This is a genomic window from Gammaproteobacteria bacterium, assembly GCA_029880545.1.
Classification (GTDB): Bacteria; Pseudomonadota; Gammaproteobacteria; order Acidiferrobacterales; family SZUA-150; genus JAOUOD01.
The window spans coordinates 172,684-230,354 of the sequence record JAOUOD010000002.1 but is presented as its reverse complement, the minus strand read 5'-3'; the positions used below and the strand labels follow the sequence as shown (position 1 = coordinate 230,354).

50 protein-coding genes (1 of these 50 running past the window's edge) are annotated in these 57,671 nt (G+C 54.1%); 40 read left to right on the top strand and 10 right to left on the bottom strand.

From position 1 onward, the window contains the following. From OEZ10_03120 to OEZ10_03035, 18 genes are all read left to right on the top strand, one after another. Window positions 1-29 carry the end of a penicillin-binding transpeptidase domain-containing protein gene (locus OEZ10_03120; protein ID MDH5631964.1) on the top strand. 1,699 nt of this gene lie to the left of the window's left edge, so only the last 29 of its 1,728 coding nucleotides appear in the window; the start codon falls outside the window, past its left edge; it ends in the stop codon at window positions 27-29. Continuing rightward, on the top strand, window positions 26-1,513 hold the full coding sequence (locus OEZ10_03115) for a UDP-N-acetylmuramoyl-L-alanyl-D-glutamate--2,6-diaminopimelate ligase (protein ID MDH5631963.1): 1,488 nt from the start codon (window positions 26-28) through the stop codon (window positions 1,511-1,513). Before OEZ10_03120 ends, OEZ10_03115 begins: the two co-directional genes overlap by 4 nt. Continuing rightward, the gene (locus OEZ10_03110; protein MDH5631962.1) at window positions 1,510-2,853 is read left to right on the top strand and encodes a UDP-N-acetylmuramoyl-tripeptide--D-alanyl-D-alanine ligase; all 1,344 of its coding nucleotides are present in this window, start codon (window positions 1,510-1,512) and stop codon (window positions 2,851-2,853) included. Before OEZ10_03115 ends, OEZ10_03110 begins: the two co-directional genes overlap by 4 nt. 79 nt (window positions 2,854-2,932) lie before the next feature. Next, a complete protein-coding gene (mraY, locus tag OEZ10_03105; GenBank protein ID MDH5631961.1) occupies window positions 2,933-3,946 on the top strand; it encodes a phospho-N-acetylmuramoyl-pentapeptide-transferase in 1,014 nt (337 codons plus the stop codon). A gap of 30 nt (window positions 3,947-3,976) precedes the next feature. Beyond that, on the top strand, window positions 3,977-5,323 hold the full coding sequence (murD, locus tag OEZ10_03100) for a UDP-N-acetylmuramoyl-L-alanine--D-glutamate ligase (protein ID MDH5631960.1): 1,347 nt from the start codon (window positions 3,977-3,979) through the stop codon (window positions 5,321-5,323). Next, on the top strand, window positions 5,320-6,483 hold the full coding sequence (gene ftsW / locus OEZ10_03095) for a putative lipid II flippase FtsW (protein MDH5631959.1): 1,164 nt from the start codon (window positions 5,320-5,322) through the stop codon (window positions 6,481-6,483). Before murD ends, ftsW begins: the two co-directional genes overlap by 4 nt. Then, window positions 6,480-7,571, top strand: coding sequence for an undecaprenyldiphospho-muramoylpentapeptide beta-N-acetylglucosaminyltransferase (gene murG / locus OEZ10_03090; GenBank protein MDH5631958.1), 1,092 nt, complete (start codon window positions 6,480-6,482; stop codon window positions 7,569-7,571). The genes ftsW and murG overlap by 4 nt, the downstream gene beginning before the upstream one ends. Further along, complete coding sequence (gene murC / locus OEZ10_03085; protein ID MDH5631957.1) at window positions 7,564-8,967, top strand: UDP-N-acetylmuramate--L-alanine ligase; 1,404 nt, start codon at window positions 7,564-7,566, stop codon at window positions 8,965-8,967. The genes murG and murC overlap by 8 nt, the downstream gene beginning before the upstream one ends. Continuing rightward, window positions 8,964-9,869: a UDP-N-acetylmuramate dehydrogenase gene (gene murB, locus OEZ10_03080; protein MDH5631956.1), complete on the top strand. Its 906-nt coding sequence runs from the start codon at window positions 8,964-8,966 to the stop codon at window positions 9,867-9,869. The genes murC and murB overlap by 4 nt, the downstream gene beginning before the upstream one ends. Next, window positions 9,862-10,782, top strand: coding sequence for a D-alanine--D-alanine ligase (locus OEZ10_03075; protein ID MDH5631955.1), 921 nt, complete (start codon window positions 9,862-9,864; stop codon window positions 10,780-10,782). Before murB ends, OEZ10_03075 begins: the two co-directional genes overlap by 8 nt. 1 nt (window position 10,783) lies before the next feature. Next, window positions 10,784-11,551 (top strand): cell division protein FtsQ/DivIB, encoded by a 768-nt coding sequence (locus OEZ10_03070; protein ID MDH5631954.1) that lies wholly within the window; start codon window positions 10,784-10,786, stop codon window positions 11,549-11,551. Window positions 11,552-11,554: 3 nt separating this feature from the next. Next, entirely contained in the window at window positions 11,555-12,799 is a 1,245-nt protein-coding gene (ftsA, locus tag OEZ10_03065; protein ID MDH5631953.1) for a cell division protein FtsA, read from the top strand. A 51-nt stretch (window positions 12,800-12,850) separates the two neighbouring features. Then, window positions 12,851-13,981 carry a cell division protein FtsZ gene (gene ftsZ / locus OEZ10_03060; protein MDH5631952.1) on the top strand — a complete coding sequence of 377 codons (1,131 nt, stop codon included), beginning with the start codon at window positions 12,851-12,853 and terminating at the stop codon, window positions 13,979-13,981. A 268-nt stretch (window positions 13,982-14,249) separates the two neighbouring features. After that, the gene (gene lpxC / locus OEZ10_03055; protein ID MDH5631951.1) at window positions 14,250-15,158 is read left to right on the top strand and encodes a UDP-3-O-acyl-N-acetylglucosamine deacetylase; all 909 of its coding nucleotides are present in this window, start codon (window positions 14,250-14,252) and stop codon (window positions 15,156-15,158) included. Between the two features lie 42 nt (window positions 15,159-15,200). Then, window positions 15,201-16,136 carry a M23 family metallopeptidase gene (locus OEZ10_03050; GenBank protein MDH5631950.1) on the top strand — a complete coding sequence of 312 codons (936 nt, stop codon included), beginning with the start codon at window positions 15,201-15,203 and terminating at the stop codon, window positions 16,134-16,136. A gap of 179 nt (window positions 16,137-16,315) precedes the next feature. Continuing rightward, window positions 16,316-19,018: a preprotein translocase subunit SecA gene (secA, locus tag OEZ10_03045; protein MDH5631949.1), complete on the top strand. Its 2,703-nt coding sequence runs from the start codon at window positions 16,316-16,318 to the stop codon at window positions 19,016-19,018. A gap of 72 nt (window positions 19,019-19,090) precedes the next feature. Further along, entirely contained in the window at window positions 19,091-20,302 is a 1,212-nt protein-coding gene (gene argJ / locus OEZ10_03040) for a bifunctional glutamate N-acetyltransferase/amino-acid acetyltransferase ArgJ (protein MDH5631948.1), read from the top strand. Continuing rightward, a complete protein-coding gene (locus OEZ10_03035) occupies window positions 20,283-21,257 on the top strand; it encodes a Nudix family hydrolase (protein MDH5631947.1) in 975 nt (324 codons plus the stop codon). The genes argJ and OEZ10_03035 overlap by 20 nt, the downstream gene beginning before the upstream one ends. Here OEZ10_03035 and coaE read toward each other — a convergent pair. The 4 genes from coaE to pilB form a co-directional block, all read right to left on the bottom strand. Further along, window positions 21,254-21,862: a dephospho-CoA kinase gene (gene coaE / locus OEZ10_03030; protein MDH5631946.1), complete on the bottom strand. Its 609-nt coding sequence runs from the start codon at window positions 21,860-21,862 to the stop codon at window positions 21,254-21,256. The two genes, OEZ10_03035 and coaE, sit on opposite strands and share 4 nt — an antisense overlap. 9 nt (window positions 21,863-21,871) lie before the next feature. Next, the gene (locus tag OEZ10_03025; protein MDH5631945.1) at window positions 21,872-22,765 is read right to left on the bottom strand and encodes an A24 family peptidase; all 894 of its coding nucleotides are present in this window, start codon (window positions 22,763-22,765) and stop codon (window positions 21,872-21,874) included. 53 nt (window positions 22,766-22,818) lie between these two features. Then, window positions 22,819-24,045, bottom strand: coding sequence for a type II secretion system F family protein (locus tag OEZ10_03020; GenBank protein ID MDH5631944.1), 1,227 nt, complete (start codon window positions 24,043-24,045; stop codon window positions 22,819-22,821). Between the two features lie 75 nt (window positions 24,046-24,120). Beyond that, a complete protein-coding gene (gene pilB / locus OEZ10_03015) occupies window positions 24,121-25,845 on the bottom strand; it encodes a type IV-A pilus assembly ATPase PilB (GenBank protein ID MDH5631943.1) in 1,725 nt (574 codons plus the stop codon). Between the two features lie 418 nt (window positions 25,846-26,263). Between pilB and OEZ10_03010 the strand changes: the two genes are divergently transcribed. The 3 genes from OEZ10_03010 (at window position 26,264) to OEZ10_03000 (ending at window position 28,719) form a co-directional block, all read left to right on the top strand. Further along, window positions 26,264-26,683 (top strand): rubrerythrin family protein, encoded by a 420-nt coding sequence (locus OEZ10_03010; protein ID MDH5631942.1) that lies wholly within the window; start codon window positions 26,264-26,266, stop codon window positions 26,681-26,683. A gap of 96 nt (window positions 26,684-26,779) precedes the next feature. Further along, the gene (locus tag OEZ10_03005; GenBank protein ID MDH5631941.1) at window positions 26,780-28,120 is read left to right on the top strand and encodes a heterodisulfide reductase-related iron-sulfur binding cluster; all 1,341 of its coding nucleotides are present in this window, start codon (window positions 26,780-26,782) and stop codon (window positions 28,118-28,120) included. An 11-nt stretch (window positions 28,121-28,131) separates the two neighbouring features. Further along, on the top strand, window positions 28,132-28,719 hold the full coding sequence (locus OEZ10_03000) for a DUF3501 family protein (protein MDH5631940.1): 588 nt from the start codon (window positions 28,132-28,134) through the stop codon (window positions 28,717-28,719). A gap of 11 nt (window positions 28,720-28,730) precedes the next feature. On the opposite strand, the gene OEZ10_02995 is transcribed toward OEZ10_03000, so the two are convergent. Beyond that, complete coding sequence (locus OEZ10_02995) at window positions 28,731-30,401, bottom strand: winged helix-turn-helix domain-containing protein (protein MDH5631939.1); 1,671 nt, start codon at window positions 30,399-30,401, stop codon at window positions 28,731-28,733. 162 nt (window positions 30,402-30,563) lie between these two features. Here OEZ10_02995 and OEZ10_02990 point away from each other — a divergent pair, with 162 nt between their 5' ends. The 19 genes from OEZ10_02990 to rimI all read left to right on the top strand — a co-directional run bounded on the left by OEZ10_02990 (window position 30,564) and on the right by rimI (window position 51,531). Next, window positions 30,564-31,121, top strand: a complete 558-nt coding sequence (locus OEZ10_02990; GenBank protein MDH5631938.1) for a carboxymuconolactone decarboxylase family protein — start codon at window positions 30,564-30,566, stop codon at window positions 31,119-31,121. Next, window positions 31,114-32,169 (top strand): MBL fold metallo-hydrolase, encoded by a 1,056-nt coding sequence (locus tag OEZ10_02985; GenBank protein MDH5631937.1) that lies wholly within the window; start codon window positions 31,114-31,116, stop codon window positions 32,167-32,169. The genes OEZ10_02990 and OEZ10_02985 overlap by 8 nt, the downstream gene beginning before the upstream one ends. Window positions 32,170-32,314: 145 nt before the next feature. Continuing rightward, the gene (gene parE / locus OEZ10_02980) at window positions 32,315-34,210 is read left to right on the top strand and encodes a DNA topoisomerase IV subunit B (GenBank protein ID MDH5631936.1); all 1,896 of its coding nucleotides are present in this window, start codon (window positions 32,315-32,317) and stop codon (window positions 34,208-34,210) included. Beyond that, a complete protein-coding gene (parC, locus tag OEZ10_02975; protein ID MDH5631935.1) occupies window positions 34,210-36,567 on the top strand; it encodes a DNA topoisomerase IV subunit A in 2,358 nt (785 codons plus the stop codon). The genes parE and parC overlap by 1 nt, the downstream gene beginning before the upstream one ends. 1,281 nt (window positions 36,568-37,848) lie before the next feature. After that, a complete protein-coding gene (locus OEZ10_02970; GenBank protein MDH5631934.1) occupies window positions 37,849-38,382 on the top strand; it encodes a hypothetical protein in 534 nt (177 codons plus the stop codon). Window positions 38,383-38,419: 37 nt separating this feature from the next. Then, window positions 38,420-39,199 carry a tRNA pseudouridine(38-40) synthase TruA gene (gene truA, locus OEZ10_02965; GenBank protein MDH5631933.1) on the top strand — a complete coding sequence of 260 codons (780 nt, stop codon included), beginning with the start codon at window positions 38,420-38,422 and terminating at the stop codon, window positions 39,197-39,199. A gap of 2 nt (window positions 39,200-39,201) precedes the next feature. Next, entirely contained in the window at window positions 39,202-39,852 is a 651-nt protein-coding gene (locus tag OEZ10_02960) for a phosphoribosylanthranilate isomerase (protein ID MDH5631932.1), read from the top strand. After that, window positions 39,845-41,044 (top strand): tryptophan synthase subunit beta, encoded by a 1,200-nt coding sequence (trpB, locus tag OEZ10_02955; GenBank protein ID MDH5631931.1) that lies wholly within the window; start codon window positions 39,845-39,847, stop codon window positions 41,042-41,044. Before OEZ10_02960 ends, trpB begins: the two co-directional genes overlap by 8 nt. After that, on the top strand, window positions 41,044-41,862 hold the full coding sequence (trpA, locus tag OEZ10_02950; GenBank protein ID MDH5631930.1) for a tryptophan synthase subunit alpha: 819 nt from the start codon (window positions 41,044-41,046) through the stop codon (window positions 41,860-41,862). The genes trpB and trpA overlap by 1 nt, the downstream gene beginning before the upstream one ends. Next, window positions 41,859-42,755 carry an acetyl-CoA carboxylase, carboxyltransferase subunit beta gene (accD, locus tag OEZ10_02945; protein ID MDH5631929.1) on the top strand — a complete coding sequence of 299 codons (897 nt, stop codon included), beginning with the start codon at window positions 41,859-41,861 and terminating at the stop codon, window positions 42,753-42,755. The genes trpA and accD overlap by 4 nt, the downstream gene beginning before the upstream one ends. Before the next feature lie 27 nt (window positions 42,756-42,782). Next, window positions 42,783-44,081 carry a bifunctional tetrahydrofolate synthase/dihydrofolate synthase gene (folC, locus tag OEZ10_02940; GenBank protein MDH5631928.1) on the top strand — a complete coding sequence of 433 codons (1,299 nt, stop codon included), beginning with the start codon at window positions 42,783-42,785 and terminating at the stop codon, window positions 44,079-44,081. Then, window positions 44,074-44,727, top strand: coding sequence for an SPOR domain-containing protein (locus OEZ10_02935; GenBank protein MDH5631927.1), 654 nt, complete (start codon window positions 44,074-44,076; stop codon window positions 44,725-44,727). Before folC ends, OEZ10_02935 begins: the two co-directional genes overlap by 8 nt. A 48-nt stretch (window positions 44,728-44,775) precedes the next feature. Continuing rightward, window positions 44,776-45,285, top strand: coding sequence for a CvpA family protein (locus OEZ10_02930; protein MDH5631926.1), 510 nt, complete (start codon window positions 44,776-44,778; stop codon window positions 45,283-45,285). 29 nt (window positions 45,286-45,314) lie between these two features. Then, window positions 45,315-46,835 (top strand): amidophosphoribosyltransferase, encoded by a 1,521-nt coding sequence (gene purF, locus OEZ10_02925; protein MDH5631925.1) that lies wholly within the window; start codon window positions 45,315-45,317, stop codon window positions 46,833-46,835. Window positions 46,836-47,063: 228 nt separating this feature from the next. Then, window positions 47,064-48,257, top strand: coding sequence for an O-succinylhomoserine sulfhydrylase (locus tag OEZ10_02920; GenBank protein MDH5631924.1), 1,194 nt, complete (start codon window positions 47,064-47,066; stop codon window positions 48,255-48,257). Continuing rightward, window positions 48,244-49,470 carry a DUF4147 domain-containing protein gene (locus tag OEZ10_02915; protein MDH5631923.1) on the top strand — a complete coding sequence of 409 codons (1,227 nt, stop codon included), beginning with the start codon at window positions 48,244-48,246 and terminating at the stop codon, window positions 49,468-49,470. The genes OEZ10_02920 and OEZ10_02915 overlap by 14 nt, the downstream gene beginning before the upstream one ends. A gap of 29 nt (window positions 49,471-49,499) precedes the next feature. Then, entirely contained in the window at window positions 49,500-50,207 is a 708-nt protein-coding gene (locus OEZ10_02910; protein ID MDH5631922.1) for a DUF4412 domain-containing protein, read from the top strand. Between the two features lie 119 nt (window positions 50,208-50,326). Further along, window positions 50,327-51,061 carry a uracil-DNA glycosylase gene (locus OEZ10_02905; protein MDH5631921.1) on the top strand — a complete coding sequence of 245 codons (735 nt, stop codon included), beginning with the start codon at window positions 50,327-50,329 and terminating at the stop codon, window positions 51,059-51,061. Then, the gene (rimI, locus tag OEZ10_02900; GenBank protein MDH5631920.1) at window positions 51,058-51,531 is read left to right on the top strand and encodes a ribosomal protein S18-alanine N-acetyltransferase; all 474 of its coding nucleotides are present in this window, start codon (window positions 51,058-51,060) and stop codon (window positions 51,529-51,531) included. The genes OEZ10_02905 and rimI overlap by 4 nt, the downstream gene beginning before the upstream one ends. A 74-nt stretch (window positions 51,532-51,605) precedes the next feature. Here rimI and OEZ10_02895 read toward each other — a convergent pair whose 3' ends face one another. From OEZ10_02895 to OEZ10_02875, 5 genes are all read right to left on the bottom strand, one after another. Then, window positions 51,606-52,628: a GGDEF domain-containing protein gene (locus OEZ10_02895; GenBank protein ID MDH5631919.1), complete on the bottom strand. Its 1,023-nt coding sequence runs from the start codon at window positions 52,626-52,628 to the stop codon at window positions 51,606-51,608. Between the two features lie 135 nt (window positions 52,629-52,763). Continuing rightward, a complete protein-coding gene (locus OEZ10_02890; GenBank protein MDH5631918.1) occupies window positions 52,764-53,504 on the bottom strand; it encodes a DUF4197 domain-containing protein in 741 nt (246 codons plus the stop codon). Between the two features lie 50 nt (window positions 53,505-53,554). Continuing rightward, window positions 53,555-56,323, bottom strand: a complete 2,769-nt coding sequence (locus OEZ10_02885; GenBank protein ID MDH5631917.1) for a valine--tRNA ligase — start codon at window positions 56,321-56,323, stop codon at window positions 53,555-53,557. Window positions 56,324-56,437: 114 nt separating this feature from the next. Beyond that, on the bottom strand, window positions 56,438-57,190 hold the full coding sequence (locus OEZ10_02880) for a hypothetical protein (protein MDH5631916.1): 753 nt from the start codon (window positions 57,188-57,190) through the stop codon (window positions 56,438-56,440). An 8-nt stretch (window positions 57,191-57,198) separates the two neighbouring features. Then, window positions 57,199-57,615, bottom strand: a complete 417-nt coding sequence (locus OEZ10_02875; GenBank protein MDH5631915.1) for a DNA polymerase III subunit chi — start codon at window positions 57,613-57,615, stop codon at window positions 57,199-57,201. Between the last annotated feature and the right edge of the window lie 56 nt (window positions 57,616-57,671).

Here is a 57,671-nt window from a genome sequence, read left to right as displayed (position 1 = left end):
CGCGCGCCGGATCAGGGGGAGCAACATGACGACCCCGAGCCATCAGGTCTATTATTCCAGATTGTCCGAGTTGTTACATGGCGTTGACGTGGTCAGCGCCTTTGTCGATGTAGGGTTCTGCGGGATGACAATGGACAGTCGCCGCGTTGAACCAGGCTATTTATTCGTCGCGATAAAGGGCATGGCGACTGACGGTCACGACTATATCGAAACCGCGCTTGAGCGCGGTGCCGTTGCCGTTCTGACTGAAGAAGAGCGGCCAGAATTGAAAGACATGCCGGTAGTTGTTGTGCGGCAGCTGCGAGACCAGCTGGGTATGCTGGCAGACAGGTTCTATCGCTCACCTTCACGGGACATGAAAATCATTGGTGTTACCGGAACCAATGGCAAAACAACCTGTACCTATTTGACATCCCAGGCGTTGAATAACTGTGGAGAGCGTTGCGGATTGATCGGTACAATGGGAATCGGTTATCCCGGTAATCTTGAAGACAGCGGCCACACCACTCCGGACGTGATCAGTGTTCACAGGGTGCTCGCGAAGTTTCGGGATGATGGCTGCAGTCATGTGTGTATGGAAGTGTCGTCACATGCGCTCGACCAGGGTCGTGTCAGCGCAGTCGATTTTGATATTGCCGTGTTCACCAATCTCAGTAGAGATCATCTCGATTACCACGGCAGCATGGAGCGTTACGGGCGCGCCAAGCAGAGCCTGTTCCACTACCCGGAACTGGATTGTGCCATCGTCAACGAGGAAGACGAATTTAGTGAGCAAATAGCCCAGGCTTTCCTGGCGCGGGATCATAATCATCCGGAACAATTGCTGACCTATGGATTTGATCATGCCCGTGTTTGCGTTCGTCATTACCGTGTCCGCAAAGACGGGTTTGACATGACCATTGGCCATGGCGACGACGAGATCGACGTATCCTGCAATATGCTGGGACGTTTCAATGCGTCGAATGTACTGGCGGTTGTGGCAATTCTTTTGTGTATTGGCAGGCCATTGTCATCCTTGCCCGCGGTATTGTCTGCACTCAAGCCGGCAGCCGGGCGTATGGAAATCTTCCATGGACCGGATTCACCGGTTGTTGTTGTCGATTACGCGCATACGCCGGATGCACTTGAAAAAGCATTGCAGGCACTGCGTGAACATGTCTCTGGAGAGGTGTGGTGTGTTTTCGGTTGTGGCGGTGATCGTGACAAGGGCAAGCGACCCTTGATGGGAGAAATTGCGGGCCGCGTAGCTGACCGGGTTGTGTTGACTGATGACAATCCTCGATTTGAAAACGCCAAGAGTATTATTGAAGACATACTCGCCGGCCTCAGTGGACAAGCCGAAGTGATTCAGCCCCGTGAACAGGCAATCAGTACAGCCATCTCTGCCGCTAACCCTGGCGACATCGTACTGGTTGCAGGCAAGGGGCACGAAACCTACCAGGAAGTAGCTGGCGAACGAAACTTTTACAGTGATCGGGAAACCGTGGAGCGGTTGCTGGAGGTGGCGGTGTGATGACCTTGTCAGCTGCTGCCAAAGCCATGAATGGAACACTGTCCGGAGCGGACGGGGAGTTCACGGGCGTCAGTATTGATACAAGGACATTGTCGCCAGGTGACGTTTATTTTGCCGTGAAGGGGCCTCGATTTGACGGGCACAACTTTGTTACCGGGGCATTGAATGCGGGGGCGACGGCTGCCGTTGTAAGCCGTGCGCTGGAGGTGAATGCGCCACTTATTGAGGTAGAGGATACCCGTATTGCGCTTGGTGATCTTGGCGCGGAGTGGCGTACCCGGTTTGCGTACCCGGTCATAGGTGTTACCGGGAGCAATGGCAAGACCACGGTTAAGGAAATGATCGCGTCCATCATGGGTATTCGTCACACGGGCCTGTCCACCAGGGGAAACCTGAACAATGACCTAGGGGTCCCGTTGACACTGTTAAGAATGCGGGAACATGACCAGTATGCCGTCATCGAAATGGGTATGAACCATACCGGTGAGATCTATTACCTGACGACAATGGCGAAGCCGAATATCGCAGTTATTACAAACGCTGCGGAAGCTCACCTGGAAGGACTGGGTTCGGTTGAGGCCGTGGCTCACGCCAAGGGTGAAATCCTTTCCGGGCTGCCCAGGGATGGAGTGGCAATTATTAATGCAGACGATACCTATGCCGGGTTATGGGTGGAAATGGCAGAAGGGCGTCCAATTGTGAGTTTCGGTCTTGAGTACGAGGCTGATGTTCGTTGTGAGTACAAACTGCATGGTGACTGCAGTGACATTCACTTGATAACCAACCAGGGGAAAATCGATATGCGCTTGTCCATACTGGGTAAACACAATGTATTGAATGCAATGGCAGCCAGTGCTGCATCTATTGCAGCCGGGGCAACACTGGAAGATGTACGGGCCGGTCTCGAGAAACTGCGCGCGGTTTCCGGTCGCCTGGAAACGAAGCAGGGAATCAACGGCGCCAGGGTGATTGATGACACCTATAACGCCAACCCTGCATCAGTATCCGCAGGACTCGAAGTTCTGAAGAATACCGGCGGTGAAACCATTCTTGTTCTGGGCGACATGGGTGAACTGGGTGATGCCGGCCCGATGATACATCGGCGTGTTGGCGAACTGGCAAAGCGTGTAGGTGTTAGCCGCCTGTTTGTTATCGGTAATCTTGCGCAACACGCTGCCGCCGGCTACGGCGCGTCAGCGAGACATTACCAGGATGCAGACAGCCTGGTTGAGGATTTGATTGATTGCCTGCATTCGGATGCAACTGTGCTGGTAAAGGGCTCAAGGTTGATGAAAATGGAAACAGTGGTTTCCGGTATTACAAACGTGAACAAGAGTTAGGAGGAGCGACGTGCTCTACTATCTTTTTGACGTTCTGGCGGAAGACATAAGCTTTTTCAATGTCTTTCGTTACCTGACCATGCGCGGCATTCTTGGTGTTATCACGGCCTTGACAATAACGCTGGTAATTGGCCCGTCAATGATCCGGTGGCTGAGTCATTACCAGATCGGGCAGACAGTCCGTGATGATGGCCCGGAAACGCACCTGAAGAAGGCTGGGACGCCAACCATGGGTGGCGCGTTGATCCTGGTCTCCATCGGTATTTCCACGTTGCTGTGGGCGGACTTGACCAATCGTTTTGTCTGGATCGTGCTGCTGACAACAATGGCATTTGGCGTGATCGGTTGGGTTGATGACTACAAGAAGCTGGTTAACAAGGACCCGCGGGGAATTGGCGCCCGGAACAAGTATTTCTGGCAAACAGTATTTGGTGTCGGTGCAGCACTGGCATTGTATTACATGGCAAAAGTACCGGCGGAAACCCAGCTTATCGTTCCATTTTTCAAGAATATCGCACTGGATCTCGGGCCATTTTTCGTTCTGTTTACCTACCTGGTAATCGTAGGGTCGAGTAATGCCGTGAACCTGACAGATGGCCTGGACGGACTGGCAATACTTCCTACGGTGATGGTTGCGGCAGGCCTCGCAATATTTGCCTACGTAACCGGAAACATCAAATTTGCCGAATACCTTTCCATACCCTATATCGCGGGCTCTGGTGAAGTCCTGGTTTTTTGCGCGGCGATTATCGGTGCCGGGCTTGGGTTTCTCTGGTTCAACACTTACCCGGCGATGGTATTCATGGGCGACATCGGAGCATTGGCTCTTGGCGCAGCCTTGGGTGTTGTAGCGGTAGTCGTGAGGCAGGAGCTGGTCCTGTTCATCATGGGCGGTGTGTTTGTCATGGAGACGATATCGGTAATCATACAGGTGGCGTCGTTCAAGCTTATTGGCAAGCGCGTTTTTCGCATGGCGCCTTTGCATCATCATTTCGAACTAAAGGGCTGGCCGGAGCCGAGGGTAATTGTTCGATTCTGGATCATTACCTTCATGCTTGTGTTGGCCGGGCTGGCAACGCTGAAGATTCGGTAATACGAAAACATGTTATCGCGGGAATATGCAATGACTGACAACAACAGGAATGCGGTGGTAGTAGGGCTGGGTGCAACCGGGTTGTCCTGTGTACGCTACCTGCACGCGCGTGGCTATTCAGTCAGCGTTGTTGACAGTCGCGAGTTGCCACCAGCGCTGGCCAGGTTGAAACAGGAATACGCGGATGTGGAATTCCGCGGCGGTGAATTCAGGACTGAATGGTTTGACGCTGCTGACATGCTCGTGGTCAGTCCCGGTGTAAGCATCAGGCAGCCAGTTATCGAGCAAGCCCGTGCAAGAGGTGCAGATATTGTCGGCGATATCGAACTGTTTGCGCGTGAGGTCAAGGCGCCGGTAATTGCGATAACCGGATCCAACGGCAAGAGCACTGTTACCAGCCTGGTCGGTGAATTATGTCGGGGTGCCGGGATGAATGCGCCGGTTGGTGGAAATATCGGTCGACCGGTGCTGGAAATGCTTGATGAGCCTGAGGCTGATGTCTATGTCCTGGAGCTGTCGAGTTTTCAGCTTGAAACGACAGCCAGCCTGGCAGCTGCCAGTGCCGTAGTGCTGAATATCAGCGAAGACCACATGGATCGTTACAACGATCTTGATGATTATGCCGACAGCAAGGCGATTATATATCGTCAATGCGGTCACGTGGTTTATAACCGCGAAGATTCTGTTGTAGCGGCAATGGCTGTTGGGTATGCCGGTGCGCGGTCGTTCGGGTTTGACCGGCCGCGACGAGCTGAGGATTACGGTATTGACGAATCGTCTGAATGGATCGTCAGGGGTAATGAGCAAGTAGCCAGAATCGCGGATATAGGCCTGGTGGGCAATCACAATATGACCAATGTGATGGCAGCCCTGTCTCTTGTTGAACCATTTGCCATTCCCGTTGACGTGGTTCGGACCGTATTGAAGTCGTTTACCGGCTTGCGTCATCGATCTGAACTGGTGGCCGAATCCGGTGGCGTGAAGTGGATCAATGACTCCAAGGCGACCAATGTTGGTGCTGCAATCGCAGCTTTGCAGGGATTGAGCGGGCCGGTAATTCTGATTGCCGGTGGCGAAGGAAAGGATGCGGACTTCCGGCCGTTTGGTGTTGCCATGCCCGGCCGGGTCAAGCTGCTTGTCTTGATCGGGCGCGATGCGCAAATTATCCGCGATGCCGTACCTGGATCTGTAGCGTCAGTCACAGCCGATTCAATGGAGCAGGCTGTCCAGATCGCAGGTGACAATGCAGAAGCGGGTGATTATGTGTTGTTGTCACCGGCGTGTGCAAGTTTTGACATGTTCAGGAACTTCGAACATCGAGGCGATGTATTTGGTGAGTGTGTCAGGGCCTACCTGGGCCAAGGAGCAGCCGGATGATGATCCATGCCGTGACCAGTGCATTGCCGGGCGCAACAAAGAGTTTGCGAAAGCCCGGTATTGCCGCGGACCCGGCCTTCATTACCTCTGTCATGTCGCTGATCATGCTTGGATGGCTCATGGTGTTTTCTGCTTCCTTGTCGGTAACCGATGCCGCCGCTGGTTCGACATACCAGTTTACGCTGCGCCACAGTATTCACGTACTCATGGGCCTGTCGCTGATGTTTGTAGTGAGTCGTGTCCGGTCAGGGATATTGATGCGCATAAGCCCGGTGTTGCTGGTAACCGGAATCATCTTGCTGATCCTGGTGTTGCTGCCCGGAATAGGGGCCAAGGTAAATGGTTCCGTACGTTGGCTGAATCTTGGATTGATGCGGGTGCAGCCGAGTGAATTCATGAAGCTGTTCATGATTATTTATGTTGCCGGTTATGTCGTTCGCAAGAAGGAAGACCTGGGATTGTTCGTGCCGGGAATTGTCATCATGTCAATGGTGCTTGGTCTAGTTGGTACCTTGCTCCTGCTTGAGCCGGATCTCGGCACCGTGGTTGTGTTGTCGATAACAGTGATGACCATGTTGTACCTGGCCGGCGTGCGTTTTCTGCATTTCATGATCGTTGTGTTGACGGGCGCAGGGTCAATGGCACTTCTTACCTGGTTGTCACCTTACCGCATGGAGCGCGTTACCGGTTTTCTCGATCCCTGGGCAGACCCGTTTGATTCCGGGTTCCAGTTGGTACAGGCGTTGATTGCGTTTGGCCGTGGTGAATGGTTCGGTGTCGGGCTGGGTGCAAGCATCCAGAAGCTTGCATACCTGCCGGCGGCGCATACTGATTTTCTGTTGGCTGTGTTGGCGGAAGAGCTCGGTTTTTCCGGAATCCTTTTTGTAATCGGCCTGTTTGTTGTGCTTGTGTTTCGCGGGTTTCATATAGCCAGGCTGGCCGAACAACGTGGCGATCTGTACTCAACAAGACTAGTCCAGGGTATGTCGTTGTTGCTCGGCTGGCAGGCAGCAATAAACATGGGCGTGAATATGGGGATGCTGCCTACGAAGGGACTGACTTTGCCACTGATGAGTTATGGCGGCAGCAGCATGATTGTGAGTTGTCTTGCCGTCGGTATGATTCTGATGGTTGATCGTGAGAACCGGATAGCATCATGACCCATGAACTGAAACGCATAATGATCCTTGCTGGCGGAACCGGTGGCCACGTGTTCCCGGGCCTTGCGGTGGCTCGTTACCTGCGCGACCGGGGTGTTGTGGTTGAATGGATGGGAACCGAGGCCGGGCTGGAGGCCGCAGTTGTCCCGCGCAACAAGTTTGTTTTGCATGCCATCCGAATCAAATCAGTAAGGGGTGGTGGAGTTGCGCGCTGGGTGTTGTTGCCGTTTCGCCTGGGAAGCGCAGTGATCCAGTCGTTCGTGATTTTGTCGCAACACAGACCACAACTTGTATTGGCAATGGGTGGGTTTGCATCCGGCCCCGGTGCCATAGCAGCCTGGATTATGCGAATACCCGTGCTCGTGCATGAGCAAAATGCCGTGCCAGGCCTGACAAACCGGGTATTGTCCGTTGTCGCCAGAAAAGTAATGACAGGCTTTCCCGGAGTGTTGGCCGAACATCCGGGCACGCGCCATGTAGGTAACCCGGTGCGCAGGGAAATTGCGGCTATGAGTGATCCGGATACGCGTTATGCCCAGCACCAGGGCCGGATGAGGTTGTTGATTATTGGTGGCAGCCAGGGAGCACGGGCGCTGAACCGAATTGTGCCGCAGGCAATTGCTGCAATGGAGCCGGACAAGCGTCCTGAGATCTGGCATCAATGCGGCGCGCGTTGGCTGGATGAGGCGCGCAAGTCCTACCACGACGCCAACATAACCAGTGTTGAGCTGTCCGCATTCATCGAAGACATGGCTGAAGCCTACAGCTGGGCAGACCTGGTGATTTGTCGTGCCGGGGCCATGACGGTTGCCGAACTGGCAGCAGGCGGAGTCGCATCGCTGTTGGTGCCGTACCCTTACGCGGTTGACGATCACCAGACGGCCAACGCCGAGTACCTGGTACGAAATGAGGCGGCAATCCTTGTGCAGGAGAAAGAGCTTACCGTGGAACGGCTGAGCAGAAATCTGGCCGAGCTTGATGCAAATCGTGGCGTCTTGCTGAATATGGCGAAGGCGGCACGAACACAGGCCGTAACCGATGCGGTGGATACGGTAGCCGGAATTTGTGAAGAGGTGGTTCATGCGTAGCTGGGTCAACAAGGTGCATTTTGTCGGTATAGGCGGTGTCGGCATGTGTGGTATCGCTGAGGTGTTATGTAACCTGGGATTCAGCGTCAGCGGATCAGACTTGCGTGCCAGCGCCAATACGAGTCGTCTCTCCGGGTTGGGAGCGGCCATTAACATTGGTCACGATGCGGGCCTTGTGCATGGTGTTGATGTTGTTGTCGTATCGTCGGCGATTGATACAAGTAATCCCGAGGTTGCGGAGGCCATCGCACTCAATATACCGGTGATACCCAGAGCAGAAATGCTGGGTGAACTAATGCAGTTGCAGCGCGGAATTGCCATTGCCGGTACGCATGGCAAAACCAGCACTACAAGTCTTGTGGCAAGCATTCTTGCCGAGGGTGGCCTGGACCCCACGTTTGTGATCGGCGGGCGCCTGAACAGTGCCGGTACCAACGCGCGTCTCGGAAAGGGCGACTACCTCGTGGCCGAGGCCGATGAGAGCGACGCATCTTTTATTCATCTGCACCCGTTAATGGCCGTGGTCACCAATGTTGATGCGGATCACATGAGCACCTACGAGGGTGATTTTGAAAAACTGAAACAAACTTTCGTGGCGTTTCTCCATAACCTGCCTTTTTACGGAATGGCGGTTTTGTGTTACGACGACACCGTTGTCAGGGAGTTGCTGCCCAGGATTCACAAGCCTGTTCTGACTTATGGCGAGACCGAGGGGGCCGACTACCGGATCTCGGATATTCGTAGAGACGGGCGCAGCAGTCATTTTGTGATAAGCAAGCCCGGTAATGATGCTTGGTCGAATTTCACAATCAACCAGCCAGGCACGCATAACATCCTGAATGCAACTGCTGCCATTGCCGTAGCCGATGTCCTGGGTGTTGCACCTGTTGCGATACAGAAGGCTTTACAGGAATTTGCAGGCATCGGAAGACGCCTGCAAATCAATGGTGAGTATGAAATAGACGGAAAGAATGTGCTGTTTATTGATGACTATGCACACCATCCTACTGAAATCCGGGCGACGCTGGAGGCTGTAAGGCAAGGCTGGCAGGAGCGTCGACTTGTAACCGTGTTCCAGCCCCATCGTTACTCAAGAACACACGACCTGATGGACGACTTCAGTGCGGTGCTGGCAGAAGAAACCAGCCTGGTAATCACCGAGGTTTATGCTGCCGGTGAGAAGCCGCAAAGCGGTGCAGACGGACGTGCATTGTGTCGTGCGATCAGGGCTCGCGGCCAGGCAGACCCGGTATTTGTTGACGATGTCGAACAGTTATCTGATGTGCTCGTAAACCTGCTTCAGGATGGGGACCTGGTATTGACCATGGGCGCAGGAAGTATCGGCCAGGTGGCTGCCGAGCTGTCCGGGAAGCTGAACGGAGCAGAGGTCGGATGATTATGGCAAAGCAGGCATCACAGCTGCGAGGTCGCATGAAAATGGCGGAACCCATGACGCGCCACACCAGTTGGCGCATTGGTGGACCGGCTGACAAATACTACCAGCCGGCTGACCTTGATGACCTGGTTACCTTTCTCGCCAGCCTGCCGGAATCGGAGTCGTTGAGCTGGATTGGTTTGGGCAGCAACCTGTTGGTGCGTGATGGTGGAATCAGGGGAACAGTTATCGCCCTGAGTGGAATGCTTAACGAGTTGTCAGTTATAGAGAGCAGTCTCGTGCGTGCCGAATCCGGAGTGGCTGGAGCGAAAGTAGCGCGGTTTTGCGCCAACCACCACCTTGTCGGCGCCGAATTTCTCGCGGGCATTCCGGGTACTGTCGGCGGCGCCTTGGCCATGAATGCTGGAGCATTTGGCGGTGAAACCTGGCGTATTGTTGAAAGTGTAGAAACCATTGACAGGCATGGGCACATACGGACAAGGCCCGCATCAGAATATGAAATCGGCTACCGCAAGGTGCGTGGACACGAAGGTGAGTGGTTTGTAGCCGCCCACCTGAGATTGCAACCGGGTGAGTCGAGTAGTGCCAAAGAGGAGATACGAAACCTGCTTGCCCGTCGAGGAGATACACAGCCCACCCAGTTGCCGAATGCGGGTTCTGTTTTCAAGAACCCGGACGGTGACCATGCGGCGCGCCTGATAGAGGCATGCGGCCTGAAGGGGTTCTGTATCGGCAAGGCCTGTGTATCGGACAAACATGCAAACTTTATTATCAATACCGGTAACGCCCGTGCTGCTGATGTTGAAGCACTTATTGGGCACATAAGAGATACCGTAAAGGCCGAGCAGGATATTGATCTGGAGCCTGAGGTGCGAATCATCGGAGAACCTGCAGATGACTGAGCAATTCGGAAGGGTAGCGGTGTTGATGGGCGGCCTCTCAGCCGAGCGGGATGTATCGCTGAAAAGTGGTGCAGCCGTGTTGCAGGCGCTGAAAGAAGCGGGAGTCGATGCCCACGGCATTGATGCCGGCAGGGATGTGCTGGAAATTCTGAAGCAGCGTGATTTTGATCGTGCATTCATCATATTGCATGGTCGATGGGGCGAGGACGGAGTGATCCAGGGAGCGCTTGAAGTAACCGGTTTGCCTTACACAGGAAGTGGTGTGCTGGCATCAGCGCTGGCAATGGACAAGCTGAGCAGCAAACGGTTGTGGCGAGGGGTAGGGGTCAGTACAGCAGAGTTTGAAGAAATCAGTGATGAGTCTGGCCTGGCTGAAGCAGCCGGAAAACTCGGGTTTCCCATGTTCATCAAGCCGGCACATGAAGGATCCAGTGTAGGCATGGCAAAAGTCACCAATGACACCGAACTGAACCAGGCCTGGGCAGCGGCGCGTGAATTTGATAGCCAGGTCATCGCCGAGCGGTTTATCGACGGGCCTGAATATACGGTCGCAATACTGGGTGACGAAGCATTACCGGTGATCAGGGTGGAGACACCTAACGAGTTTTACGACTACGACGCAAAGTATGTTGCAGATTCGACTCTTTATCACTGCCCCAGCGGTTTGACTGAAGAACAGGAAAGTCAAATGAAAGATCTTGCTTTACAGGCATACAACGCGCTTGGGTGCAAGGGCTGGGGTCGAATTGATGTAATGATGGACAAGAATGAAAAGATGTATGTGCTTGAGGCAAATACCGTTCCGGGCATGACTGATCATAGCCTGGTTCCCATGGCCGCGAGACAGGCCGGAATTGGTTTTAGGGAGCTGGTGTTGAAAATACTGTCGTTGAGTAACGGGAAGGCGTGTTGATATGGAAACTGCCGCGATGAACCAGAATCATCCCGCGTATCGCAAGGTGCTTGTGGTTATTGTGGCAATTGTTGCGCTGGTGATGTTGGTAATAGTTGTTGACTGGATTTTTCGTGCCGCCACTTTTCCAGTCAACGAGATTCAGCTGCAAGGTGAATTCAATCGTGTCAGCAGGGTGGATATCGAAAGAAAATTGTACAACCATGTTTTGGATAATTACCTGATGCTTAATCTGGACGCCATCCGGACGGATATCGAAAGCCTGCCGTGGGTCTTTCGTGCATCAGTAACGCGTCGTTGGCCTTCAGGTCTGCATATTGAATACAGAGAGCAACACCTGATGGCGCACTGGCAAGAGAACAAATGGCTTAACCACCAGGGAGATGTTGTCGCACTGGATCGTGACTACGTGCCTGAGCCAGCTTTCCCGAGACTGGATGGTCCCGCGGGAACCGCGAACCTGGTACATGCCGCCTATACAAGGTTCAGGGACATGCTCGCGGTTGCCGGTCTGCAAATGCAGGCTGTCAGTCTCAGTGACAGACGATCGTGGAGTATACGTTTGCAGGATGGTACCGAACTGCTACTGGGCAGAAACGAGATTGCCGAGCGCTTGCAGCGATTTATCGATGTGTACCCTGATTTGAAACAAGTACATGAAGGCCGTCTGGTGCGTGTCGATCTGCGTTATACAAACGGATTCAGTGTTGCGGGCAGCAAGGATGCGGAAACGGTTACCGGAACCGATGCCGGGAGGATGAAGGGGTAAGTTATGGCAAAACGTGATGATTCGAGACTGATAGTTGGGCTGGATATCGGTACTTCAAAGGTGCTGGTTATTGTCGGAGAAATCTCGGCCACGGGCGATATAGAAATAATCGGTGTCGGGCACCACCCGTCACGAGGTCTCAAAAAAGGCGTGGTGGTAAACATTGAGTCGACCGTTCAATCAATCCAGAGAGCAGTGGAAGAGGCGGAGTTGATGGCGGGCTGTGAAATTCATTCCGTCTACGCCGGTATCGCCGGAAGCCATATAAGCAGCTTCAATTCTCACGGAATTGTCGCGGTCAAGGATAAGGAAGTGGGTGGATCGGATGTAGATCGTGTTATCGAAGCGGCGCGGGCGCTTGCCATTCCGGCTGACCAGAAAATCCTTCATGTTATTCCGCAAGAGTTCATTATTGATCAACAGGAAGGAATTCGTGAGCCAATTGGCATGAGCGGTGTCAGGCTGGAAGCCAAGGTCCACATTGTCACCGGCGCAGTAAGCGCGGCCCAGAATATCATCAAATGCGTACGTCGTTGCGGTCTTGAATCGGATGACATCATTCTGGAACAGCTGGCATCAAGTATCTCGGTGCTCACCGAGGATGAAAAGGAGTTGGGTGTCTGCATAGTTGATATCGGTGGCGGCACAACGGATATCTGTGTCTTTACTGACGGCGCCATTCGACATACAGCAGTTATTCCTATCGCAGGCGACCAGGTAACAAATGATATCGCTGTCGCCTTGAGAACGCCCACGCATCACGCCGAAGAGATCAAGAAAAAATACGGTTGTGCGTTGACACAACTGGCTGCTGCTGACGAAACCATCGAGGTACCGAGTGTCGGTGATCGACCGCCGCGTCAATTGTCGCGTCATACGCTGGCTGAGGTGATTGAGCCTCGTATGGAGGAATTGTTCAGCCTGGTGTTGGCCGAGTTAAGACGTTCCGGGTTTGAGGATGTTATTGGTTCCGGTGTTGTGATTACCGGTGGCAGTTCAAAACTGGAAGGTATGGTGGAACTGGCAGAAGAAGTGTTCCATATGCCGGTGCGCCTCGGCATGCCCCAGTTTGTCGGTGGTCTGGCCAACGTTGTGCAGAACCCGATTTATGCAACTGGTGTCGGGTTGGTGATGTTCGGAGCAAAGCACCAGGGCGGAGAAAAGTATTTTGACCATTCCGGGCAGTCGACACCAGGGACCAAGGCGGTATGGGCAAGAATGAAAAGCTGGTTTCAGGGGAATTTCTGAAGCGGCTTGTGAACTGATTTACCAGGATATTCCACACAGGAGGGCAACAAGATGTTTGAACTAATGGATACATATGATCAGCAGGCTGTGATCAAGGTTGTTGGTGTCGGTGGTGGTGGCGGTAACGCCGTCAACCATATGGTTGGTGCCAATATAGAAGGTGTTGAGTTTATTAATGCCAACACAGATGCCCAGGCGCTGAACAGCTCGCCGGTGGCAACCGTACTGCAGCTCGGTGCCAATCTGACCAAGGGTCTGGGTTGCGGAGCAGACCCGTCCATTGGCCGCCAGGCAGCGGTCGAGGATAGAGAACGAATCGCGGAAGCGCTTGATGGAGCTGACATGGTGTTTATCACCGCCGGAATGGGTGGCGGTACCGGAACCGGTGCCGCGCCGGTTGTCGCGCAGGTGGCACGTGACCTCGGAATTTTGACCGTGGCTGTTGTCACCAAGCCATTTCCTTTCGAAGGCCGCAAGCGCATGGAAGTGGCTGACCAGGGCGTAAAAGCGTTAAGCGAATACGTGGATTCGGTAATCACCATTCCCAACGAAAAGTTGTTGACCATTCTGGGCAAGCAGGCCAGCCTTCTGGACGCATTCAGCAAGGCCAACGAAGTATTGCAGGGCGCAGTACAGGGAATTGCCGAGCTGATTACCCGCCCCGGCCTGATCAATGTGGATTTCGCTGACGTGCGTACCGTGATGTCGGAAATGGGCATGGCAATGATGGGCTCTTCGGTGGCTTCCGGCGAAGATCGCGCCAACATTGCCGTAACTGAGGCTATCTCCAGCCCGTTGCTGGAAAATGTCGATATTCGTGGCGCCCGTGGAATCCTGGTCAACGTCACCGCAGGCCCTGACATGATGATTAGTGAATACGAAGAAGTGGGTAACAAGGTCAAGGAACTGGCTTCGGAAGATGCTACCGTCGTAATTGGAACTGCGATTGACCCGGAAATGGGTGAAAGCCTGCGGGTTACGATTGTTGCGACGGGCCTTGGTTTGCCCGCCAAGAATCAACAGCCGTACAAGGTTGTAAAAACAGGTACCGGTCCTGTGGCATACGAGGAGCTTGATACGCCAACAGTGATTCGCCATCGTCGGACTGGCGCCAATGCCGAAGACACCGGCAGTATGGACTACCTCGATATCCCGGCGTTCTTGCGTAAACAGGCAGATTAAGATGAAGGAGAAATGAATTACCACTGGTCAGCCCGGTGCTCCCGTCCACCAAGCGTCAGCGGGATTCGGCTGGACAGAAGGGGAAAACTGTCTTTAAATACAAGTAGTTTGTTAACAAAGCTCCATCCGTGCTCATGAGTATCCATGTCACATACGGATATGCGGATTGGGCAGAAGGGCGAGGCGATCAAACCTGTGTGGAAGCAAATTCGGTTGCCTCTCCCCGACTACTATTTGTAGTGGTGAATCTTAAGGAAGAATACCAAATATGGTAGTTCAGCATACGCTGGGGAATTCAATTAGTGCCACGGGAATCGGGCTGCACACCGGTCAGCGTGTTGGTATTACGCTGCGACCGGCCCCAGAAGGGTTCGGAATCCAGTTCTCCAGGGTGGATCTGAACCCGGTGGTTCAAATTTCGGCACGCCCTGAAAATGTCGGTGATACCAGGCTGTCTACTGTGCTGGAGAAAGATGGTGTCCAGATATCCACCGTTGAGCACCTGATGGCTGCTTTGGCGGGGTTGGGCATAGATAATGTGCGAGTGGATGTGGATGGCCCCGAAGTACCGATTATGGATGGCAGTGCCAGCCCGTTTGTGTTCCTGATCGAGTCCGCTGGCATAGTTGCCCAGAATTTCCCGAGGGAATTTATCCGGATACTGAAGCCTGTCGAGGTTCGTGACGGTGACAAATGGGCCCGACTTGAGCCTGCAGATACCTTTAATATAGAGTTCTCAATCGATTTTCAGCACCCGGTGCTTCGCCAGTCCGGGCAAACAGTGACATTTAATTTTGGTACAAATTCATTTATTCGCGATGTGAGCCGAGCCCGCACATTCGGTTTTGTGCGTGATGTCGAGGCGCTGCGTGCCCAGGGCCTGATCTTGGGCGGTGGACTGGAAAACGCGATAGTGCTTGACGATAAGGGTATTCTAAACGAAGATAAGCTTCGATATTTCAATGAATTTGTAAAACATAAGGTGCTGGATGCCTTTGGCGACCTGTATTTGCTGGGTCGCCCCATAATCGGGGCATTTCGCGCCCATAAATCCGGGCATTCCCTGAATAACAGGCTGATTCGAACGTTGCTTGAGACAAGCAATTGGGAGCGCATTACTCGAATCGAGAATTCGGTGGAATCAGACCCGATAAGCGCGAGTGCCGGCGCTCTATAAAAATTGAGCCCGGGAGGCGGACGGAGAGAGGTTGAAGTTGTTATGAATATATTATTGGTATCCAGTCGAGCGGGGAAAGCCCGCCATATCACCTTAAATCACCGTCATGTCAGTGTATTGATCCTTGTTGGCATCATCTATTTACCTCTTTTTTTCGGGTTTATTGGTATTGAAATCAACAAGATGGTTCAGCGCCATTATGGTCTCGATGGCGAGGTTCTGGCGGCTCAAAAATATGAGGTTCTCCGGCTTCGTAGCGAGCTACGTAAAACCCGGGTACGCGCCGAAAGTCATTTGAATGCCTTGGCCCAAAGAATGGGACGTATGCAGGCGCGATTGTTGCGCCTGGACGCGTTGGGTGGCCGGCTCACCCGTATGGCCAACCTCGATAGCCGGGAATTCGATTTCGACAGTGATCCGGCTGTGGGTGGCCCCTCCAAGCCAAATGCGGAAGGTGAGCATTTCGACATCATTTCTACATTGGACCAGCTGGCCGAAGCGGTAGAAGCCAAGACTCATCATTTGGCAGCGCTGGAATCATTAATGATGGATCGACAGTTGACTGAGGCGGTAACGCCATCTGGTTGGCCGGTAGGCGGTGGCTGGGTAAGCTCCCGGTTTGGTATGCGCGCCGATCCATTTAGTGGCCGAAGCGCATTTCACAAGGGCGTGGATATCGCCAGCCCAATGGGTTCAAAAATCAAGGCCATGGGCGATGGTGTTGTCAGTCACGCCGGTGAAAAAACAGGTTATGGCCTGATGGTTGAAGTAACCCATGGTAAAGGGTACGTTACACGTTATGCGCATGCATCCGCAGTATTGGTCAAGGTGGGTGACAGGGTGAGCAAGGGCGATCCCGTGGCAGAGGTAGGTACCTCTGGACGTTCAACCGGCCCACATTTGCATTTCGAAGTGGTTCGGAATGGCAAGGCGGCCGACCCACTGCATTACCTGCATAGTCCGCGACGCGGATCCTGATTGAACTGAGAGCAGAAGAATGCGAGGCCACCCATGCAGCTGCAGGGTGGCTTTTTTATTTGCTGAAGGAGTAACCAGCTGATTGGCCGGTCGGTTTGCTTCAATCCGCCGGATTTTTGCTCCATAATCCGGAACTTTATAGGTGGTAGACCCGAATTTCGGGACAGGAATTTGCTGCAATGATTGGAAAAATATTAACCAAAATAATAGGAAGCCGGAACGCACGCCTGGTCAAGCGCATGCGCCAGGCGGTTAACCGTATCAATGATCTTGAGGACGGTATCAAGTCCCTGACTGATGAACAACTGCAGGCCAAGACTGAGGAATTCAGGAGCCGTGTCCAGGACGGAACATCCCTCGATGACCTGCTACCGGAAGCTTTTGCGGTTGTTCGCGAAGCGTCATGGCGGGTGCTGGGAATGCGTCATTTTGACGTGCAGCTGATTGGCGGCATGGTGTTGCACCAGGGAAAAATTTCCGAAATGCGCACTGGTGAAGGCAAGACCCTAATGGCCACCTTGCCTGTGTACCTCAATGCCCTGAGTGGTAAAGGCGTTCATATTGTCACGGTTAATGATTATCTTGCGCGTCGCGATTCTGAATGGATGGGGAGAATCTACCGATTCCTGGGAATGTCCGTTGGCGTGATCGCATCCGGGCAGGCGCCGGATGAAAAGCGTGCCGCATATGCTGCGGACATTACCTATGGCACCAATAATGAATATGGTTTCGATTATCTGCGCGACAACATGGGTATTCATGCCAGTGATAGATATCAGCGCGGGCTCAATTTTGCGGTTGTAGACGAAGTCGACTCTATCCTTATTGATGAGGCGCGTACGCCGCTGATCATAACCGGACCGGCCGAGGAAAGTGCCGACCTTTACAAGCGTATCAATACCATCATCCCCGGGTTGAAGCGCCAGGAAGGAGACGAACTGGTCGATGGATTTACACCGGGAGATTTCACGGTAGACGAAAAGTCCAAGCAGGCATACCTGACCGAAACCGGTCACGAGCGAGTGGAGCAATTGCTGTCCGAAGCAGGAATCCTGGAAGAGAACGGCGATCTGTACGATGCGACAAATATAGGACTGTTGCATCATGTCAACGCCGCGTTGCGCGCCCACGCCATATTTCAGCGTGAAGTGGATTATATCTTGAAGGATGGCGAAATAGTCATTATTGATGAGTTTACCGGGCGCATGATGCAAGGGCGCAGGTGGTCTGACGGGCTGCACCAGGCAATTGAGGCCAAAGAAGGGGTCGCGATACAGAGCGAGAACCAGACGGTAGCATCAATTACATTCCAGAACTTCTTCCGCCTGTACGACAAGTTATCTGGTATGACAGGTACTGCCGATACCGAGGCATTTGAATTCCAGTCAATTTATGGTCTCGAGGTCGTGGTTATACCGACTCATCGGGATATGATTCGCAATGATATGGGTGACCAGATATATCGTACGAGGACGGAAAAAGATGTTGCCATCATCGCCGATATTCGTGATTGCCATGATCGCAAGCAGCCGGTCCTGGTCGGAACAATATCCATTGAGAGCTCGGAACACCTTTCCCGGCTTCTGAAAAATGAAAAGATACCGCACGAAGTACTGAATGCCAAACAGCATGACCGGGAAGCGGAAATCGTTGCCCAGGCAGGGCGACCCGGCGCCGTAACAATCGCCACAAATATGGCGGGCAGAGGAACGGACATTGTGCTCGGTGGCAATATCGATGCCGCCCTGGAAGCGACGAATGACGACGTTGTTAAAAAGGAAAAATTGAAGAGCGACTGGCAGGCACAACATAACCTGGTCGTTGAAGCCGGCGGACTGCATGTGATCGGAACCGAGCGTCATGAATCGCGGCGCATTGATAACCAGTTGCGCGGTCGTTCCGGTCGCCAGGGAGACCCGGGGTCTTCCAGGTTCTACCTGTCACTTGAAGATGGTCTTATGCGCATTTTCGGTTCCGAGCGGGTATCCAACCTGATGTTGAAACTCGGAATGCAGGAGGGTGAATCCATAGAGCATCCACTGGTGACCCGGGCCATAGAAAATGCCCAGCGCAAGGTCGAGGGGCATAACTTTGATATACGCAAGCAATTGCTCGAGTACGACAATGTTGCCAACGACCAACGCCATGTAATCTATGATCAGCGCAACCAGCTTATGGATCGAAGCGATATCTCGGACGATATTCGCAACATGTTCCACGAAGTTTTGAGTAACATCATTGACCAGGACATGCCGCCGGGCAGCGTTGAAGAACAATGGGATACCGCCGCGCTTGAGCAAAACCTGGCTGCTGAACTCGATTTGACGATTCCGGTACGAAAATGGCTGGATGAAGACAAGGAGATGACCGAAGACGCCCTGCGAACCAGGATACAGCAGGAACTGGATGACCGGTATCGTGCGAAGTGCAGCGAGTACGGCGATGATGTAATGCGGGAAGCAGAAAAATTCATCATGCTGAATGTTCTTGACCGGGAATGGAAAGAGCATCTGGCAGCCATGGATTATCTGCGCCAAGGCATCCACCTTCGTGGCTACGCGCAGAAAAACCCGAAGGATGAGTACAAGCGCGAAGCTTTCCAGTTGTTTGGTGATATGCTTGATCGCATAAAACACGAAGTTGTCAGGGTTCTGGTTCGCTTGCGGATCCAGTCGGAGGAAGAGATTAACCGGCTGGCGGCCGTGGCGCCGGACCAGTCCACGATGGAATTCCGGCACGCCGAGCTGGATTCTGCGGTCGCCGACGAGCCGGGTGACGGGATCCGCACAATGGTTCGCAATGCGCCAAAAGTGGGTCGAAATGACCCGTGTCCTTGCGGATCAGGGAAGAAGTACAAACGTTGTCATGGGCAACTTAGCTGATTGGGCTTGTCTTTTTTTTAGGCCATGATAAAAAGGGAGCACAAGCTCCCTTTTTGCTGGAAGAGGTAACAAATGGCAGTAGGACTGGAACCGGTTACGGATCTCGCTGTAATACCGGGAATTCGTTTGTCAGTAGCTTCGGCAGGTATTAAATCCAGCGGCAAGACTGACCTGGTATTGATCACTTGTGACCAAGGAAGCCAGGTGGCAGCCGTGTTTACCAAAAACCGGTTTTGCGCAGCGCCAGTCAGCATTTGCCGGGAGCACCTTGCGTCCGGCCGTGTGCGTGCTGCCCTTGTAAATTCCGGCAATGCCAATGCCGGGACAGGGGTCGACGGTATCGAAAACGCACGTGCCTGTTGTGAGTCCCTGGCTCGGGTACTGGGAATAGAGTCCGATGAGGTGCTGCCATTTTCTACGGGTGTTATTGGACAGCGTTTGCCGGTGGAGAAAATTACTGGCGCGATTCCGGGTCTGGTCGAGAGCCAGAAGGATGCTGCATGGGTGGATGCAGCCCGGGGAATAATGACTACCGATACCATGCCCAAGGGAAGATCGGCTCGCATACAATTGTCGGCGGGTGAGGTCAACCTTACTGCAATCGCAAAGGGTGCAGGTATGATCCGTCCGGATATGGCGACGCTGTTAGTATTTATGGCTACGGACGCCAATATCGCTGCCAATGACCTCCAGGTTGCACTGGAACGAGCCGCTGATGTCTCGTTCAACAGGATCACCGTAGATGGAGATACCTCTACCAATGATTCCTGTCTGCTGATGGCTACGGGAAAGTCGGGTATCAATATTGAACCCGGTAGCAAGGATTATGAGTTATTTGAAAAAGAGTTAACCAGGATTGCAACGGAGTTGGCACAGGACGTCATTCGTGATGCCGAGGGTATTACCAAGTTCATTACCCTGAACGTGATAAATGGCGCTACGGAAAAAGACTGCCTTGATATCGCCTATACAATTGCGCATTCGCCGCTTGTAAAAACAGCCTTCTTTGCCAGTGACGCAAACTGGGGCAGAATTCTTGCGGCTGTAGGTCGCGCCCCTGTTGATATCGAGTTGCCCAAGATCAGGATTATGCTCGACGAGGTTACCATTGTGGAGAACGGGGGCGTTGCTGCCAGCTATACCGAGGAAGCCGGCCAACAGGTAATGAACAGGGAAGAAATTACTGTAACCGTCGATCTTGATCAGGGCAATGATTGCGTGAAGGTATGGACAACAGACCTGTCTCATGACTACGTGAAAATCAATGCCGAATACCGAAGCTGATCCGGTTTTGCGGGTTGTCGCGGGTGTTGTCCGCGATCCGCGAAATTCTCGGCGCGTTCTCCTTTCCAGACGGCACCCCGGCAGTCACCAGGGTGGAAAGTGGGAGTTTCCGGGCGGAAAGATAGAGCCCGGCGAATCGCCCTATGACTCCCTGGTGCGGGAATTGCGAGAAGAGCTTGGCATCGAGGTAACAAGGGCAATGCCGATGATGCGGATTGCTTACGCCTATCCTGACAAGCGAGTGCATCTCGATATATGGCGTGTTCTGGAATATGCGGGTATTCCTCATGGCAAGGAAAAGCAGGAAATTGACTGGGTCGAAATCACCCGAATGAAAAGGCTTGATTATCCCGAGGCCAACCTTCCTGTTGTGCATGTACTCCAGTTGGCTGAAACCTATGCGATCAGCGCAGTCGACAAGCTGGGTCAGGACGAATTTCTGCGGCGCCTGGATATCGCGTTACAGCATGGTCTCGGCTTGTTGCAGCTGCGCGAACCCGCCCTGGACGAAACGGCATATTTATCTATTGCCAGGATTGTGCTGGACAAATGCCGGAAATACGGGGCACGTGTAATTCTTAATCGAAGTTCGGAAATGGTGAAACTGCTGGATGCGGATGGCTTGCAACTCAGCAGCAAGACTTTGATGGCGGCGATGGAAAGGCCGCTTCCGGAAGATTATTATGTTTTTGCTTCTTGTCATAATGCTGCCGAGCTCACAAAGGCAGCGCAACTTGGCGTCGATGCCGCGTTGTTGTCACCGGTGCTGGATACGCCGAGCCATCCGGGGGCGCCAACACTGGGCTGGGACAGGTTTTCCGAACTGGCGAAGCAGTCAGATATCCCTGTGTTTGCACTGGGCGGCATGACACCAGACATGTTGAACACCGCTATTGAACACGGCGCATGCGGTATCGCGATGATTACCGCGTACTGGAGCCAGTTTTCCAGCTAGTCTGCAACTGACTCCGCAAGAGCCAGGTAATTTTGATGCAGCGCCTGTACTTGTCTGAAAAGTATCTCGGGACCACCATTATTCCTGATTATATCGTCTGCATGGCGTAGTCGCTTTGATCCCGCTGCCTGGGCGGCAATGATCTGTTCAACCTGTTCTCGGGCCAAACGGTTGCGCTGCATGACTCTTTCGATCTGGTTTTTTTCAGTAGTGTCGATAACCGCAATCCTGTCGACCAAATTATGAAAATCGGTTTCGACAAGCAGTGGTACGACGATAATACAGTAAGGTGAGTCGCTTGACATTGAAACCTGGCGGAGAATTTCATCGCGGATCAGCGGGTGAAGAACGGCTTCCAGCCTTTTGCGTTGGACAGGTTGCGTGAAAACAAGTCGCCGAAGATGGGCCCGATCGAGCTGCCCGCTTTTTTCAAGAATTGAGTCACCAAATTCGGAAATGATGGCGTTATATCCGGCATTACCCTGTCTGGACAGTTCATGTCCGATCTCATCCGCGTCAATAACAGGAACACCAAGCTCCCGGAAATATCCGGATACCGTCGATTTTCCGCTACCTATGCCACCGGTTAAACCAACCTTGAGCATTTGCAAATCCTAGAAACGAATTCTCATGAGCTGAAGGTACTGGTCGATCAGCGTATCGCCCCAGAGCATGGCAATAAAGCCGGCCGCACAGAGAAATGGCCCAAATGGTATCGGTGTACTGCGATGATGGTTGCGTATGAGAATATTGCCAATACCGACTGCGGCACCAACAAAGGAAGAGAGAATAATAATCAGCGGCAGCTGTTGCCAGCCCAGCCATGCGCCGAGCAGGGCAAACAGCTTGAAATCGCCATAACCCATTCCTTCCTTGCCTGTGGCAAGGCGAAACAGCTGAAAAATCAGCCACAGGCTGCCGTAGCCGATTATTGCTCCTGCCAGGGAGGATTTCACATCCACTGGTCCAATGCCGGTCAAGGCAAGCGCCAACCCTGCCCACATTACCGGAAGCGTGATGTCGTCAGGAAGAAGTTTGTGATCGAAATCTATAAGGGATAGTGCAATCAGGGACCAGGTGAGAAACAGGAATGAAACGGAATGCCAGTTTGGCCCCAGTTGGCCAATGACGATGACAGACAGAATCATTGTCATAATCTCTGTAACCGGGTATCTCGGCGAGATGGGCTTGTCGCAGTGCCGGCATTTTCCTTTTTGCAGCAGATAGCTCAAAACCGGTATGTTCTGCCAGGCATCAATCTGGTGCCCGCATTGCGGACATGATGAGCGTGGAAAAACGAGATTATATTTATCCGGCACGGCCCGATTAGTGTCAGGTTCCGGGTGATCCAGGAACTCCAGGCACTGACTACGCCATTCTCGGTCAAGCATAATCGGCAGGCGATGGACTACGACGTTGAGAAAGCTGCCGACCATTAACGAGAACAGTGCGACCAGCCCAAGTGCGGTTGTGGTATGCAATTGATAAAACTGTGCCAGTAATTCCATGGCCTTATCCGGCTCCCGGGTTCAAGCTGGTAATGGCTGCCCGTTGTTCGAGTTTATACTGCTGAAGCCATTTTGAAGATTGGCAGGTACATGGCAATAACAAGCCCACCGATTACGACGCCAAGGAATGCCATAATGATAGGCTCAAGCAGGCTCGACAATCCTTCGACAGCATCATCCACCTCTTGTTCGTAAAACGAGGCAACCTTGCCCAGCATGGTATCCAGTTCACCGGATTCTTCGCCGATGGCGACCATTTGGCAGACCATGTTGGGGAACAGGCCGGTTGTGGTCATGGCGTTGACCAACTGGGTGCCACCGCTGACATCCACCTTGATGGCCATGGTACCGTCATAGTATACCCGGTTGCCCGCCGCGCCGGCGACGGAATCCAGCGCTTCGACCAGGGGAACGCCGGCGGCAAACATGGTAGCCAGCGTGCGACAAAACCGGGCGATGGTAGCCTTGCGTACAATATCACCGACTACCGGGGCGCGGAGAATACCGCGGTCAAAGCTGTACTGCATCTTTGCTGACCGCTTGTAGGCATTGGCCATCAAAACAACGCCACCGATAATGCCGCCAAACATTGCATACCACCAGACCTGGAAGAATTCCGAGAGTTCAATCACGAATTTTGTCAGTGCCGGCAGGTCGGCGCCGAATCCCTTGAACAGGGATTCGAATTGCGGAATAACGTAGACCAGAAGAATAGTTGTGATTACAAACGCAACCACAACTACCGCGGTCGGATAAAATAGAGCCGACTTGATCTTGCTCTTGATGCCTTCGATTTTTTCCTGGTAAGTGGCCAGCTCATCAAGGATGGAGTCAAGAATACCGGCAGCTTCACCGGCCTGCACCAGGTTGCAGTACAGGGCGTTAAACTGAAGTGGGTGCTTGGACAGCGCCTGGGTCAGGTTGGTACCGCTTTCAACATCCTGCTTGATGCTGGTGATGAGCTCGCGCATGCCAGGATTTTCATGGCCCTTGCCGACAATATCAAATGCCTGGGCAATGGGTATGCCCGCCGCAATCATGGTTGCGAGCTGACGTGTAAATATGCTGACGTCCTTTGGCGTGATTTTTTTCTTGCCGCCACCAAAAAGTGCCTTCGGTTTTTTGCGAACCTTGGTCGGGTTGACACCTTGTCGACGAAGCATGGCATTGACGATGGCAATACTGGCGCCATCCATTTCACCCTTGATCTTTTTGCCCTTGCGATCGGTGCCTTCCCAGACAAACGTTTCGTTTTTTGGTTTTGCTGCTGCCTTTGCCATGGCTTTTGGTGTCCTGCCTCTATCTAGCGTTCAAGGAAATAGAGAAATTGTTATCGATTCGCCGCGCGATTGTGACTACTGGTTGGTTACGCGCTCTACTTCTTCAAGGCTGGTGATGCCTTTGAGTATCTTGACCAGTCCTGACCGGCGCAGGGGTGTGACGCCGTCCTTGATCATCTGTTTTTCAACGTCGAGCTCGTTGCCGCCGCGCATAATAATTTCGCCGATAGCCTCACTGAGTGGCATTACTTCATAGATACCGACTCGGCCTTTGTAGCCACTGCCGCCGCAAGTATCGCAACCGCCGGGACCGAAGATGGTTGGTTTCTTGGCAAGGTCTTCTTCGGTGAAGCCTGCCTTGAGCAGGGCTTCCTTGGGCAGATCAACTGGTTTTTTGCAAGACTCGCAAAGTCGTCGGCCCAGGCGTTGTGCCACAATCAGGTTTATAGCAGATGCAATATTGAATGGCGGTACGCCCATGTTGACCAGGCGGCTCAGGGTTGCCGGTGCGCTGTTTGTATGCAGTGTCGAGAGCACCATGTGGCCGGTTTGGGCAGCCTTGATGGCAATGGACGCGGTCTCAAGGTCTCGAATTTCACCAACCAGAATGATATCCGGATCCTGGCGAAGGAACGAACGTAACGCGGCACCGAAATCCAGCCCGGCTTTCTCGTTGATGTTGACCTGGTTGATACCGGCAAGGTTAATTTCCACCGGATCTTCTGCAGTTGAAATGTTTCTGTCCGGTGTATTCAGAATATTGACCGCGGTATAGAGTGACACCGTTTTACCGGAGCCCGTTGGACCTGTTACCAGAACCATGCCATAGGGGCGATGAACTGCATCGAGGAAGGCTTCTTTCTGGTCCGTCTCGAAACCGAGCTTGTCTACACCGAGGGTGGCGGATGTTGGATCCAGGATACGCAGCACGATCTTTTCGCCAAACAGGGTCGGCAGTGTACTGACACGAAAATCTATGGCGCGGTTTTTGGACAGGCGCATTTTCATTCGACCGTCTTGCGGAACACGGCGTTCGGCAATATCGAGGCGCGAAAGTATCTTGAAACGTGCGGCGATTCGGGCTGCCAGTGCCAGCGGGGGTGATGCAACTTCCTGCAATACACCATCTTGCCGATACCTGACGCGGTAGGATTTTTCGTACGGCTCGATATGTATATCCGATGCGCCACGGTTAATGGCGTCGATTAATACCTTGTTTACGAATTTGACGATAGGCGTTTCATTGGCGCCGTCATTGGAGGTCTCGTTGCCCGTGGCATCATCGCCTTCGTCAGCAAAATCCAGATTTTCCAGCCCGTCATCGTCGCCCAGGTCGGACAAGGTGGTGTCCGTTGCATCCTGAACTTTCTGGATCATTGCTGACAGTTTGTCATCTTCAACCAGAATTGGTTCAGTGCCGAGACCTGTATTGAATTTTATTTCATCCAGGGCTTGTACATTGGTGGGGTCAGAAACAGCCACGAACAGGCGGGAGCCGCGCTTGAACAGCGGCAGGGCGCGATGGCGTTCAATAATTTTTTCATTTACCAGCGAGGTTGGAATGGTTTCATGGTCGAATGCAGTAATCTGCATTAACGGTACGCCGAATTCCTGGGAAGCGGCTCGAGCCAATGTGGCCGCATCAAGTTTCTTGTTGTCGACAAGCCAGCTGACAAACGGGGTTTTTTTCTTCTGAGCTTCGGCCAGGAAGCGTTCAGCGTCAGCAGTGCTTAGCAGGTTATCGCGAACAAGGCGCAGCGCCAGACCGCTGAGATTGGATGTCGTATTAGGGGTGGCCATCTGGTTTGCTGTCGATTAATTCCGGCTTTTGGTTCAGTTTTTTGTTGCGATACCTATTACTTAGGACATAGTAGTAGAGATTTCCGGGCAAGCCAACTATTTATCCCGATTTCGGCCAATTTCCAAGACAGGCGGAGAAAAAAATCGAGCTTGCCAATCAATCGCTTGTTTTCCAACCCGGAAGTAATTTCTGAGCATGGGGCGTTGCCCAGGAATGCGGGTACCGGGCTGGATGTGACGCTGGGCGATGTGGCTTGGGAAAATGTCCGGTTTGGGGCACACTAGCGGCTTCCGCTTCACGCCGTTCCAGTCCAGAGAGCCTGTTTGACAGTTTTGGGCCTTTTTGTTTAGAATCATTCTAATTCGTTTCGCGTTGCGAAATTGATACTAACCACATAAATGAAATGGAGATAAGAGTATGGATCTCAAAGGTAGCAAGACCGAACAGAACCTGAAAGATGCGTTCGCCGGTGAATCCCAGGCCAACCGTCGTTACCTGTATTTTGCGGCCAAGGCTGATGTTGAAGGTTACAACGACGTAGCCGCAGTTTTCCGTTCTACCGCAGAAGGCGAAACCGGCCACGCACATGGCCACCTGGAATACCTGGAAGCTGTCGGTGACCCGGCAACCGGCCTGCCAATTGGTGCAACTGCTGACAACCTGAAAGCATCCATCGCCGGTGAAACCCATGAGTACACGGATATGTATCCGGGCATGGCCAAGTCTGCTCGTGATGAAGGCTTTGATGAAATCGCTGACTGGTTTGAGACCCTGGCCAAGGCAGAGCGTTCCCACGCCAACCGTTTCCAGAAAGCCCTGGACAATCTCGACGGTTAATCGGGCCGCTGTGCCAAGAGAGACATACGGGGCCTTTACCGGCCCCGTTTTATCTTGTTCAAACAACTCTTGCTGAATTTATCGGGGTAATACGCTATGGCTGGTCCTGCTGGAACGAGAGAGGGTAGTCTCGACGCACCAACCCGTCATCCGCTGGATTGGAAAAATCCGGCTTTTTATGATGAAAATGATTTGATGCTCGAACTGGAGCGTGTCTATGACATCTGTCACGGTTGCCGTCGCTGTGTCAGTTTGTGCAACGCGTTTCCGACGCTTTTCGACCTGGTGGACGAATCCGATACCATGGAGGTGGACGGTGTTGCCCACAAGGATTACTGGAACGTGGTGGATCACTGCTATTTGTGCGACCTGTGTTACATGACCAAGTGCCCCTATGTACCACCTCACGAATGGAAAGTGGATTTTCCGCACCTGATGCTGCGAGCAAAGGCCGTACGTTATAAAAAAGAGGGCGCCAGTCTTCGCGACAAGATTCTGTCCAGCACCGACGCTGTCGGTAGCCTGGCGGGTATTCCTGTTGTATCAGGCATCGTCAATACTGCAAACAAAAATGGCGTCACGCGCAAACTGCTGGAAAGCGTTCTGGGTGTGTCTTCAAAAGCATCCTTGCCTGAGTATCACAACAATACGCTGCAAAAACGCATGCGCTCACACAAGAGTAACAATACTGCCGAAGCAGCAGGCAAGACCACCGGCAAGGTGGCGTTGTTCGCGACCTGTTATGGCAGCCGCAATGCGCCGGATATAGGCGAAGACCTGGCAGCAATCCTCGAGCACAACGGCATTCCGGTTGTGCTGGCCGAAAAGGAGCAGTGCTGTGGCATGCCCAAGCTGGAGCTGGGTGATCTCGATGCGGTAGCCAGCGCCAAGGATGCCAACATTCCGGTCCTGAAGAAGCTGGTCGATGATGGTTATGACATTATTGCGCCGGTACCGTCCTGCGTGTTGATGTTCAAGCAGGAGCTGCCGCTGATGTTTCCTGGCGATGCCGATGTGCTGGCAGTCAAGAACGCCATCTATGATCCGTTTGAGTACCTGGCGCTTCGACACAAGGATGGCAAGCTCAACACCGAATTCAGGAACAGCCTGGGCAAGGTGGCCTATCATGTTGCCTGCCACCAGCGTGTGCAGAATATCGGCATGAAAACCCGCGATATTCTCCGGCTTGTGCCGGATACGGAGATTGAGGCTATTGAACGGTGTTCCGGACATGATGGCACTTATGCCGTGAAAAAGGAGTATCACGATATTTCCATGAAGATATGCCGCCCGGTCATCAACAGGACAAAACAGTTTGAGCCGGATCATTATGGCAGCGATTGCCCTATGGCCGGCAAGCAAATTGAAAATGGCATGGACGACGGTTTTGTCTCCGAGCATCCCATCAGCTTGTTGCGCAAGGCATACGGAATCTAGAGAGGTGTGACATGAGTAACCATTTAAACAGGCAGGACCTGCTGAGTCTTGAAGAGTATTCGCAGCAGCGTCCGCAGTTCCGGGCGAGGGTGCTGGAACACAAAAAACCGCGCAAGGTTCACCTGAACGAGCATATCACGCTGTACTTTGAAGACAGGCTGACCATGCAGTACCAGGTCCAGGAAATGCTGCGCATTGAAAAAATTTTTGAGGCTGATGGTATACAGGAAGAGCTGGATGCCTATAACCCGCTGATTCCCGATGGCGGCAATTTCAAGGCTACTTTCATGATCGAATATGAAGACGTGGAAGAGCGCAAGAAAGTGCTGGCCACTCTGGTGGGTATCGAGGACCGGTTGTGGGTACAGGTGGATGGTATGGACAAGGTTTATGCTATCGCCGATGAAGACCTGGAGCGTGAGACCGAGGAAAAGACGTCATCAGTACACTTTGTTCGCTTCGAGCTGACCGCGGAGATGGCGGCAGCAGTAAAAAACGGTGCCGATATCAACATGGGCGTGGATCATGAAAACTGCACACTGGCCATTAAGCCGGTTGCAACAGCAACCCGTGACTCATTGGCCGGAGACCTGGCCTGACGCGTAATGTGTCATAGCCCGGCTTGCCTGATGTCGGCAAGTATGGCGGCCATCGTGGTCCTGTCCCGATAAGGTTGATGCCTGGCCCAGCGTTCCAGGTCAAACCCGGGAAAATCCGCCCTGATCCTGTCTGCCTGCCAGCGCGCATGCTCCATTTGCCCACTGCGCACATAGGCGGCGACCAGGTACACGTTGGGCTGGATTCGAACTGGATTAATGGCAATGGATTCCTCGTAAGCCGTGATCGCGCTGTCGTATCTTCCTGTCAGCAGGTTGGCAAGCCCTAGCACCGATGGATACTGCGACGGGTAAAACGGGTTGAGTCGCTTGGCTTTTTCCACCAGCGCAATGGCCCTGTCCGGTTCACCTCCAAAGGCATAGGTTACCGCCAGTAACATCAGGCCATCAGCATGATTGGGATCGATATCGATGGTGGCCTCGCCCATGGCAATGGCCTGGTCGTGATCACCGCTGACAAACAGGTAGACAGTTCCCAGGACCCAATGGGTTTGAGGCGATTCCTTGTCCAGTCCCAGTGCCTGCATGCCTTTAGCGAGTGCCAGCTTTGCGGTTTGTCCTGGATTGTCAGACCAGCCGAAGCGGTATTCATTTTCATAAGCCAGTGCCAGTCCACTGTAGGCGCGTGCGAAGCCGGGGTCGCTGTCGATGGCGCGTTGGAAATGTTGCCGGGCAATAACTGTGTCTGCCCGGGTTTGCTTGACTAGGTAGGACTGTCCTTTCAGGAAGCTGTCGTAGGCATCAATGCTGTGAGTGTAGCGGCGGGCGATTCGCTGCTTTTCCTTGTTGGTCAGGACAATGGACAGGGCGGCAATGATCTTTGTGCGCAACTCGTCCTGGATCGCAAACACGTCATCGCGTTTGCGATCATAGCGTTCCGCCCATAATTCAATACCGGTTTCGGTATCAACCAGTTGCGCATTGACGCGCAGGCGATCATTTGCCGCCCGGGCGCTGCCCTGCAATACATAACGGACATTCAGTTCCCGGCCTACATCGCGGGCGTCGATCTCCTTGTTCTTGTAGGTGAACGCGGATCGTCGGGAGATTACAAGCAAGCCTGACATCTTGGAGAGGTCGGTAGTCAGGTCTTCGGTAATGCCATCGGTGAAGTATTCCTGGTCCGGTCGTTGAGCAATGCTTTTGAACGGAAGCACGGCAATGGACGGAAGAGTGTTTTCATGTGGTTGCGGTTCCCTGGTCGTCATTTGTGGCGGTAGTAGCAAAATTGCGGTAATCATCACCACGGTAAGCAGGACAAGCCGAAATACACGTTTTTGCGCCAGGCTGGCATTGGCACTGACGGCCTTGCCAGTATGCTCCTGTGCCTGAAGCCGGGTATCGGCGATGAGCCGGTAACCTCTCTTGGACAGGGTTTCAATGTAACGAGGGTGTTTCGGGTCATCACCCAGGGATTTGCGCAGCTTGTTGACCGTGGTAGTGAGCGAGTCGTAGCCCACGATTACACCTGACCAGATGTCCTGCTCAAGCTGTTCGCGCGTCACAACTTGTCCCCTATTTTTTGCGAGGTAAAGCAGTACCGCCATTACCCTGGGTTCCAGCTTGATCTCCCGGTCGCCGTTACGGATACGGTTGGTTGCCGGATCGACAAACCAGTCGTCCAGGTAGAAGGACACCACTTCCTGCGGATATTCGCTGGGCATAGGCTGGATTATTGTATATTTAGTATTAAAAACAATAAGTTATATTAAGGTGATCAAATCATAAGAAAATCATCAGGTCTTCATCATAACTTTTTGTCGCCGCTTTGGTTTGATTCTCCCCGCAGTAGACATTTCGAGTTATCAAAAATCAAGGAGATGGACATGAAAAACGGTTACCAGATTTATGACGAAAACACCGCTCCCGTGGAATCCGGCAAAATGCTGGCGATGGTTAAGGGGCATTACGGGTTTATTCCCAATGCGCTTGGCGCCATGGCGGTATCACCGAGAATACTGGAGGCCTACATGAGCCTCGACAGTCTTGTACATAACACCTCGTTTTCGGAGGAAGAGCAACATGTAATACTGCTGGCAGTGACCCGGGAGGGAGAGTGTTCGTACTGCGTTGCAGCGCATTCGACGTTTGCCAAAATGGGAGGCGTTGCCGAGCAGACTGTCAGTCGTCTGCGTAACGGTGAGTCGCTGGGTGATCAAAAGCTGGAAGCATTGCACCGGTTCGCCAGCAAGCTGGTCTGCACCAATGGCCATGTGGACGATGCCGATGTGGACACCTTCCTGGCTGCCGGCTATACGCGGGAGCAAGTACTGGAAGTCATCCTGATTTATGGAAACAAGTTGTTGGCCATTTTCGCCAACCGCATTATGGGTACTGATCTTGATCAGGCGTTGATGCCGGAGCAGTGGTCGCGGGTTGCCTGATCTAAAGGACATTGAATACGCCTCCGACCGCGAGCAGGGTGCCGGCGGAGGCATGGAGAGAATCCAGGAGGAAGTTATGCAGAAGCTTTTGTATGCAAAGAGATCGGGATTGATTGCCGGCCTGTTGATCTTTATGACCGGTATTGTCGGCGCTGATGCGTCGAAGGTCATCAAGACGGACTACCCGTTAACCCGGCTTAATGACAGGCTGTATGTAATCTACGGGCCAGTAAGCGAGCCCACCATTGCCAACCAGGGATTTCGCAACAACATTATATTTGTGATCTCAAGCGAGGGTGTGGTGGTCATGGATCCTGGCACCAGTGTCTATGTCGGCGACATGGCGCTGAAGAAGATTCGCGGTATTACTGACAAACCGGTTGTCGCCGTCTTCAACTCCCATGCGCACGGTGATCACTGGCTTGGGAACCAGGCTTTCAGCCAGGCCAATCCCGGCATTGATATTTATGCTCATGCAAACATGATCAAGCAGGCAAATGAAGGAGAAGGCGATCGCTGGATCAAGTTGTTTAACGAAGCAACCGCCAATGCCGTCGCAGGTACGAAACCGGTAGTGCCCAACAAGGTCGTCAAGGATGGTGATGTGATCCGAATCGGCGACCTCAGTTTCCGTATTCACCATACCGGGCTTGCCCATAGCGAGAATGATATTATGGTGGAGATTCCGGAATTAAAGGCAATCCTGACCGGTGATATTGTTCGCAATGGCATGGTGGGAATATCCAGCAGTAGCTTCAAAGGCAACATCGCTGCCATAGACCGGGCAATGCAAACCGGTGCCACGCTGTATGTACCCGGGCACGGCAAGGCGGGTGGCCAGGAAGTGGCCAGCACTTACCGGCACTTCCTCGATACCCTGCGCAGCACGGTAACCACCGAGTACAATGCCGGCAAAAGCGATTTCGAAATGAAGCCGACTGTTGTCGGAGCACTGAAATCCTATACGGGCTGGGTACGCTTTAACGAGCATATCGGACGCCTGGTAAGTCTTGCCTATCTCGAAGTTGAAGCAGAGGCATTCCAGTAATCATGCCCCGCATCCGCAACCGACAGCGTCTGACCATTTGCCGGTACCAAAAACCCGTTCCCGCGGGTTTTTGAGCGGAATGGCATGATAAATACAGAAATTTGTGATACAAGATCAGCCAACTGGTTTTCTTTGCATGAACTGAATGTCATCAGCCTACGATTCGTCCGCCATTGAGGTTTTAACCGGTCTTGAACCGGTCCGTCGCCGTCCCGGGATGTATACCCAGACGGAACGCCCCAACCATCTCGCCCAGGAAGTTATTGATAACAGTGTTGACGAAGCCATCGCCGGCCACGCATCCTCGGTCGAGGTGACACTGCACAAGGATGGCTCGCTGTCGGTCAAGGATGATGGTCGCGGCATGCCGGTGGACAAGCACAAGGGCGAGAAGGTATCCGGTGTCGAAGTCATACTGACGCGCCTGCATGCAGGCGGCAAGTTCTCCAACAAGAACTATACTTTCTCGGGCGGTCTTCACGGTGTTGGTGTATCCGTTGTTAACGCCTTGTCGAAAAAGCTGGAAGTGCTGGTTCGCCGTGGCGGCAAGGAACACAAGATGAGCTTTGCCGACGGCCAGAAAACCTCCAGTCTTCGAGCGGTCGGTTCAGTTGGTGCACGTGTTACCGGTACCACCATACATTTCTGGCCTGATGCCAAATTCTTTGATTCGGTCAAGTTCAGCGTTCCGCGTTTGAAGCATGTCTTGCGTGCCAAGGCCGTTCTGTGCCCGGGCTTGTATGTTTCGTTTGCCAACGAGGCCGACAGCAAGGATAACGAGGAATGGCAATACGAAGACGGCCTCAAGGATTACCTGTTGTCCGAACTGGGTGACCATGAGCTGTTGCCCGAAGACCCGGTTGTTGGCAGCTACAAGTCTGCAGACGAGGAAGCCGACTGGGCCATCGCCTGGCAACCCCAGGGCGGTGAGCCGGTAATGGAAAGTTACGTCAACCTGATCCCGACACCCCAGGATGGCACCCATGTAAACGGTTTCCGTCAAGGCTTGACCGAAGCCATGCGCGAGTTCTGCGAATATCGCAACCTGCTGCCTCGCGGTATCAAGCTGGCACCGGATGATATCTGGAACCGTTGCAGTTTTGTCCTGTCCCTGAAAATGAAAGAGCCGCAGTTTTCCGGGCAGACCAAGGATAGACTGTCATCGCGAGAAGCCGCGGCGTTCATGCAGACAGCGGCGAAGGATGGTTTTGGTCTTTGGTTGAACCAGCACATTGCCATCGCTGAAACCATTGCCCAGCTTGCCATTGATAATGCCCAGGCGCGGTTGCGCGCCGGCAAGCGCGTTGAGCGCAAGAAAATCGGTACTGGCCCGGCCTTGCCCGGCAAGCTGGCCGATTGTTCCGACCAGGATCTGGGTCGTGCCGAGTTGTTCCTGGTAGAGGGTGATTCCGCGGGCGGCTCGGCAAAGCAGGCGCGTGATCGAACATTCCAGGCGATCATGCCGCTGCGCGGAAAAATCCTGAATACCTGGGAAGTGGATTCAGGAGAAGTGCTGGCGTCCCAGGAAGTGCACGATATTGCCGTGGCCCTCGGCGTTGATCCCGGCTCCGATAGCCTGGCCGGTTTGCGATACGGCAAGATTTGTATTCTTGCTGATGCTGATTCAGACGGCCTGCATATTGCCACGTTGTTATGCGCCCTGTTTGTCAAACATTTCCGCAAGCTGGTGGAAGAGGGGCATATCTATGTGGCCATGCCACCTTTATATCGTATCGATGTCGGCAAGAAGATTTATTACGCGCTTGATGAGGCTGAAAAGGCGCGAGTGCTGAAAACCATCGAAGAAGACAAGCTGCGTGGCAAGGTGAATGTCCAGCGTTTCAAGGGGCTGGGTGAAATGAATCCTTCGCAGCTGCGTGAAACCACCATGGACCCGGCGAGCCGGCGACTGGTTCAGCTGACCATCAACAGTGGTCGCGACCCGGCAGACAAGATTATGGATATGCTGCTGGCCAAGAAACGCTCGGCTGATCGCAAGGCGTGGCTGGAACAAAAAGGCGACAAGGCGGAGGTGAACTGATGGCTGCCAAGAAGAAACGCGTCGCAAGGAAATCAGCAAAGAAGGCGGCCAAAAAGACTGCGCGCAAAGCGGGCAAGTCGTCGTCGAAAAGCAAAAGCCAGGTTGTTGTTGAAGCCGCCGCGCCCAAGTTGGCGCGTACCGAGCAGGTAACCCTTGCCGAGTTTACCGAGCAGGCGTATCTCAATTATTCCATGTACGTCATCCTGGACCGGGCATTGCCGCATATCGGCGATGGTTTCAAGCCGGTACAGCGACGAATCGTCTATGCCATGTCCGAGCTTGGGCTGAATGCCGCGGCCAAGTACAAGAAGTCTGCCCGTACCGTGGGTGATGTATTGGGCAAGTTCCACCCGCATGGTGATTCGGCCTGTTACGAAGCCATGGTGCTGATGGCGCAGTCCTTTAGTTATCGTTACCCGCTCATTGATGGCCAGGGCAACTGGGGCTCGCCCGATGATCCCAAGTCTTTCGCGGCCATGCGTTATACCGAGTCGCGTTTAACCCGGTTCTCGCAGGTGCTGTTATCCGAACTGGGCCAGGGTACGACGGACTGGATTCCCAATTTTGACGGCACGCTGCACGAGCCCAAGGTGATGCCGGCGCGTTTGCCCAACGTATTATTGAATGGCACAACCGGCATTGCAGTGGGTATGGCTACCGATATACCACCGCATAACGTTCGCGAGGTAGTTGAAGCCTGTGTATTGTTGCTGGACGATCCGAAAACACCCATAAGCAAGCTGCTCAAGCATGTAAAAGGCCCGGACTATCCGACCGAGGCCGAAATCATTACGCCCAGGGCCGAGCTGAAACAGATGTATGAAACCGGTAACGGTTCAATCAGGATGCGCGCCCGCTGGACCCGCGAGAATGGCGACATTGTGCTGACCGCATTGCCGTACCAGGTTTCCGGCGCCAAGGTGCTTGAACAGATTGCCAGGCAGATGCAGAACAAGAAACTGCCCATGGTCGAGGACCTGCGTGACGAATCTGATCATGAAAACCCGATGCGACTGGTGATCGTGCCGCGATCCAACCGGGTGGATGCAGATGAATTGATGTCACACCTGTTTGCCACCACTGATCTCGAGCGAACGTACCGTGTCAATCTCAACATGATTGGCTTGAAGGGGCGGCCACGCGTATTCAACTTGCGGGACCTGTTGAGCGAATGGCTGATATTTCGTCTGCACACGGTGCAGCGTCGTTTGCAGTGGCGCCTGGAGCGTGTCGAGGCGCGGTTGCATGTCCTGGCGGGTCTGCTTGTTGCCTATCTTAACCTCGACGAGGTGATCAGGATCATCCGGACCGAGGATGAACCCAAGCCGGTATTGATGAAGCGGTTCAAGCTGACCGATATCCAGGCCGAAGCCATACTAGAAACCAAGTTGCGCCACCTGGCCAAGCTTGAAGAAATGAAAATTCGTGGCGAGCAGGAAGAGCTGGAACGAGAACGCAAGGAATTGAGCAGCATTCTCGGATCGCGGGCAAAACTGAAAAAACTGGTACGCGATGAACTGGTTGCGGATGCGCATGAATTCGGAGACGAGCGGCGCTCACCCATAGTCGAGCGTGAACTGGCACAGGCCATTGACCTGACGCAGTTAATGCCGACGGAACCGGTTACCGCCATCTTGTCGGAAAAGGGCTGGGTGCGTGCAGGCAAAGGTCATGAAGTGGATCCGCGGGCGCTCAGCTACAAGGGCACAGATCGTTTTCTTGATGCGGCCAAGGGACGAAGCAACCAGCAAGTGGTGTTTATTGATTCCACCGGCCGAACCTATTCCATGCCGGCGCACAAGTTGCCGTCGGCCCGCGGCCAGGGTGAACCCCTGTCCGGTACGTTTAATCCCCCTGCGGGCGCAAGCTTTGCCGGTGTCATGCTTGGTGACCCGGATGACAAATACCTGTTGGCCACAAGTTACGGTTACGGTTTTGTTGCCAAGCTTGGGGAGTTGTATGCCAAGAACAAGAATGGCAAGGCTGTTCTCAAGGTGCCGGAAGGTGCCAGGGTATTACCGCCACAGCGCGTAACCAGTTACGACGAAGACTGGATAGCCGCGGTTACCAGTGCCGGCCACCTTCTGACTTTCATGATTGCCGAGTTGCCGGAGATGGCCAAGGGCAAGGGCAACAAGATTATCAATGTACCGACTGCCAAGCTCAAAAAAGGCGAAGAGCGGGTGGTGAAGGTTGTTGCCTATGCCGAAGACAAGAGCCTGATGGTTCTCGCGGGAAGCAAAAAGCGTAATCTTACATCAGCTGACCTTGAGCATTACGTTGGAGAGCGAGCCTTGCGTGGCCTGAAGCTGCCCCGTGGTTATCAAGGTGTGGACGATATGGACATAATATCCTGATCGGTAGGTATAAGCCGATTACCGGGATACCAGTAAACAGGTTTGCATTGTTGTAAATGTTTTCTTGCCAAGTCGCGCATTGCTAAGTCATTTATTTGATTGAAGAATGTTTCCCGATCCCCCGCATTGTGACCCGTAACCTGCAATCGGGGGTAGTAACCCTGTTATTTTTCCTTGCTCACCAGGTCTGGATTGACAACACTTGTTCATGCTCGACCATGTCTTCAGAAATTGCCAAATTTGGCTGATTTTCTGGTTTTGGTGAAAAAGTCACCGGCGTGGAATTCATAATTATATATTACAAATAACTGTCGACCCGCCTGTCATATGCGCTGCATTGTGTTTCGAAAATACATTGTTTTATACTTCGCCGACCCTTCGGATAAGGGCATAGGGATATAGCTAGACTTCAATGGAGGAAGTGATGGATTGCGCAATTCGCCAGGGATGGCGACCCTGCAATATTTGTTTCGGCCATTCCTGCAATCAATACCATTTCAGCAGTCTCATGAGTCTATCCCGATATGTGTTCAGTTATGTGGTCCCGCTTGTGTTCGGGCTGCCCGGTGTTGTTTAAAGGAGTGGTACTCCCAGGGAAGGGAACAATTGACCCGGCGCCAGCCGGGTCTTTTGTTTATGCGCTGCGGGACATTTTTTCCGTGCAGTGTGGTCGTTAACCCAGTGGTCATGACGGGCGTGTCAGGGCAGCACTGCAATTGGTTTCGCAGTAGCGACTAATCTGCTTATGACTGCCTCCCCATCGGCATAAGTCAGTTGCCGGTCTTTTGTCGCAATTAGTAACAAGTATTGCACTATTTGTACGGTTCCTGTGAAGATCAATGTTGATCTGAAGAAACAATTCGGCTTCATGCTGGTCGGTTGCATCCATAACAGTGATAATTTCGGCTGGCTGTGGACTGTTTGTTCCGAGTACATGTTCATAACTCCCGGTAAAACGATTCAATGAAACAGTCAAATCGGTGATATTCCTTTCTTTCGCCAACACTGGTTTATCCCCCATGTATTGAATGTTTGATACAGGTCATTTCGAACAGTTAGTCCATGATGAAGAATAGCGCTGTTGTCTGCGCCAGTGTTCGCCATCGGTCTGATCCTTTGCCCATGGTCTGGCCGTTTATCCGGCATTCATGATCGTTGCGCACTATGCCGGTTTTGATGCACAATCATGTAATGAATTGTTTCCGAAAAATATCTTTTGTCCTGCCGGTAATTGCCTGGTGTATTTCATCGTCAACGTACGCCGGAGAGTTGCCTGGTTGCGTGAAACAAGACACGCTTCATATACCCATCAACACCCTGTCGCAGACTCTTGGTCCAAATCTTGGCGAGGCTGATCCCGGGCGCCAGGCCTACATGGACCGGGTTTATGGCTCGGGCTCGTGGCGATTGTCTGACGGTGCAGGTTTGGCCGTAACCGGCCTGGTGTTATCGGAATCGTCAACGCAGCCGGCCGTCGTTACCATTTCAACGGATAAACCGGAAACCCGTTTTACCGAGGCACACATCATTCTTGAGACGCGAATTGATTACTCCGCTGATGGCCGGAATGTTGAGCCACGGTTCCGTTACAAGTTGCTTGGCAAGTATGAGCTCGCGCCCGACTCCATTTCAGAGATCATGATCCCGGCAGCAGTGTTCAAGAGTCAGGGTGCGCTAATGGTCGTGGTAAAGCAGGCAGATGCCGCCACCAGTCCCATGGCGATGGCCGCGTTTGACGTCAGCTACTCGCGCTGTACCAGGCAGTTATATGTGCCGGATCGGCAGACTGCCATACGTTTGAACCGCAAGCGTTAGGCTCGGCAGTAACAGGCTGACCGGGTATACTGGCGCCATGCGAATTGCAGCCATAGTCGAATATTGCGGCGCCAGCTTTTACGGCTGGCAATACCAGGAGGGCTCGCGCACCGTTCAGGGCGAGGTGGAGCGTGCCGTATCATTTGTTGCCAACGAAACTGTTCGCGTTATTACCGCCGGCCGTACTGATACTGGTGTGCATGCCAGCGCCCAGGTAATTCATTTTGATACACGGGCCGAGCGTAGCCAGTATTCGTGGTTTCGCGGCGTTAACGCGCAGTTGCCCGACGACATCAAGTTGCGCTGGATCGATGTGGTGGACGACGAGTTTCATGCCCGGTTCTCGGCAACAGGTCGCTGGTATCGTTATGTTATTCTGAATCGCCAGTCAGCACCGGCATTGTTGTATCGTCGGGTAACCCATGAATACCGCGATCTTGATGCCACGCTCATGCAGCACGGCGCCAGTTTTCTGCTTGGTCGCCATGATTTCAGTTCCTACCGAACCGTGCATTGCCAGGCCAAGAGCCCGGTGCGCGAAATACGCAAACTGGACGTTATCCGGCAGGGCGAGTTTATCCATATCATTGTCTATGCCGATGCCTTTCTGCACCACATGGTGCGCAATATTGCCGGCGTATTGATGGCTATCGGTACGGGTGAGCAGCCCCCGGAATGGGCGCGCGAGGTATTGGAGATGCGCGATCGAACCCGGGGCGGGGTCACGGCGCCTGCCGATGGCCTGTACCTGACCCGGATTGAGTACCCGGAGCACTTTAATATACCGCAACTTCCGCCCGGCACAGGGCTTTGGTAAGCTTGCGCGCTCGCCGAGAGGGCAGTGTTATGCGCACACGAGTCAAGATTTGCGGCATTACCCGTACCGAGGATGCAGAAGCTGCAGTGGATGCCGGCGCCGATGCCTTGGGGTTCGTGTTTGTGCCTGCCAGCCCGAGGGCGGTTGACGTGGCAGCCGCGGCCCGGTTGATGGCGCAGGTACCCGCATTTGTCACCAAGGTGGCCTTGTTCGTGGACGCGGACCCGGAGCTGGTGGAAACGGTTATCGAGCGCACGGCTGTGGATTTGCTCCAGTTTCATGGCGATGAACCGGCCGAGTATTGCCGTAACTTTGCCAAGCCTTATATCAAGGCGATTCGAATGAAGCCGGGCACGGACCTGGCCGTGGCTGCATCCAATTACGATGACAGTTGTGGTCTGCTGGTGGACAGTTATTCCGTGAATGCGGCGGGCGGAACCGGCGAGGTGTTTGACTGGGCGCAGGTTCCCGAGGGAATCACCAGGCCCGTCATCCTGGCGGGTGGACTGAACCCTGGCAATGTCCAGGCCGCGATCCGGCAAGTCCGGCCGTACGCGGTTGACGTGAGTTCCGGTGTCGAGCGGGAAAAAGGAATCAAGGATGCAGCGCTGATGGCTGCATTCACCAAGGCAGTAAGAGCAGCATATGACTGATTACACATTACCTGATGATCGCGGCCATTTTGGTCCCTACGGCGGCATGTTTGTTGCCGAAACCCTGATGCAGCCGCTGACGGAATTGCGTGTAGCCTACGAGCGCTATCGTGAGGATCCGGAATTCCAGGCCGAGTTCATGGACGATCTTCGGCTCTACGTGGGGCGGCCATCCCCGCTTTATCCGGCCCAACGCCTGACCGCCGCCTGGGGCGGTGCCCGCATCTATCTCAAGCGCGAAGACCTGAATCACACCGGTGCGCACAAGGTAAACAACACCATCGGCCAGGCCTTGCTGGCCAAGCGCATGGGCAAAACCCGCATTATTGCCGAGACCGGCGCCGGTCAGCACGGTGTGGCATCGGCCACCGTGGCGGCGCGACTGGGAATGGAGTGCGTGGTGTACATGGGCTCGGAGGATATTGCCCGGCAGGCTATCAATGTCTATCGCATGAAACTCCTGGGTGCGACCGTGGTGCCGGTGGAGTCCGGCTCCAGGACCCTCAAGGATGCGCTCAACGAGGCCATGCGAGACTGGGTCACCAATATCGACAATACCTTTTATATTATTGGTACGGTTGCCGGTCCGCATCCGTACCCGGCCATGGTGCGCGACTTCCAGTCTGTCATTGGCCGTGAAGTGAAATACCAGATTCGCGAATTTGAAGACCGTCAGCCCGATGCGCTGGTGGCCTGCGTCGGCGGCGGTTCCAATGCCATGGGCCTGTTTTATCCGTACATCGATGACAAGGATGTGGCTATTTATGGTGTCGAGGCCGCTGGCGATGGCCTGGATACGGGTCGACATGCGGCACCGCTGTGTGCCGGTCGCCCCGGTGTGTTGCACGGCAATCGCACTTACCTGATGGAAACCGATGATGGCCAGATTATCGAAACCCATTCCGTTTCCGCCGGGCTCGATTACCCGGGTGTTGGTCCCGAGCATGCCTGGCTGAAGGATTGCGGTCGCGCCAACTATGTCGCCATTGACGACAATGAAGCGTTGGCAGCATTTCACGAGTTGACCCGGGTCGAAGGGATATTGCCGGCGCTGGAATCGTCCCACGCTGTAGCTTATGGCAAAAAGCTGGCGAAACAGCTGGGCAAAAACAAAACCATCGTCATCAACCTTTCCGGTCGTGGCGACAAGGATGTGCACACCGTGGCGGCACGAGAGGGGATTACATTCTGATGTCTCGAATTGCCAGCCGTTTTGAATCTTTGAAATCATCCGGTCGAAAGGCCCTGGTGCCATTTATTACAGCCGGTGATCCGTCACCGGAAGCGGCCGTGCCGGTGATGCATGCCCTGGTTCGTGGCGGCGCCGATATTCTTGAAGTGGGCGTGCCATTTTCCGACCCCATGGCTGAAGGCCCGGTCATCCAGCATGCCAGTGAGCGTGCACTGACACACAATGTCAGCCTGCGTGATGTGTTGGCCATGGTTCAGCAGTTTCGCCATGAGGATCAGGAAACTCCCGTAATATTAATGGGTTACCTGAATCCCGTGGAAGTCATGGGCTACGCGAAATTTGCCCAGGCTGCAGCTGCAGCCGGTGTTGATGGTGTGTTGACGGTGGATCTGCCACCCGAGGAAGCCGAGGATTTCACCAGGGAATTGGCGCTGAAACATATCGATCCGATTTTCTTGCTGGCACCCACCAGTACGGCTGAGCGCATGCGCCGTGTTGCGGCAGCCGCGCGCGGTTTCATCTATTATGTTTCCTTGCGTGGTGTCACTGGCGCCAGCAATATGAATACTGCCGAAGTCCATGATAAACTTGAACAAATTCGACAGTTTACCAAGCTGCCACTGGGCGTCGGATTTGGTATCAAGGATCCCGAGACTGCAGCAGCGGTTGCCGGTGTTGCAGATGCTATAGTTGTTGGCAGTGCCTTGGTGGCCCGGTTGGCCCGGGTGAACGGCGGTGTCGACAAGATTGCCGAAGAAGCAGAACAATTTATGGCTGTGCTCAGAACAGCCATCGACGAAGTTGGAGTCTCAGCATGAGCTGGTTTGACAAGTTATTGCCGCCAAAGATCAAGAGTGATGGCAAGAAGTCCATCCCGGAAGGTCTGTGGAAGAAATGCCCTGCCTGTGGCGCCGTGTTGTATCGCGCCGAACTGGAAGAAAATCAAAGTGTTTGTCCCAAGTGCACGCATCACATGCGCATCGGCGCGCGTGAACGTCTCGACCTGTTTCTGGACAAGGAGCCTCGTCACGAAATTGGCGCCAACCTTTCACCTATTGATGCCTTGAATTTCAAGGACAGCAAAAAATACAAGGAACGCATAGCCATCGCCCAGAAAACCACCAGCGAAAAAGATGCGCTGATTGTCTTGCAGGGGCAGGTCAACGGCCAGCCGCTGGTAGCATGCTCATTCGAATTCCGTTTCATGGGCGGCTCCATGGGCTCGGTAGTTGGTGAGCGCTTTGTCCGCGCGGTGAATGTTTGCCTGGAACAACAGATACCGCTGGTATGTTTCTCGGCCAGTGGCGGGGCCCGCATGCAAGAGGCATTGCTGTCCTTGATGCAAATGGCCAAGACCAGTGCTGCCCTGGCGCGCATGGGCGAAAAAGGCATCCCGTTTATTTCCGTGTTGACCGATCCGACCATGGGCGGCGTTTCCGCCAGCCTGGCGATGCTGGGCGACGTGATTGTCGCTGAACCCAATGCCTTGATCGGTTTTGCCGGTCCGCGCGTGATTGAACAAACCGTGCGCGAAACCTTGCCTGAAGGTTTTCAGCGCTCCGAGTTCCTGCTGGAGCATGGCGCCGTCGATGTGATTGTCGATCGTCGCGATATGCGTGACCGTATTGGCAACATTCTTTCCATACTGTCATCGCGCATTGACCGGGTGGCTGCCGAGCCGGTCGCCCCGGCGCACGTTTCAAAGGCCTGATCCACGCACCACTCCTTGTTGCCACCCATGACGCTTGACCAGTGGCTTGGTTACATCGAACAACAGCACCCGGCCTCCATTGAGCTGGGCCTGGAGCGGGTGCGCCAGGTGTATTCACGCATGTTCGAGGGCGAATCTGCCCACCCTGGCTGCCCGGTGATTTCTGTTGCCGGGACCAATGGCAAGGGTTCCAGCGTCACCTTGCTGTCGACCATACTGGCCGCTGATGGCTATCGTGTTGGTTCCTATACCTCGCCGCACCTGGTGCATTACAACGAACGCGTCAGTATTAACGGCAAGCCCTTGGATAATGCAACGCTATGCGCCGGGTTTGACGCCGTTGAAAACGCGCGTGGCGACACCCCGCTGACCTATTTTGAGTACGGTACCTTGTGTGCCTTCTGGTGTTTTCGGCAGGCGAACCTGGATGCCTGGGTCCTGGAAGTGGGCCTGGGCGGCAGGTTGGATGCGGTCAACGTGATTGATGCCGATGTGGCGCTAATTACCCAGATCGGCCTGGATCACCAGGACTGGCTGGGCCATGACCGCGAAACCATCGGTCGCGAAAAAGCCGGCATCATGCGCCCGGGGAAGGTCGTGATTTGTAGTGATCCGGCGCCACCCGCCAGCATACGGGAATGCGCGGATACCGTGGGGGCGAGCCTGCTGCAGCTTGGCGACCTATTCAGTTTCACTTCGTCTGAATCCGGCTGGCAGTGGCGGCAAGCCGATTCGGTGCCGGTTGAACTGCCGTTGCCAGCCATGACTGGAAAAGCCCAGCTGAATAACGCGGCCGGCGTGATTGCCGCGCTTCGCCTCGGCGGGTTACCCCTGGCCGTCAGCCAGGAAGCTGTGGAAACCGGTTTGCGAGAAGCTCGAATTGCCGGCCGCTTCCAGGTCTATCCTGCCGGTACGGTTTCCGACGCCGAAATCATTGTCGATGTGGCACATAACGAGGATAGCGCCCGGGTCCTGGGCGACGTACTGCGATCCCGACCGACCGCTGGACGCAGGTTGGCAGTGTGGTCCATGTATCGTGACAAGGATCGCATTGCCGCAGCCAGGACGGTTGGCGATGTGTTTGATGCCTGGTATATCGCTGCTATGGCCGGTGCCCGAGCCGCCAGTGCCGATGAGCTGCTGGCGTCTGCCGTTGCAGCGGGAATTGACGTGACTTGTTGCCAGCAATTGGCCACTGTCGAGCTGGCGTTTGACGCGGCGCTGAGAAATGCAACGGCCGGCGATCAGGTCGTGGTGTTTGGTTCCTTCGAGCTGGCAGGTGGTATACTCGCGGCAATCGAAAACCGAGCGTGTTCACATGGCTGATAATAATTCCGTGCCTGAGCAGAATTTCAATCCGCGCCATCGCATTGTTGGCGCCATTGTCGTGGTTTCGTTGGCAGTTATCCTGGTGCCAATGGTTCTCGACAAGAATGAATGGGAGCCTCAGCAGCCGTCAGCGGGCCCGGCCGAGACCCAGGTGATTGTGACCCGGGTGGAAGACATGCGTCGTAGCCATGAGAAAGTAGCGGCTGATTCCGGGTCCTCAACGCCTGCGCCTGACCCGGTTGCTGAAGAACCAAAGAGCAGTCAATCGACGCAGACCAAGACCATTACCGTCAAGCCTGAACCGCAATCGCAACCGGAAAAGATCCAGGCAGCAGCAACCGCGTCAAAACCCGCGGTTGCACCAGCTTCACACCAGGCAGCGGTGACCAAAAAACCGGCCGGCCAGAATGCGGGCTGGGTGATCCAGCTGGGCACCTTTGCCAATCCGAAGAACGTTGAACGGATTCGCGACCAGTTGTCTGCGGGGGGCTTCAAGGTGAGCACCGAGCCGGTTCAACTGCGTAGCGGCCCGGCAGTGCGCGTACGGGTCGGGCCTTACGATCGCAAGGCCCAGGCCGACAGCATGCAACAGCGCATCCTTGATGACACCGGCATCAAGGGCGCGGTGCTGGCCGTACGCTGAATTCGATGGGCAAATTATTTGAAACCATTTTTTGGTGTTGGTCAGATTATGCCGCAATCCCTGAGTAGCCTGGACTTCCTCATTGCCGGGGTCGTATTACTGTCTATTGCCGTTGGTATATGGCGCGGATTCGTCAAGGAATTCCTGTCTTTGCTGACCTGGGTGATTTCCAGTTTCCTGGCGTGGGTGTTTGCCGAAGATGTAGCTGTAGTGTTCGACAAGGATATTGCCCAGCCGGGTATGAGGTTGGTGGTGGCATTCGTGGTAGTGTTTGTCATCGTGTTTGTACTGGGGTCGGTGGCAACACACTATTTTAACAAGCTGCTCACGCAAAAACCGTTGCTGAAATTGTCCAATTACATACTCGGTGCCGCTATTGGAGCGGCTCGTGGTGGGGTAATCGTGGTTATTGGTTTTCTCGCGGCGTCGCTGTTACCGGCAATTCCAAAAAGTGACTGGTGGAAAAAATCCGAATTTGCACCCTATTTTGAAATTGCGGCATTGTCATCGTCGCAATTTCTGCCATCTGATATTGCCCGTCATATCAGCTACGACTAGACTATTGATTTTAGAAGCAGGGGATTTTCATGTGCGGCGTCATCGGTATTCTGGGTAAGGGCCCGGTCAATCAGGCTCTTTATGAAGGCCTCACTGTTCTGCAACACCGCGGCCAGGATGCGGCCGGTATTCTTACCAGTGATGGTCGACGCGTCTACCTGCGCAAGGATAACGGCCTCGTACGCGACGTTTTCCGCACCCGCCACATGATCCAGCTTCAGGGCAATGTCGGTATCGGTCATGTTCGCTATCCTACCGCCGGTTGTGATTCACCTGCCGAGGCACAGCCTTTTTATGTGAATTCACCACATGGGCTGGCGCTCGCGCACAACGGCAACCTGACCAACTCAGACATCCTGCGCGAAGAACTGTTCCGCGAAGACCTGCGCCATATCAATACCACCTCGGACTCTGAAGTTCTGCTGAATATCCTGGCCCACGAGCTTATGGTAACCGGCGACCTGCGTCTCGATCCTGACCAGATATTCCGTGCTGTAGCCGGTGTGCATCGTCGCTGCAAGGGAGCCTATGCAGTTGTTTCCATGATAGTCGGTTTTGGCCTGCTGGCGTTTCGTGACCCGCACGGTATTCGCCCCATTGTTTATGGCAAACGGGAGACCGACAAGGGTCCGGAGTTCATGGTGGCATCCGAAAGCGTGGCGCTGGATGTGCTTGGTTTTGAAATGATTGCCGATATTGCACCAGGCGAGGCGATATTTATTGACCTCAACGGCCACGTTCATCGCCGCCAGTGTGCCGAGACCTCGCAAATTACCCCGTGCCTGTTTGAGTTTGTCTACATGGCGCGCCCGGACTCCATAATGGATGGTGTTGCGGTTCACAAGACCCGCTTGCGCATGGGTGAAAAACTGGCACACAAGATCCAGCGTGAATGGAAGGATTGCCAGGATATTGATGTTGTCATACCGATACCGGATACCAGTCGTACTGCGGCGCTGCAAATGGCATATGAACTGGACATCAAGTATCGCGAAGGTTTTATCAAGAACCGTTACATTGGCCGCACCTTTATCATGCCCGGCCAGGCGCAGCGCAAGAAATCCGTGCGCCAGAAACTCAATGTTATTGATCTCGAATTCCGTGACAAGGTGGTATTGCTGGTAGACGATTCCATAGTTCGCGGCACCACGTCCAAGCAGATTATCCAGATGGCCCGGGACGCCGGTGCACGCAAGGTGTATTTTGCCTCGGCTGCACCGCCGGTGCGCTATCCCAATGTCTACGGCATTGATATGCCCAGCGTGCACGAGTTGATCGCAAACAATCGTAGTGACGAGGAGATTGCCCGCGCCATCGGCGCCGACCGCCTGATTTACCAGGACCTGGATGATCTTGTTGAATCAGCCAAAGAGGGCAACCCGGTGATTACACGTTTTGATGCTTCCTGCTTCAATGGTGAATACGTGACCGGCGACGTTAACCAGGATTACCTGGATCGTATTGAATCCATGCGCTCTGATGGCGCCAAGTCTGAACGCAATACATCCAACGAGTTGTCGTCAACAGAGTTACATACATACTCGCACTAGCCTGCCAGATTTCCTGGCAGGTCGGGTGATTCAGCCGTTGGTGACTTGACCGAAATTGACTGTTGGTATACGGTACCTTCATCGCGCCGATTTGAGCTCAGCTTGCGGGCGCATAACAAATGCAGCTAAAGAGAGGAGAGTAATCCCGCTTTGGCTGTGCCGGCGGGTTTTTTTGTGCCCGCGAAAAATATGGCTTGCATCGAGAAGTACTGTTGGAAGGAGGCACGTATGTCAGAAAACAAGAATCCTGATTGGCGTTTTGCGACCCGGGCGGTGCGCGCTGGCCAGGAGCGTTCAGAGCAGGGCGAGCAGGGCGAGCCCATATTCACTACATCCAGCTTTGTATTTGATACGGCAGAGGCTGCTGCCGACCGTTTTGCCGGTCGCACTGAAGGCAATATCTATTCCCGCTTTACCAACCCGACCGTGCGTATGTTTGAGAAACGCATGGCCGCACTTGAAGGTGGCGAGTCCTGCGTCGCAACCGGTTCAGGCATGGTGGCGATACTGGCAACCTGCATGGCGTTATTGAAAGCCGGTGATCATATCGTTTCATCGCGCAGCATATTTGGCAGCACAACCTTGCTGTTCACCAATTACCTTGGCCGGTTTGGTATTGCCACGGATTTTGTTGATCTCAAGGATCTGTCGGCATGGGAAGCGGCGATCCAGGATAATACAAGGTTACTGTTTATTGAGACGCCATCAAACCCGTTGCTGGAACTGGTTGACATAAAGGAACTGGCACAACTCGCTCACCGGCATGGTTGCCTTCTGGTAGTCGATAATACGCTGTGTACAGCCGCGCTGCAGGTACCGTTGGCACTGGGCGCCGATGTCTCCATCGTATCAACAACGAAGTATATCGATGGCCAGGGCCGTACCGTTGGCGGCGCCGTCATTGGCAGCAAGGAACTGGTAGGTACCGATGTCTACGGTTTTCAGCGTACCTGCGGGCCGTCGATGAGTCCTTTCAATGCCTGGGTGGCATTAAAAGGGTTAGAAACTCTTGAATTGCGCATGGAGGCCCACAGCAGGCGGGCGCTGGAGCTGGCGCAATGGCTGGAAGCGCACGATCGTGTTGACCGCGTGTATTATACGGGCCTTGACTCGCATCCGCAGCATGCACTGGCACAACAGCAACAGCGGGCCGGTGGTGGTGTATTGTCATTCGAAATCAAGGGTGGTCAGCAGCAGGCCTGGCAGTTTTGTGATGCCACGCAGCTGGTATCTATTACCGCCAATCTCGGCGATACCAAGACCATCCTGACACACCCGGCAACAACAACACACGGTCGCGTCAGCCCCGAGGTGCGCGCGGCTGCCGGTATCAGTGATGGACTGCTGCGTGTCGCTGTTGGTCTTGAAGATGTTGAGGATCTCAAGCTGGATCTGCAACGTGGATTTGATGCACTCGGATAAGTCGCGCCGCGATTTACTGGCCATTTACCTGGCGGCTGTCGACGCCGTAAATGGCCGGCGTTGTGTGTCGCAGCATCTTCGCTCCCGGGATCATTTTGCAGGCGACCCTGTGTATGTTATTGCTTTGGGCAAAGCCGCAACAACCATGGTGTCGGGCGCGGCGGATGAGCTTGGCGAGAGAATTGTTGACGCCTTTATTGTCACCAAGACCGGTTACGCTGAACCGTTGCCATGGCCGGTGCATGAGGGTGGTCATCCGGTTCCTGATCAGTCCAGCCTCGAATCCGGCAAGGCGCTGGAATCGTTTGTCCGAAAAATACCAGTGGCTGCCGCGGTCCTGGTATTGTTGTCCGGCGGTGCGTCCGCGGTTGTTGAAAGCCTGGCGGATGATGTCGGGCCCGGCCAACTCGTACGATTGAATCAGTGGCTGCTTGCTTCTGGTCTCACTATTTCACAGTGCAATTCCTTGCGAAAGCGGTTGTCCCGCATCAAGGCAGGTGGGCTGGCGCAGTGGCTGCAGCCGCGCCGGGTAGTGACATTGGTCATATCGGATGTGGCCGGAGATGATCCGGCGGTAATTGGTTCCGGGCCAATGACAGGGTCGGCTGTCGACAGTTTTAATGTGGATCTTGCTGACAAATTGCCCGAAGACATTAGGCGGCTGCTGACTCGCTCAATCCCCGTTAATGCTGAGCCGCCATCGAGCCCGTATTACGTTGTTGCCAATCTCGAACAGGCATGCCAGGCGGCAGTGGCCAAGGCGGAACAGCTGGGTTATCGGGCTGTGTACCACGAAAAAGAGTTACTGGATGACGTTGATATAGTTGCCCGTGATATCGTCGGCGGGCTGGAAAGCTTGTTGCCGAACTCGGTTTTCGTGTCTGGTGGCGAGCCAACCGTTGAGCTGCCCGCCAATCCCGGTCGCGGCGGACGCTGCCAGCACGTGGCGTTGTCCGTGGCGCACCACATCAAACCGGGTTCTGGTATCATGTTTCTCGCCGGCGCTACCGATGGCAGTGATGGCCCGGGTACGGATGCCGGTGCGCTGGTTGATGAAAACACAATCAGAAAGATGGAACAGGAAGGCGTGAATGCTGATCGCGTATTGTTGATGGCAGACAGCGGTTCAGCCCTTGGCAAGGCGGGTGACCTGATCAGCACCGGGCCAACCGGAACCAACGTACGTGATTTGTTTATCGGGATAAGACGGTAACAGTGGGGATCGCAATGGATAACAGGCGCATGAAAACATTGATATTGCTGGCAGTGGTGCTGGTACTTGGTTCGTGTACGCGTTCACCGCGAGCAGACATCGCTTTTGTCGAGGAAACCGAAACCGGGCAACCGGCCTACCCGTTGCGCATGATGGCAACGCCAACACATTTGAGAATCGATGACGGCAAGGATCAGGCTAACTTCCTTGTATACGACCGTGTAAATCGGGTTATTCAGAATGTCAATCACCAGGAAAAACTGGTGCTGGTGATCAATCACTTGCCGGTGGTGGTGGAGTCACCGATCGCTCTGGCGCACAAGACAGTAGATAGCCCGACAGACGCGCCGGACTTTGCCGGCGGCAAGGTGAGGAACTTTCAGCTGATTACCAACGACCAGGTATGTTTTGATGTGTATGTGAGCGACGTTATTCTGGGTGAATTAGGCCGGGCGCTGATGGAATATCGACAGACCCTGGCCGGCGAGCAGGCGGTAATGCTTGTGTCGATGCCGAAGGACATGCTGAACAGCTGTGATCTCGCCAACAACGTCTACGAGGTGGATCGTCACTTGGCCAAGGGGTTTCCGATACGTCAGCAGGAATTCAATGGCCGCGTTCGCATGCTCGTGGATTACAAGCAGGATGAACCGGTTGATGCCAGCCTGTTTGATGTTCCGAAAGACTACAAACGATTCAGTCCCCAGGAAATGAGAGCGGGCACCGGTATTAACTAGGATGACCGGTGTCGATTATTGTCTTTGACCAGGAATGCCGGCCAGGGAAACAGGCAAGCAAGGCGACTACACGGCATTGCGGGATTCGCGTAAGATAGACACAAATCGCAGAAGTGCTTATGAATCAGCCATTTTCATCAAAACAGCTGGCCGTACTGGACGCAATGGGAATCCCCGTGTGGCAACGTCGGACTGTAGTTATTGAACAGGACTCGGCGCAACCGGATTCGGCCGGGGCGCAGGAGATTATTCAGTCCGCCTTCGAAGCGCCCGGTGTCCCGGGTCTCGCGGCCGACGCCGACTGGAGCCAGTTGCGCCAGATGGTGTCCGGTTGCCGGGCTTGCCCGCTTCACGCCGGGCGCACCAATACCGTATTTGGAACGGGCAACCCGCAGGCTGACTGGTTATTTGTTGGCGAAGCGCCTGGCGGCGAAGAAGACAAGCAGGGTGAGCCATTTGTTGGTCGCGCCGGGCAGTTGCTCAGTGCCATGCTGGCCGCGCTTGGTCTCGATCGCGAGAAAATTTATATTGCCAACGTACTTAAGTGCCGACCGCCGCTGAATCGTGACCCCCAGCTGACAGAAGTGGAACAATGCGAGCCGTTCCTGTTGCGCCAGGTTGAACTGATCCAGCCCAAAATTATTGTTGCATTGGGCCGGTTCGCGGCTCATAGTTTGTTGAGAACTGATCTGGCCGTTGGCAAGTTGCGCAATCAACAGCATGACTACCACAATACACCGCTGGTAGTGACCTATCATCCGGCGTTTTTATTGCGCAACCCGGCGGACAAAAAAAAGGCCTGGCACGACCTGTGTCTCGCACGATCTGTCGTCAAGTCCGGGGTGATGTCATGAGTGCAGTGGTATCACAGGATATTCCCATACTTCGCCCGCTCAGGAGCGAAGATCTCCGGCGTGTCATAGAAGTGGAAAACGCTGCCTATGAATACCCGTGGACGCCGGGTATTTTTCGCGATTGCTTGCGGGTGGGCTACTACTGTGTGGTAGTTGAATTGAATGGACAGGTTATTGGGCATGGCATCATGTCAGTAGGTGTGGGTGAATGCCATTTGCTCAATTTATGCGTGCATCCTGATCACCAGGGGTGTGGACTTGGTACTACGCTGATTAACTACTTGCTGGATGTGGCGCGGTGGAAGAGTGCGCGAATTGCATTTCTCGAAGTCAGGGTATCCAATGAAAAAGCATACCGCCTCTACCGAAACATCGGATTCGAGGAAATCGGTATCAGGAAAAACTACTATCCTGCAGTCAACGGCAAGCGTGAAGACGCCCGTATATTGACCCTGGAATTGACCTGTTGAGCAGCATGGCTTGTTGCGGGCAAGCTGTTGCTGCGCGTTAGCGCCCGATTTCCCGGGCGTATTGCGCCATTCGGCTATTCCTGGTCAATGTCATCGCTGTCGCATACCCGGTTTCTGCCAAGCTCCTTGGCTTTGTACAGGGCCGCATCGCATTGACGTAACAAGTCTATGACATCCTGGCCGGGCTGCAGCGTGGCAATACCCAGGGATGCCGTTACCCCGGGCAGCGGGCTAGCGCCATCGTGATCAAAGATATTGTTGTCGGCGATAGAGGCCAGCAACCTGGTTGCCACGAGTCGCGCATTTTTCAGCGTAGCGTCGGGCAGGATTACAACAAACTCCTCGCCGCCGTAACGCGCAGCCTCATCACTTGGTCTTATGCTGTTCTGGATGCAATTGGCAGACGATTTCAGTGCCATGTCACCGGCATGGTGGCCGTAATTATCGTTGTATTTCTTGAAATGATCGATATCTATCATGATGACGGACAGCGGTTGTCCGCTGAACCGGTGTCGCCGAATATAGCGAGGCAAGGATTCTTCCAGCCAGCGGCGATTTTTCAGGTTGGTCAGCACGTCGACACGTGACTCTTCTTCAATCTGACGCTGTTTTAGCATGGTCTTGAGAATGATGTCATTGCTGTGCTTGATTCGCGCACACATGCTGTATAAAAGGTTTCGCGGAACGTTGGCTGACCGATTAATCAGGGCCCATACCTTGATTGCGGGTATCCTGATCAGCCTGCATTCGGTAACCGCGATTACCCAGGTTGACGAGGTGCAGCTGCCGATAATGGACATTTCTCCAAGGCAATCTCCGCGCTCGAGCATGGCGATGGGCACTTCGTCATCGCGACCGATTTTTACAACAACACAGCCACTGGAAAGAATATACAGATCATTGTTGATCTGGTCCGGCTCGATCAGTACGTCACCAGCGTTTGCCATGAATACCGAGCAGACTTCCGGAACACCATCGAGCATATCCGGGCTTTCGCCCTGGAACAGGCGATATTGCCTCAACTCTTCCGGGGTGACGCGTTCTGCCGAGAACCCGGATACCAGGTTCTTTGTCGTGATATGTTCTGGTATTGCCATTGCTCAAGGAATTTGAATTGAATGCCCGTGCAGGGTTATCGGAGATTGAGCGATGATCCTTTAGCTTTTGCCAGAATGCGCCACGGCTGACCCGGTGTAACGGTGGATTAATTCAGGAAAATGACCTTCTGCCACCTATTGCAGTCGACCAAATACTTTCCTGAGCAACTCCGTGGTATGCCGGCGAGGTTGCTGGCGAATAGCGGCTTCTTCTTTTGCAAGGTAATGAAAGATTCCGGACATGCCCCGACTGACAACGTGGCCGCCAAGATCTGCTTCGAGTTTTCGTGTGAACGGAAGCTTGTTGTAGCGCTTGGCCAGTTTTTCGTAGGATTCGACGGCTTTAACCTGGGCCAGGCTGTCGTCAACAATGGGACGCATGGCGGCCGCCAGCTGGGCTGACATGGCTTGTTCGAAATAGCGCGTGGCAGAATCGTCCGGACCATTATAAATGGTCATGATGTCACTGAAAGTCATGGACTGGATTGCCTGGACAAACAGCTCCCTGGCTTTCGGGGTTGCCAGTTCGGCGGCGCGATTCAGGCGCAGTTCCAGTTCATCTGCGTATTGTTGCTGGCCGACTTTCTTCAGCAGCTTGCGCGCTTTTTGCAGATCATCGGGCAGCAGGATGCGGATTACGGAATCGGTATTAAAGCCATCCGTCTTGCCCAGCCTGGCCACCACCTGATCGGCACCGAGATTGAGCGCCTGTTTGAATGCGCGACCAATCTCATCGCTGGTCAGTTTGCCCGGCTTGTGCTGCCGGGTGTCAAGCAGCTTGTTCGCCTGTTTTTGCCAGTAGCTTTCCGCGTGGACAGAAGGAGTGCTGCTGGCAGCAAGCAGCAGCGGTATCAATAACAGTCCTGGACGAATCACATGGTCACCCGGTGAGTAAATGGCTGGTAAGACAAGCGTAGCCCGGATTATCAATCCGGCAAGGCTTCGATCTTGTCGTACTGTTCCTTGAGGTTGGCGAGCGCGGTTTGTGAGTCAGCCAGTTGCTGCCGCACCTGGTCAACAACCTGTGCAGGTGCCTTGTCGACAAAGTTGCTGTTCTGCAGCCTGGCCTGGGCGCCGGCAATGTCTTTTTCCAGTCGCTCGATTTCCTTGGCCAGGCGCTTGAGTTCTGCGCCCTTGTCGATAAGCCCGGCCAGCGGCACCAGTATTTTCATTTCAGCCACCAGTGCCATGGCAGACTCCGGTGCCACATCGCCCTGGCCAAGTACGTCGATAGTTTCGGTCTTGGCGAGGAAGTCAAAATAACCGCGCGACTGGTCAAGGAAGGCGCGATCCTGCGCGCCGGCGTTTTCAAACAATACCGGGATTCTCTGGCTCGGCTTGATGTTCATTTCACCGCGGATGTTGCGTATGCCGGTGATCGCCTGCATCAGCCAGTGCATTTGCGCCATAGCCTGTTCATTGATCTTGCCGGGCTCGGCCACCGGGTACGGTTGCAGCATGATGGTGTCACCGGTCTTGTTGGCCAGTGGCGCGACTTTTTGCCAGATCTCTTCGGTGATATACGGCATGATCGGGTGCAGCAGGCGCAACAAGGCTTCCAGAACACGAACCAGCGTGCGACGGGTGCCGCGCAACTGTGCCTCGCTGCTGTTGTTATTGTTCAATACCACCTTGGACAGCTCAAGATACCAGGAGCAGTATTCATCCCAGACAAAGGCATAAACATCCTGGGCCATGTGATCAAAGCGGTAACCGGCCATTTGCTGCCCCACTTTCTGTTCCACTTGTTGCAGGCGCGAAATAATCCAGTGGTCAGCGGCGTTGAGTTCGACATCATCATTGGCCTGGCCGCAGTCATGACCTTCCGTATTCATCAACACGTAACGCGCCGCGTTCCACAGCTTGTTGCAGAAGTTGCGGTAGCCTTCAATGCGACCAAGATCAAAGTTGATATCACGGCCGGTGGTAGCCAGCGCTGCCAGGGTAAAGCGCAGGGCGTCGGTACCAAACGGCGGAATGCCGTCCGGGAACTCCTTGACCGTGGCTTTCTCAATCTTCTTCTTCATCTGCGGCTGCATCAGGCCGGTGGTGCGCTTGGCCAGCAGGTCGTCAAGACTGATGCCGTCAATAAGATCAATAGGGTCGAGCACGTTACCCTTGGACTTGGACATCTTCTGGCCGTGGGCATCACGAATCAGGCCGGTGACATAGACTTCCCTGAACGGTACGTCGCCCATGAACTTGATACCCATCATGATCATGCGCGCGACCCAGAAAAAAATAATATCGAAGCCGGTTACCAGTACGCTGGTAGGGTAGAATGTTTTCAGTTCATCGGTTTGTTGCGGCCAGCCCAGGGTTGAAAACGGCCACAGCGCCGATGAGAACCAGGTATCCAGTACGTCTTCGTCCTGGCGCAGCGGTGTCTCACCAAGACCGTGCTTGTTACGCACTTCCGCTTCGTCGCGACCGACATAAACATTGCCATTATCGTCATACCATGCCGGAATACGGTGACCCCACCAGATCTGGCGGCTGATGCACCAGTCATCGATGTTACGCATCCATTCAAAATAGGTCTTGGACCAGTTTTCCGGCACAAACCTGATGTCACCGTTTTCCACGGCCTTGATCGCCGGGTCTGCCAATGGCTGGATGCGCACGTACCATTGGTCTGTCAGGAATGGCTCAATGACCGCGCCACTGCGATCACCGCGCGGCACCATGAGCTTGTGATCATCAATCTTTTCCAGCAGGTCCAGTTCTTTCAGGTCGTGTACGATCATGTCACGCGCTTCGTAGCGATCAATGCCGTGATATTTTGAGCCTTCAAGGTCAATGCGGGCGTCAATGGCCAGAATGTTAATCAACGGCAGGTCATGACGTTGACCGACTTCATAGTCATTAAAGTCATGAGCCGGCGTGATCTTGACGCAACCGGAACCGAATTCCGGGTCAACGTAGTCATCGGCAATCACCGGGATTTCGCGGCCGGTGAGTGGCAGCTTCAGTGTTTTGCCAACAAGATGTTTGTAGCGCTCATCATCCGGGTGCACGGCCACGGCCGAGTCGCCCAGCATGGTTTCCGGTCGCGTGGTGGCAACGACAACATGACCGCTGCCATCGGCAATGGGATAGCGCATGTGCCACATGTGGCCGGATTCTTCTTCGTTAAGTACTTCGAGATCCGAGACCGCCGTGTGCAGTACCGGGTCCCAGTTCACCAGGCGCTTGCCACGATAAATCAGGTCTTCTTCGTAGAGCCGGACAAATACTTCCTTGACCGCATCGGACAAGCCATCATCCATGGTGAAGCGCTCGCGGCTCCAGTCAACGGAGGCGCCCATGCGCCGCAGTTGGCGGGTAATGTTGTTGCCGGAATGTTCTTTCCATTGCCAGACACGCCTGGTGAATTCATCGCGACCCAGGTCATGGCGTGTCTTGCCTTCGGCTTCCAGCAATCGTTCGACCACCATTTGCGTGGCGATGCCGGCATGGTCGGTGCCCACTTGCCACAAGGCGTGGTTGCCCTTCATGCGATGGTAGCGGGTAAGTGCATCCATGAGCGTATCCTGAAAGGCGTGACCCATGTGCAGGCTGCCGGTGACGTTGGGCGGCGGAATCATGATGCAGTAGGGCTTGTCCACATCGCCGTTGGCGGCAAAGTGGCCGGCCTGTTCCCAGCGTTGATAGATGGTGCCTTCGATGGCGCGGGGGTCGTAGACGGTCGCCAGTGTGGCGTCGTTGGTATCGGTGGTGTTACTCATGACTCCAGTCAAATCCTGTAGGGCAAATAATACAACGGGAAAGGCCCGGCTTTCCCGCGAATTCAAATCAGTGAGATTGGCTTATTCGGTGCGGCTATTGTCCATGTTTGCGGCCTGTTGCGCCAGCTCCTGTTCCAGTATCCGCTGCAGCCGATTGATAATCAGTGGCGGTAATTCCGGTTTGCCTTTTTCCCGCAACTCGATATTCAGCTTGGCGATGACCCGGATTGCCAGCTTGCGTCCCCGTTCCTTTGGCGACAGCGTGTGCTCGTCGGCTGTGGCCGGTTCCGGTTCGCCCATGGGCGGTGGCGCTGCGACGTCGCGCAATACCGGGATGTCATCGTCCCACATGTCCATCTGGTCACCGGCCCGGTAATCGCTATCAGTCTCAGCCGGAAGCATTGATTGGCCTGTCGCCGTCAAGGGTGCGGTGTCAGCCGCCGGGACCGGGGTCTGGCGGGTGTTGCCTGTTGCCGGTCCGCCCAGTGTTTCATCGGCCACGGCGTTACCCAGTATGCGAATCCATTCTTCCGGGTCCATGCCCTCGACCTCAACCGGGCCGGGATTCGGGTTATCCTTGGATGCGTTAGCCGCAGGCTTTTTGCCCGGGGCCGGAGAAAGTCGGGCCGGGGATTGCGCGGCGGATGATGCCGGGGTTTCGACCGCCGCATCTGGATCTGAACGGGCTTTCTTTACCCGCTCTTGCAAGCTGCGCATGCGCAGTGATGCATCGGACAATTCGTTATTGACCAGATCTTGCAGAGTCCTGGTGACATCTTCCAGCGTGCGTTTGCGCGAGGGTTTGTGTGTGCCCGGTGGTTTTGCCATGGCCATGGTGGCGATCAGATCTTGTGGGTTTCCAAAGCATAGCCGCGATCCCGGTAAAAACGAAACCGGTCGCGAGCCATGATTTTGGCATCTTCGGTGGGCGGCACGATTTCCACCACCCGCTCAAAGCGGCTAAAAAACGGTGGGCTCGTATCAGCCAGGGAAACCAGGACGTCGTGGTGGTGCTCCGGCGGTTCGCCGTGGCCGATAATGACCGGCAATTCGTCTGCCTGCTTGTCGTCTGGCAAGCCATGGGGGATAAAAGCCAGGTCAGACCATGTCCAGAGCAATTGGTCGAGCGCATGGGCCTGGGCCGTGTCGGCGGTATGCACATAGATCATGTGCTTCTTCTGGAAGATCTTGTTGATTAGCCGGCAGGCAAATTGCTCCTTGTCGCCGGATTCCATCAAATAAAAGTCAACGCGGGTCATGGGAACGTTCCGACATTTCTTTCAAATATATCAATTAAATAGACCAACTTACATGG

Bases quoted from the DNA above. Each gene is read 5' to 3' on its own strand.
- OEZ10_02915 (MDH5631923.1), top strand. From the start codon at position 48,244: ATGCACTCGGATAAGTCGCGCCGCGATTTACTGGCCATTTACCTGGCG.
- truA (MDH5631933.1), top strand. From the start codon at position 38,420: ATGCGAATTGCAGCCATAGTCGAATATTGCGGCGCCAGCTTTTACGGC.
- OEZ10_03115 (MDH5631963.1), top strand. From the start codon at position 26: ATGACGACCCCGAGCCATCAGGTCTATTATTCCAGATTGTCCGAGTTG.
- argJ (MDH5631948.1), top strand. From the start codon at position 19,091: ATGGCAGTAGGACTGGAACCGGTTACGGATCTCGCTGTAATACCGGGA.
- accD (MDH5631929.1), top strand. From the start codon at position 41,859: ATGAGCTGGTTTGACAAGTTATTGCCGCCAAAGATCAAGAGTGATGGC.
- rimI (MDH5631920.1), top strand. From the start codon at position 51,058: ATGAGTGCAGTGGTATCACAGGATATTCCCATACTTCGCCCGCTCAGG.
- murD (MDH5631960.1), top strand. From the start codon at position 3,977: ATGACTGACAACAACAGGAATGCGGTGGTAGTAGGGCTGGGTGCAACC.
- OEZ10_02905 (MDH5631921.1), top strand. From the start codon at position 50,327: ATGAATCAGCCATTTTCATCAAAACAGCTGGCCGTACTGGACGCAATG.
- coaE (MDH5631946.1), bottom strand. From the start codon at position 21,862: ATGCTCAAGGTTGGTTTAACCGGTGGCATAGGTAGCGGAAAATCGACG.
- ftsW (MDH5631959.1), top strand. From the start codon at position 5,320: ATGATGATCCATGCCGTGACCAGTGCATTGCCGGGCGCAACAAAGAGT.
- parC (MDH5631935.1), top strand. From the start codon at position 34,210: ATGGCTGCCAAGAAGAAACGCGTCGCAAGGAAATCAGCAAAGAAGGCG.
- folC (MDH5631928.1), top strand. From the start codon at position 42,783: ATGACGCTTGACCAGTGGCTTGGTTACATCGAACAACAGCACCCGGCC.
- OEZ10_02895 (MDH5631919.1), bottom strand. From the start codon at position 52,628: ATGGCAATACCAGAACATATCACGACAAAGAACCTGGTATCCGGGTTC.
- murB (MDH5631956.1), top strand. From the start codon at position 8,964: ATGATTATGGCAAAGCAGGCATCACAGCTGCGAGGTCGCATGAAAATG.
- ftsA (MDH5631953.1), top strand. From the start codon at position 11,555: ATGGCAAAACGTGATGATTCGAGACTGATAGTTGGGCTGGATATCGGT.
- purF (MDH5631925.1), top strand. From the start codon at position 45,315: ATGTGCGGCGTCATCGGTATTCTGGGTAAGGGCCCGGTCAATCAGGCT.
- OEZ10_03025 (MDH5631945.1), bottom strand. From the start codon at position 22,765: ATGGAATTACTGGCACAGTTTTATCAATTGCATACCACAACCGCACTT.
- OEZ10_03050 (MDH5631950.1), top strand. From the start codon at position 15,201: ATGAATATATTATTGGTATCCAGTCGAGCGGGGAAAGCCCGCCATATC.
- OEZ10_02920 (MDH5631924.1), top strand. From the start codon at position 47,064: ATGTCAGAAAACAAGAATCCTGATTGGCGTTTTGCGACCCGGGCGGTG.
- OEZ10_03005 (MDH5631941.1), top strand. From the start codon at position 26,780: ATGGCTGGTCCTGCTGGAACGAGAGAGGGTAGTCTCGACGCACCAACC.
- OEZ10_03035 (MDH5631947.1), top strand. From the start codon at position 20,283: ATGCCGAATACCGAAGCTGATCCGGTTTTGCGGGTTGTCGCGGGTGTT.
- ftsZ (MDH5631952.1), top strand. From the start codon at position 12,851: ATGTTTGAACTAATGGATACATATGATCAGCAGGCTGTGATCAAGGTT.
- trpB (MDH5631931.1), top strand. From the start codon at position 39,845: ATGACTGATTACACATTACCTGATGATCGCGGCCATTTTGGTCCCTAC.
- mraY (MDH5631961.1), top strand. From the start codon at position 2,933: ATGCGCGGCATTCTTGGTGTTATCACGGCCTTGACAATAACGCTGGTA.
- OEZ10_03000 (MDH5631940.1), top strand. From the start codon at position 28,132: ATGAGTAACCATTTAAACAGGCAGGACCTGCTGAGTCTTGAAGAGTAT.
- OEZ10_02935 (MDH5631927.1), top strand. From the start codon at position 44,074: ATGGCTGATAATAATTCCGTGCCTGAGCAGAATTTCAATCCGCGCCAT.
- trpA (MDH5631930.1), top strand. From the start codon at position 41,044: ATGTCTCGAATTGCCAGCCGTTTTGAATCTTTGAAATCATCCGGTCGA.
- parE (MDH5631936.1), top strand. From the start codon at position 32,315: ATGTCATCAGCCTACGATTCGTCCGCCATTGAGGTTTTAACCGGTCTT.
- OEZ10_02990 (MDH5631938.1), top strand. From the start codon at position 30,564: ATGAAAAACGGTTACCAGATTTATGACGAAAACACCGCTCCCGTGGAA.
- OEZ10_03075 (MDH5631955.1), top strand. From the start codon at position 9,862: ATGACTGAGCAATTCGGAAGGGTAGCGGTGTTGATGGGCGGCCTCTCA.
- OEZ10_03070 (MDH5631954.1), top strand. From the start codon at position 10,784: ATGGAAACTGCCGCGATGAACCAGAATCATCCCGCGTATCGCAAGGTG.
- OEZ10_02910 (MDH5631922.1), top strand. From the start codon at position 49,500: ATGAAAACATTGATATTGCTGGCAGTGGTGCTGGTACTTGGTTCGTGT.
- OEZ10_02875 (MDH5631915.1), bottom strand. From the start codon at position 57,615: ATGACCCGCGTTGACTTTTATTTGATGGAATCCGGCGACAAGGAGCAA.
- secA (MDH5631949.1), top strand. From the start codon at position 16,316: ATGATTGGAAAAATATTAACCAAAATAATAGGAAGCCGGAACGCACGC.
- lpxC (MDH5631951.1), top strand. From the start codon at position 14,250: ATGGTAGTTCAGCATACGCTGGGGAATTCAATTAGTGCCACGGGAATC.
- OEZ10_03020 (MDH5631944.1), bottom strand. From the start codon at position 24,045: ATGGCAAAGGCAGCAGCAAAACCAAAAAACGAAACGTTTGTCTGGGAA.
- OEZ10_02930 (MDH5631926.1), top strand. From the start codon at position 44,776: ATGCCGCAATCCCTGAGTAGCCTGGACTTCCTCATTGCCGGGGTCGTA.
- murC (MDH5631957.1), top strand. From the start codon at position 7,564: ATGCGTAGCTGGGTCAACAAGGTGCATTTTGTCGGTATAGGCGGTGTC.
- murG (MDH5631958.1), top strand. From the start codon at position 6,480: ATGACCCATGAACTGAAACGCATAATGATCCTTGCTGGCGGAACCGGT.
- OEZ10_02880 (MDH5631916.1), bottom strand. From the start codon at position 57,190: ATGGCCATGGCAAAACCACCGGGCACACACAAACCCTCGCGCAAACGC.
- OEZ10_03010 (MDH5631942.1), top strand. From the start codon at position 26,264: ATGGATCTCAAAGGTAGCAAGACCGAACAGAACCTGAAAGATGCGTTC.
- OEZ10_02995 (MDH5631939.1), bottom strand. From the start codon at position 30,401: ATGCCCAGCGAATATCCGCAGGAAGTGGTGTCCTTCTACCTGGACGAC.
- pilB (MDH5631943.1), bottom strand. From the start codon at position 25,845: ATGGCCACCCCTAATACGACATCCAATCTCAGCGGTCTGGCGCTGCGC.